At 56.0% G+C, this 54,699-nt stretch carries 58 protein-coding genes and 1 pseudogene (1 of these 59 only partly in view); 24 read left to right on the top strand and 35 right to left on the bottom strand.

All coding sequences use genetic code 11. From position 1 onward, the window contains the following. On the bottom strand, positions 1-439 hold the 5' portion of the coding sequence (locus ACK13D_RS02970; protein WP_010245576.1) for a TetR/AcrR family transcriptional regulator. Its footprint begins 158 nt before the window's first position; the window shows 439 of its 597 coding nt (coding positions 1-439); its start codon is at positions 437-439; its stop codon lies off the left edge, out of view. A 174-nt stretch (positions 440-613) separates the two neighbouring features. Here ACK13D_RS02970 and ACK13D_RS02965 point away from each other — a divergent pair, with 174 nt between their 5' ends. The 4 genes from ACK13D_RS02965 (at position 614) to ACK13D_RS02950 (ending at position 3,019) form a co-directional block, all read left to right on the top strand. Beyond that, positions 614-853: a DUF1289 domain-containing protein gene (locus tag ACK13D_RS02965; protein WP_010245573.1), complete on the top strand. Its 240-nt coding sequence runs from the start codon at positions 614-616 to the stop codon at positions 851-853. Between the two features lie 68 nt (positions 854-921). Further along, positions 922-1,818: an aldo/keto reductase gene (locus ACK13D_RS02960; protein WP_033757493.1), complete on the top strand. Its 897-nt coding sequence runs from the start codon at positions 922-924 to the stop codon at positions 1,816-1,818. Positions 1,819-1,902: 84 nt separating this feature from the next. Next, positions 1,903-2,421 (top strand): superoxide dismutase family protein, encoded by a 519-nt coding sequence (gene sodC, locus ACK13D_RS02955; protein ID WP_033757495.1) that lies wholly within the window; start codon positions 1,903-1,905, stop codon positions 2,419-2,421. A gap of 130 nt (positions 2,422-2,551) precedes the next feature. After that, complete coding sequence (locus ACK13D_RS02950; protein ID WP_010245563.1) at positions 2,552-3,019, top strand: hypothetical protein; 468 nt, start codon at positions 2,552-2,554, stop codon at positions 3,017-3,019. On the opposite strand, the gene ACK13D_RS02945 is transcribed toward ACK13D_RS02950, so the two are convergent. Genes ACK13D_RS02945 through ACK13D_RS02935 form a run of 3 tightly spaced genes read right to left on the bottom strand, consistent with a single transcriptional unit; the run spans position 3,020 to position 6,116 of the window. Further along, complete coding sequence (locus ACK13D_RS02945) at positions 3,020-5,020, bottom strand: FUSC family protein (RefSeq protein WP_418795657.1); 2,001 nt, start codon at positions 5,018-5,020, stop codon at positions 3,020-3,022. Then, entirely contained in the window at positions 5,017-5,874 is an 858-nt protein-coding gene (locus ACK13D_RS02940) for an HlyD family secretion protein (protein WP_346460942.1), read from the bottom strand. The genes ACK13D_RS02945 and ACK13D_RS02940 overlap by 4 nt, the downstream gene beginning before the upstream one ends. A 5-nt stretch (positions 5,875-5,879) precedes the next feature. Then, the gene (locus tag ACK13D_RS02935; protein WP_010245554.1) at positions 5,880-6,116 is read right to left on the bottom strand and encodes a DUF1656 domain-containing protein; all 237 of its coding nucleotides are present in this window, start codon (positions 6,114-6,116) and stop codon (positions 5,880-5,882) included. Between the two features lie 150 nt (positions 6,117-6,266). Here ACK13D_RS02935 and slyA point away from each other — a divergent pair, with 150 nt between their 5' ends. Next, positions 6,267-6,704: a transcriptional regulator SlyA gene (slyA, locus tag ACK13D_RS02930; protein WP_010245551.1), complete on the top strand. Its 438-nt coding sequence runs from the start codon at positions 6,267-6,269 to the stop codon at positions 6,702-6,704. 40 nt (positions 6,705-6,744) lie between these two features. On the opposite strand, the gene slyB is transcribed toward slyA, so the two are convergent. Then, positions 6,745-7,212, bottom strand: coding sequence for an outer membrane lipoprotein SlyB (slyB, locus tag ACK13D_RS02925; protein ID WP_010245548.1), 468 nt, complete (start codon positions 7,210-7,212; stop codon positions 6,745-6,747). A gap of 282 nt (positions 7,213-7,494) precedes the next feature. On the opposite strand from slyB, the gene anmK reads away from it, so the two are divergent. Then, positions 7,495-8,616 carry an anhydro-N-acetylmuramic acid kinase gene (anmK, locus tag ACK13D_RS02920; RefSeq protein ID WP_122458590.1) on the top strand — a complete coding sequence of 374 codons (1,122 nt, stop codon included), beginning with the start codon at positions 7,495-7,497 and terminating at the stop codon, positions 8,614-8,616. Positions 8,617-8,662: 46 nt separating this feature from the next. Here the strand turns inward: anmK and ACK13D_RS02915 are convergent, their stop codons facing one another. The 3 genes from ACK13D_RS02915 to ACK13D_RS02905 form a co-directional block, all read right to left on the bottom strand. After that, the gene (locus ACK13D_RS02915; RefSeq protein WP_010245542.1) at positions 8,663-8,896 is read right to left on the bottom strand and encodes a DUF4060 family protein; all 234 of its coding nucleotides are present in this window, start codon (positions 8,894-8,896) and stop codon (positions 8,663-8,665) included. Positions 8,897-9,125: 229 nt separating this feature from the next. Then, on the bottom strand, positions 9,126-10,337 hold the full coding sequence (locus ACK13D_RS02910) for a diguanylate phosphodiesterase (protein ID WP_062757546.1): 1,212 nt from the start codon (positions 10,335-10,337) through the stop codon (positions 9,126-9,128). A 100-nt stretch (positions 10,338-10,437) separates the two neighbouring features. Continuing rightward, complete coding sequence (locus ACK13D_RS02905; RefSeq protein WP_418795654.1) at positions 10,438-10,959, bottom strand: GNAT family N-acetyltransferase; 522 nt, start codon at positions 10,957-10,959, stop codon at positions 10,438-10,440. Between the two features lie 289 nt (positions 10,960-11,248). Between ACK13D_RS02905 and ACK13D_RS02900 the strand changes: the two genes are divergently transcribed. After that, on the top strand, positions 11,249-11,482 hold the full coding sequence (locus ACK13D_RS02900; RefSeq protein WP_010670048.1) for a hypothetical protein: 234 nt from the start codon (positions 11,249-11,251) through the stop codon (positions 11,480-11,482). 151 nt (positions 11,483-11,633) lie between these two features. Here ACK13D_RS02900 and ACK13D_RS02895 read toward each other — a convergent pair whose 3' ends face one another. Both ACK13D_RS02895 and ACK13D_RS02890 read right to left on the bottom strand, forming a co-directional pair. Further along, positions 11,634-12,782, bottom strand: a complete 1,149-nt coding sequence (locus ACK13D_RS02895; RefSeq protein ID WP_418795651.1) for an MFS transporter — start codon at positions 12,780-12,782, stop codon at positions 11,634-11,636. Next, positions 12,779-13,318: a TetR/AcrR family transcriptional regulator gene (locus ACK13D_RS02890; RefSeq protein WP_010670050.1), complete on the bottom strand. Its 540-nt coding sequence runs from the start codon at positions 13,316-13,318 to the stop codon at positions 12,779-12,781. Before ACK13D_RS02890 ends, ACK13D_RS02895 begins: the two co-directional genes overlap by 4 nt. 542 nt (positions 13,319-13,860) lie before the next feature. Here ACK13D_RS02890 and ACK13D_RS02885 point away from each other — a divergent pair. Then, positions 13,861-14,133 (top strand): hypothetical protein, encoded by a 273-nt coding sequence (locus tag ACK13D_RS02885; protein WP_010245525.1) that lies wholly within the window; start codon positions 13,861-13,863, stop codon positions 14,131-14,133. Between the two features lie 114 nt (positions 14,134-14,247). Here the strand turns inward: ACK13D_RS02885 and ACK13D_RS02880 are convergent, their stop codons facing one another. The 4 genes from ACK13D_RS02880 to treZ form a co-directional block, all read right to left on the bottom strand. Then, entirely contained in the window at positions 14,248-15,012 is a 765-nt protein-coding gene (locus ACK13D_RS02880; RefSeq protein WP_418795649.1) for an SDR family NAD(P)-dependent oxidoreductase, read from the bottom strand. 126 nt (positions 15,013-15,138) lie between these two features. Then, a complete protein-coding gene (gene glgX / locus ACK13D_RS02875; RefSeq protein ID WP_010245519.1) occupies positions 15,139-17,214 on the bottom strand; it encodes a glycogen debranching protein GlgX in 2,076 nt (691 codons plus the stop codon). Between the two features lie 59 nt (positions 17,215-17,273). Continuing rightward, positions 17,274-19,802 carry a malto-oligosyltrehalose synthase gene (treY, locus tag ACK13D_RS02870; RefSeq protein WP_418795646.1) on the bottom strand — a complete coding sequence of 843 codons (2,529 nt, stop codon included), beginning with the start codon at positions 19,800-19,802 and terminating at the stop codon, positions 17,274-17,276. Beyond that, complete coding sequence (gene treZ / locus ACK13D_RS02865) at positions 19,799-21,583, bottom strand: malto-oligosyltrehalose trehalohydrolase (protein WP_064691270.1); 1,785 nt, start codon at positions 21,581-21,583, stop codon at positions 19,799-19,801. The genes treY and treZ overlap by 4 nt, the downstream gene beginning before the upstream one ends. Positions 21,584-22,009: 426 nt before the next feature. Here treZ and ACK13D_RS02860 point away from each other — a divergent pair, with 426 nt between their 5' ends. Beyond that, positions 22,010-22,306 carry a hypothetical protein gene (locus tag ACK13D_RS02860; RefSeq protein ID WP_033767119.1) on the top strand — a complete coding sequence of 99 codons (297 nt, stop codon included), beginning with the start codon at positions 22,010-22,012 and terminating at the stop codon, positions 22,304-22,306. Between the two features lie 54 nt (positions 22,307-22,360). Here the strand turns inward: ACK13D_RS02860 and ACK13D_RS02855 are convergent, their stop codons facing one another. After that, positions 22,361-23,617: a mechanosensitive ion channel family protein gene (locus ACK13D_RS02855; RefSeq protein WP_010245507.1), complete on the bottom strand. Its 1,257-nt coding sequence runs from the start codon at positions 23,615-23,617 to the stop codon at positions 22,361-22,363. 222 nt (positions 23,618-23,839) lie between these two features. Between ACK13D_RS02855 and ACK13D_RS02850 the strand changes: the two genes are divergently transcribed. Further along, positions 23,840-25,498: a methyl-accepting chemotaxis protein gene (locus ACK13D_RS02850; RefSeq protein ID WP_192072646.1), complete on the top strand. Its 1,659-nt coding sequence runs from the start codon at positions 23,840-23,842 to the stop codon at positions 25,496-25,498. 67 nt (positions 25,499-25,565) lie between these two features. Here ACK13D_RS02850 and katE read toward each other — a convergent pair whose 3' ends face one another. Then, positions 25,566-27,830, bottom strand: a complete 2,265-nt coding sequence (katE, locus tag ACK13D_RS02845; RefSeq protein WP_010245500.1) for a catalase HPII — start codon at positions 27,828-27,830, stop codon at positions 25,566-25,568. A gap of 389 nt (positions 27,831-28,219) precedes the next feature. Here katE and zinT point away from each other — a divergent pair, with 389 nt between their 5' ends. From zinT to ACK13D_RS02830, 3 genes are all read left to right on the top strand, one after another. Then, on the top strand, positions 28,220-28,867 hold the full coding sequence (zinT, locus tag ACK13D_RS02840) for a metal-binding protein ZinT (RefSeq protein WP_341576043.1): 648 nt from the start codon (positions 28,220-28,222) through the stop codon (positions 28,865-28,867). Between the two features lie 140 nt (positions 28,868-29,007). After that, the gene (locus ACK13D_RS02835) at positions 29,008-29,328 is read left to right on the top strand and encodes a type II toxin-antitoxin system RelE/ParE family toxin (RefSeq protein ID WP_418795643.1); all 321 of its coding nucleotides are present in this window, start codon (positions 29,008-29,010) and stop codon (positions 29,326-29,328) included. After that, positions 29,321-29,605, top strand: coding sequence for a helix-turn-helix domain-containing protein (locus ACK13D_RS02830; protein WP_010245485.1), 285 nt, complete (start codon positions 29,321-29,323; stop codon positions 29,603-29,605). Before ACK13D_RS02835 ends, ACK13D_RS02830 begins: the two co-directional genes overlap by 8 nt. 105 nt (positions 29,606-29,710) lie before the next feature. Here the strand turns inward: ACK13D_RS02830 and ACK13D_RS02825 are convergent, their stop codons facing one another. Then, positions 29,711-30,076, bottom strand: coding sequence for an MmcQ/YjbR family DNA-binding protein (locus ACK13D_RS02825; protein ID WP_182499994.1), 366 nt, complete (start codon positions 30,074-30,076; stop codon positions 29,711-29,713). Between the two features lie 101 nt (positions 30,077-30,177). On the opposite strand from ACK13D_RS02825, the gene ACK13D_RS02820 reads away from it, so the two are divergent. Then, entirely contained in the window at positions 30,178-31,188 is a 1,011-nt protein-coding gene (locus ACK13D_RS02820) for a UV damage endonuclease UvsE (protein WP_418795640.1), read from the top strand. On the opposite strand, the gene ACK13D_RS02815 is transcribed toward ACK13D_RS02820, so the two are convergent. From ACK13D_RS02815 to ACK13D_RS02805, 3 genes are all read right to left on the bottom strand, one after another. Beyond that, entirely contained in the window at positions 31,181-32,044 is an 864-nt protein-coding gene (locus tag ACK13D_RS02815) for a glucose 1-dehydrogenase (RefSeq protein WP_182504765.1), read from the bottom strand. The two genes, ACK13D_RS02820 and ACK13D_RS02815, sit on opposite strands and share 8 nt — an antisense overlap. A gap of 64 nt (positions 32,045-32,108) precedes the next feature. After that, a complete protein-coding gene (locus ACK13D_RS02810) occupies positions 32,109-32,957 on the bottom strand; it encodes a manganese catalase family protein (protein WP_010245474.1) in 849 nt (282 codons plus the stop codon). A gap of 289 nt (positions 32,958-33,246) precedes the next feature. Continuing rightward, complete coding sequence (locus ACK13D_RS02805) at positions 33,247-33,504, bottom strand: biofilm development regulator YmgB/AriR family protein (RefSeq protein ID WP_022625723.1); 258 nt, start codon at positions 33,502-33,504, stop codon at positions 33,247-33,249. A 540-nt stretch (positions 33,505-34,044) separates the two neighbouring features. Here ACK13D_RS02805 and ACK13D_RS02800 point away from each other — a divergent pair. Next, entirely contained in the window at positions 34,045-34,269 is a 225-nt protein-coding gene (locus ACK13D_RS02800; protein WP_010245468.1) for a hypothetical protein, read from the top strand. 109 nt (positions 34,270-34,378) lie between these two features. Here the strand turns inward: ACK13D_RS02800 and ACK13D_RS02795 are convergent, their stop codons facing one another. Further along, positions 34,379-34,630, bottom strand: a complete 252-nt coding sequence (locus tag ACK13D_RS02795) for a hypothetical protein (protein ID WP_010670062.1) — start codon at positions 34,628-34,630, stop codon at positions 34,379-34,381. Between the two features lie 335 nt (positions 34,631-34,965). On the opposite strand from ACK13D_RS02795, the gene umuD reads away from it, so the two are divergent. From umuD to ACK13D_RS02775, 4 genes are all read left to right on the top strand, one after another. Further along, positions 34,966-35,385: a translesion error-prone DNA polymerase V autoproteolytic subunit gene (gene umuD, locus ACK13D_RS02790; RefSeq protein WP_010245460.1), complete on the top strand. Its 420-nt coding sequence runs from the start codon at positions 34,966-34,968 to the stop codon at positions 35,383-35,385. A 2-nt stretch (positions 35,386-35,387) separates the two neighbouring features. Next, on the top strand, positions 35,388-36,656 hold the full coding sequence (gene umuC, locus ACK13D_RS02785; protein ID WP_010245457.1) for a translesion error-prone DNA polymerase V subunit UmuC: 1,269 nt from the start codon (positions 35,388-35,390) through the stop codon (positions 36,654-36,656). Positions 36,657-36,807: 151 nt separating this feature from the next. Then, a complete protein-coding gene (locus tag ACK13D_RS02780; RefSeq protein ID WP_010245454.1) occupies positions 36,808-37,083 on the top strand; it encodes a hypothetical protein in 276 nt (91 codons plus the stop codon). A 186-nt stretch (positions 37,084-37,269) separates the two neighbouring features. Next, positions 37,270-37,884, top strand: a complete 615-nt coding sequence (locus ACK13D_RS02775) for a TetR/AcrR family transcriptional regulator (RefSeq protein WP_022625720.1) — start codon at positions 37,270-37,272, stop codon at positions 37,882-37,884. Between the two features lie 551 nt (positions 37,885-38,435). On the opposite strand, the gene ACK13D_RS02770 is transcribed toward ACK13D_RS02775, so the two are convergent. The 4 genes from ACK13D_RS02770 to ACK13D_RS02755 all read right to left on the bottom strand — a co-directional run bounded on the left by ACK13D_RS02770 (position 38,436) and on the right by ACK13D_RS02755 (position 40,202). Beyond that, positions 38,436-38,708 carry a hypothetical protein gene (locus ACK13D_RS02770; RefSeq protein WP_022625718.1) on the bottom strand — a complete coding sequence of 91 codons (273 nt, stop codon included), beginning with the start codon at positions 38,706-38,708 and terminating at the stop codon, positions 38,436-38,438. 443 nt (positions 38,709-39,151) lie between these two features. Next, positions 39,152-39,382 carry a YgdI/YgdR family lipoprotein gene (locus ACK13D_RS02765; protein WP_010245445.1) on the bottom strand — a complete coding sequence of 77 codons (231 nt, stop codon included), beginning with the start codon at positions 39,380-39,382 and terminating at the stop codon, positions 39,152-39,154. 15 nt (positions 39,383-39,397) lie between these two features. After that, positions 39,398-39,631, bottom strand: coding sequence for a YgdI/YgdR family lipoprotein (locus ACK13D_RS02760; protein ID WP_010245442.1), 234 nt, complete (start codon positions 39,629-39,631; stop codon positions 39,398-39,400). 367 nt (positions 39,632-39,998) lie between these two features. After that, a complete protein-coding gene (locus ACK13D_RS02755; protein WP_003848989.1) occupies positions 39,999-40,202 on the bottom strand; it encodes a hypothetical protein in 204 nt (67 codons plus the stop codon). A gap of 189 nt (positions 40,203-40,391) precedes the next feature. Here ACK13D_RS02755 and ACK13D_RS02750 point away from each other — a divergent pair, with 189 nt between their 5' ends. The 4 genes from ACK13D_RS02750 to pdxY all read left to right on the top strand — a co-directional run bounded on the left by ACK13D_RS02750 (position 40,392) and on the right by pdxY (position 43,720). After that, complete coding sequence (locus tag ACK13D_RS02750; RefSeq protein ID WP_250488574.1) at positions 40,392-40,706, top strand: MliC family protein; 315 nt, start codon at positions 40,392-40,394, stop codon at positions 40,704-40,706. A gap of 25 nt (positions 40,707-40,731) precedes the next feature. Further along, positions 40,732-41,388, top strand: coding sequence for a pyridoxamine 5'-phosphate oxidase (pdxH, locus tag ACK13D_RS02745; protein WP_010245431.1), 657 nt, complete (start codon positions 40,732-40,734; stop codon positions 41,386-41,388). A gap of 140 nt (positions 41,389-41,528) precedes the next feature. Continuing rightward, positions 41,529-42,803 (top strand): tyrosine--tRNA ligase, encoded by a 1,275-nt coding sequence (gene tyrS, locus ACK13D_RS02740; RefSeq protein ID WP_010245429.1) that lies wholly within the window; start codon positions 41,529-41,531, stop codon positions 42,801-42,803. A gap of 56 nt (positions 42,804-42,859) precedes the next feature. Continuing rightward, positions 42,860-43,720: a pyridoxal kinase PdxY gene (gene pdxY, locus ACK13D_RS02735; RefSeq protein ID WP_010245428.1), complete on the top strand. Its 861-nt coding sequence runs from the start codon at positions 42,860-42,862 to the stop codon at positions 43,718-43,720. Positions 43,721-43,752: 32 nt separating this feature from the next. Here the strand turns inward: pdxY and gstA are convergent, their stop codons facing one another. Together gstA and dtpA are read right to left on the bottom strand one after the other, a co-directional pair. Further along, complete coding sequence (gene gstA / locus ACK13D_RS02730; RefSeq protein ID WP_033757533.1) at positions 43,753-44,358, bottom strand: glutathione transferase GstA; 606 nt, start codon at positions 44,356-44,358, stop codon at positions 43,753-43,755. 151 nt (positions 44,359-44,509) lie between these two features. Next, positions 44,510-46,006: a dipeptide/tripeptide permease DtpA gene (gene dtpA, locus ACK13D_RS02725; RefSeq protein WP_010245419.1), complete on the bottom strand. Its 1,497-nt coding sequence runs from the start codon at positions 46,004-46,006 to the stop codon at positions 44,510-44,512. A 669-nt stretch (positions 46,007-46,675) separates the two neighbouring features. Here dtpA and ACK13D_RS02720 point away from each other — a divergent pair. Further along, a complete protein-coding gene (locus ACK13D_RS02720) occupies positions 46,676-47,371 on the top strand; it encodes a CTP synthase C-terminal region-related (seleno)protein (RefSeq protein ID WP_418795632.1) in 696 nt (231 codons plus the stop codon). A gap of 39 nt (positions 47,372-47,410) precedes the next feature. Here ACK13D_RS02720 and ACK13D_RS02715 read toward each other — a convergent pair whose 3' ends face one another. From ACK13D_RS02715 to ACK13D_RS02680, 8 genes and pseudogenes are all read right to left on the bottom strand, one after another. Further along, a complete protein-coding gene (locus ACK13D_RS02715; RefSeq protein ID WP_010245413.1) occupies positions 47,411-48,754 on the bottom strand; it encodes an enolase C-terminal domain-like protein in 1,344 nt (447 codons plus the stop codon). Then, complete coding sequence (locus ACK13D_RS02710) at positions 48,732-50,075, bottom strand: MFS transporter (RefSeq protein WP_111533766.1); 1,344 nt, start codon at positions 50,073-50,075, stop codon at positions 48,732-48,734. Before ACK13D_RS02710 ends, ACK13D_RS02715 begins: the two co-directional genes overlap by 23 nt. A 257-nt stretch (positions 50,076-50,332) precedes the next feature. Then, positions 50,333-51,052, bottom strand: coding sequence for an HPP family protein (locus tag ACK13D_RS02705; protein WP_010670074.1), 720 nt, complete (start codon positions 51,050-51,052; stop codon positions 50,333-50,335). Positions 51,053-51,259: 207 nt separating this feature from the next. Continuing rightward, complete coding sequence (nth, locus tag ACK13D_RS02700; RefSeq protein ID WP_010245402.1) at positions 51,260-51,892, bottom strand: endonuclease III; 633 nt, start codon at positions 51,890-51,892, stop codon at positions 51,260-51,262. After that, the gene (locus ACK13D_RS02695) at positions 51,889-52,593 is read right to left on the bottom strand and encodes an electron transport complex subunit E (RefSeq protein WP_010245400.1); all 705 of its coding nucleotides are present in this window, start codon (positions 52,591-52,593) and stop codon (positions 51,889-51,891) included. The genes nth and ACK13D_RS02695 overlap by 4 nt, the downstream gene beginning before the upstream one ends. Further along, positions 52,586-53,218: an electron transport complex subunit RsxG gene (gene rsxG / locus ACK13D_RS02690; protein WP_010670075.1), complete on the bottom strand. Its 633-nt coding sequence runs from the start codon at positions 53,216-53,218 to the stop codon at positions 52,586-52,588. The genes ACK13D_RS02695 and rsxG overlap by 8 nt, the downstream gene beginning before the upstream one ends. A 3-nt stretch (positions 53,219-53,221) precedes the next feature. Then, entirely contained in the window at positions 53,222-54,280 is a 1,059-nt protein-coding gene (rsxD, locus tag ACK13D_RS02685) for an electron transport complex subunit RsxD (RefSeq protein WP_187510824.1), read from the bottom strand. Continuing rightward, positions 54,281-54,699, bottom strand: a pseudogene (locus ACK13D_RS02680) (electron transport complex subunit RsxC); the annotation flags it as partial. It lies immediately after the preceding gene.

Raw genomic sequence — 54,699 nt, 5'->3', positions numbered from 1 at the left:
GCTCTGCGGCAATCAGGGTCCGGGCGTAGAGTGCCGTGATCTTTCCGGCACCCTGCTGCAGTGCATCACGCATCGGCTCTGAGAGATCGCACACCTCCGCGGAGACTTTGACGCCCAGACAGCCTACGATGTGGCCCTGCTGAACAAACAGATCAACGGCAGCACGAAAGTGGTTAAGCAGACGCTCACGCGGCGTGCCTTCGGTCTGGTTAAGCTGCAACGCCACATCCTGCAGGAAACGCGCAAAATAGCGCTCCAGTAACGCCACGCCAAACGCCTCTTTAGAACGGAAGTAGTAGTAGAAGGAGCCTTTCGGCACCGCCGCCTGCGTCAGCAGTTCGCTGAGGCCCATTCCGGTAAAGCCGCGTTGCAGACAGAGTTGCTCACCTGTCTGGAGCAGGTGTTCGCGGGTTTCGTTGCGTTGTAGCGTCTTATTCATGGCAGTGAGATTAGTAGACCAGTCGGTCTAATGCAACGCAACCCTCTCTATTTGGCACAGAGTGTTCACTCCTGAGTCAAAGAACAGGATAATTCTGACCGGGTGGGGCTTACTTCCTGCGCAACCAGGCTACGCTTTTTACTGGACTGTTTATTCTGTGAATCCGGAGGCGTGGTGGCCGAGCAGCTTGAGTTTTTCCCGGTTCCCAGCCCCTGTCGCGGCATCTGCCAGACGGATGCGCGCGGCTACTGCCTGGGATGTTTACGCAGCCGCGATGAGCGGTTCAACTGGCTGCGCTTCAGCGATGCGCAAAAGCGTGAGGTCATTCGTCTCTGTCAGCAGCGGCGTCAGCGTCTGCAACGGCAACAGAAAGGTGAGGAGCCACACGCGCCCCAACAGCCGGAGTTATTCTGACGACTTTGCGCTTTCCGTTATACTCTCTGACACGCTAATTTCAGCCAACGCGCAACAGGGAGATCGTCATGTTAGAACCGCAAGCCATCGCTTCACAGGGGCCCGATTTTTCACCGCTGGTCATGGGGTACTGGCGTCTGATGGAGTGGGGGATGTCGCCACAGGAACGGGTCGCCTTTATTGAGCACCATGTGAGGCTCGGCATCACTACCGTTGACCATGCGGACATCTACGGTGACTACCAGTGTGAGGCGGCGTTTGGCGAGGCACTGAAACTGGCACCCGGCTTGCGCGACCAGCTACAGATTGTCACCAAGTGCGGCATCGCCACCCGCGCCCAGCCTGAGCATCAGATAGGCCACTACATTACCGACAAACGTCATATCCTGCAGAGTGCTGAAAACTCACTGCGCCATATCCACACCGATCGTCTCGACCTGCTGCTGATCCATCGTCCCGATCCACTGATGGAGGCTGACGAGGTGGCCGAAGCCTTTATGGCGCTGCATCACAGCGGCAAGGTTCTGCATTTTGGCGTCTCTAACTTCACACCATCACAGTTTTCCCTGCTGCAATCCCGTCTGCCGTTCTCGCTGGTGACAAATCAGCTGGAGATCTCACCCGTGCAGCAAAGTGTGCTGCTGGATGGCTCGCTGGATCAGTGTCAGCAGCTGCGTATTCGTCCGATGGCCTGGTCCTGTCTGGGTGGCGGTCGCCTGTTTAACGATCCCCATTTCCAGCCGCTGCGTGACGAACTGGAAGCCGTGCGGCAGGAAACCGGTGCCACCAGCCTTGAGCAGGTGGTCTATGCCTGGATACTGATGCTGCCATCGCGCCCGCTGCCAATCATCGGCTCAGGTAAAACGGCGCGGGTCAGCGAAGCCGCCGGAGCACTGAACTTATCCCTGTCGCGTCAGCAGTGGTTCCGTATTCGCAAGGCGGCGCTGGGATTTGATGTGCCCTGAAGCGTAAAACTGCGTCAATCTCCGGCAAAATAGTGCAACAGCGACCAGACTTATCTCAAACCCTGGTATGCAAATGGAGTCACCATGAAAATGAAAGCAGTTGCCTTATTCGCACTGATCGCCTGCGGCTCAGCACTGGCTGCCAGCGAGCAGGTTACGATCCATCAGGTTACCGCTGAAGGGATTGGGAAATCGCTGGGCACCGTTAAGATTGACGAGACACAGTATGGTCTGCAGTTCACGCCGGATCTGCAGGGCCTTCAGCCGGGCATTCATGGTTTCCATGTTCATGCTAAAGGCAGCTGTGAACCGGGCGAGTCTGAAGGCAAAGTGGTCGCCGCCGGTGCGGCGGGTGGTCACCTTGATCCGGCCAACAGCGGCAAACATCTGGGGCCTTATGCAGAGGGGCACCTGGGCGACCTGCCCGCGGTCTATGTCGATGACAAAGGCAGCGCCACTTATCCGGTGCTGGCGCCGCGTCTGAAATCGTTAAAAGAGATCAAAGGCAAAGCGCTGATGGTGCACGTCGGCGGTGACAATCATGCTGACCATCCTAAACCGCTGGGCGGTGGCGGGGCACGCTACGCCTGCGGTGTAATCTGAGTTTCCGGGCGGCAGGCGATGGCCGCCCGCTTTTCTCCTGCCTGTTTATGAATTGTTGTACCATCCCTGACATTTCCCCCCTATGATATTGATTCAGGTAAGAAAGCGTGATGGGGAAAGGAGCAGGAAAATGAAATTCAAGGGCGCATTACTGCTGTGTCTGCTGCTGGTGGGATGCGATAAACCCAATGATACGCAACTGGTCACCGAAACCGGACGCGAACTGCAGCGCACCATCGATACCAACCCAATGCGTATCACCTGTGAAAAGATCGCGAAGGGTCGTGAATGGCTGAGCCGCAACATGGTGCGTAAGCTGGAAGCGCAGGGTTGCGATCAGGTCTTTCGCAGCGCCACCGAAACCAATTTCACGGATAGCACTATTTATCGCCGTACCATGACTATGGTGTGCGGTGGCATTCATGGTCAGAGTTTTACCGGTACCGAACTGACACGCCGGTTTATCTTCTCACCCGATGAGAAAGTGCTGGTGATTGAACCGATGACCGAAATGGATAAAACCCGCTTCGAAGGCCATAAAACGCTGCAACAGCTGCAGGATGATTTTAACCGGCAACAGCAGCAATATTGCCAGTGATCACTCCGGCACCGCCTGCTTCAGCTGTGCCAGTGAACAGCGTAACCGCCAGATAATCCCCGCCAGCTCGCTGGCCTCGTTGCTTTCCAGTGCCAGTAACGCGGTGATGGTCTCCTCCAGTTGCGTCAGCATTCGATCCAGCGAGCTGTGGCGCACGCCGCGGCTGCTGATAATCTGCTGTAAGTCTTGCAGGCAGTGATCGCGAAACCCCATCAGTGCGGCTGAACCGGCGCGCCATTCACGCAGCTGCCAGACGATATGCGAGCAGTTGAGCAGCACCACGCCCCAGCGCAGTAGCCAGACGCGTGCCTGCTCGTCCCTGCTGTGACTGAGCTGGCTGATACGGTGGTAAATCTGCGATTCGAAGCGGCTCTCGCTGAGCCGGGGCCGCTGCCGCAGCTGATCGAGAAACGCCAGCCGCAGCGCCCGGATATGCCGTCGGCTGCGCCGCGCATCGGAGCTGGGTCGCAGAATCTGGAACGCCAGCCAGGCGAGCAGCACCCCGCAGACTTTGGCGATGTTATCGTTAAAGAAGTCCTGATAATCCCATGTGGGCGGATTAGTCACCGCGATAAACGAACCCATAAAGACGATGAACTGTCCCCACATCCCGGCGCGCTGCTTCTGCTGCAGCTTAAAGAGTTGCAGCGTCACCAGCAGCGGGAACAGAAACAGTAAAAACTGCCACAGCTGACTGATCTGCACCATCAGCCCAAACTTCATCACAAAACTAAACGCAAACAGCCACAGCAGGGTCTTCAGCAGCAGCGTGACGCTGCCGCCAGGTGAGGGTGATGAAGCGTAGAGCACACAGGCAATGGCGGTTAAGGTGAGCGCGGCGGCACCGGAAGACCATTGCGTATTGATCCAGAAGGCGCAGCCCAGCACGATAACGCAGAAGGTACGCAGGGCGCTCCAGCCCGCCTCGGCGCTGTCACTGTCGTGCGCCAGCGCCGGAACCGGCGGTGGCTGAAAGCGGGTGTCGGCATCGGCGCGATCCAGCAGGCGGATCCAGCGCAGCACGTTGAGGTACATCCAGCAGAAGTAGCGCAGCCGCTGACAAAAAGCGCGCTGCCGGTAGTCGCCATCCGCTGCCGGGGTCACGCTGCGCAGGATTTGAGCCAGACGATATTTATCACACGCAGGTTTCGCCAGCTCCGCCAGCAGTTGTTGCAGCGCGTCAAACAGCGCCTCTGGCGCGTCGGGCCAGTTCAGCAGCATGCGTCGCAGGCTGGAGAGCACGCTGGTGAGTCGCAGCTGCTGGTGCAGCACATAGTTCAGCACGTTGTTCTGTCGGCGAAAGCGGTAGTGGCTCCAGAACGCCTGAATCCGTAGCAGATTCATGGTCAGGATCTGGCTGATGACATTTTCATGCGCGGTCCGGATGGTCTCGCTGGCTGAGGGCTGCAGCAGTAACACCGCATGTTCCAGCAGCCGGGCATGCATCTGTTTCAGTGAGGTAATCAGCGTCTCACCATCGGAGGTACTCGGCAGTACCATCATCATCAATCCGGCGCAGAGAATGCCGGAGATCACCTCGCAAACCCGTGCCTGAGCGATGGTCCATAGCGAGGTGATATCGGTGATATTAACGCTGCTAAAGGCGATGATGGCGGCGGTGTAGCCCGCCAGCGAAAAGGCGTAGGCAACGTTATTCTGGTAGTGATTCGCTATGCCGGTACAGAGCGCCAGCCAGCCGGCAATGGCAAAGGTAAACAGCCACGGCTCATTAAGCGTATGTCCGGCGATCAGCAGCGCGGCGCTGGCCCCCATCAGACTGCCAACAATGCGCCCCAGACTTTTACTGATCGCGCCGCCGACGGTGGGAAAGCTAATCACGGCGGCAGAGGTCATTGCCCAGTAGGGCTCATCCAGATCCAGTCCGTAGGCGATGCTCAGCGCCAGGCACATTGCAATAGCGTTACGCAACGCATAACGCCACTGGCCGGCGTTCGCCTTAATCCAGGGAAGTTGATCCCAGGCCAGCCACTGAAAATTCATGGCTGGATGGTGATGGTGCAGCTGGTTCCCGCCACCAGGTCTGCATCGGCAGGGAGCGGGTTGAGACGAATACGCACCGGCACCCGCTGCGCCAGCCGCACCCAGGGCACGTTGGGTTTGATATCGGGCACCAGGCCGCTGTCGGTCTCAATGCTCTGGTCATAGATGGCGCGGCCAATGCTATCCACCTGACCCTGCAGCCGCATACCATTGCTGTAGAGCACCACCTGGGCCGCTGCGCCTGGGTGAATATGGCGCAGTTTGGTCTCTTCGAAGTAGCCCATTACGTAGTAAGAGTGGCTGTCGACCAGAGCAAACAGAGGCGAACCCGCGGTGGCATAGTTGCCGGGACGCAGCGTCAGATTGGTGATCCAGCCATCCGCTGGTGCGGTCAGCGTCGTCTGCTGCAGATTCCAGCGCGCCCGTTCCCACTCCGCCTGTGCCGCTTTGGTGCTGGCGGCCGCCGCGCCGGCGCTTAATCGCGCGGCATCAAGGTCCTCTGCGGAGATGATGTTGCGCGGCAGGCTGCTGCGACGATTAAATTCATGCTGCGCTTTCGCGAGATCCGCCTGCGCTTTGCTGAGCTGGGCGGCGGCATTGTCGAGCGCGATCTGCCATGGCACCGGGTCCAGCGTTAACAGCTGCTGGCCCTGATGCACAAACTGATTGTCTTTGACCTTCAGTTGCGTAATTCGTCCCGACACCTGAGGCGTGATATCCACCAGCTCTGCCCGTACTTTCCCGTCACGGGTCCAGGGCGACTGCATGTAGTAGTTCCAGAGCCAGCCAGCGGCCAGCAGCGCCAGGGCAAACACGATCAGCGTGGAGAAGTATTTTACCGCGTTAAATTTCATATCGATTATCCGTGACCGATGAGCCAGAGTGCGGCGGTAACGCACAGCACAAACAGGGAGAGATCAAACAGGGTGGGATGCCAGACATCGCCGGAGTAGATCCAGCCACGCACCAGAGGGTGGATCAGCAGCCAGAAAAAGAAGCCGAGGATCACCGCTTTGAATATCGGCGGGAAAAACAGTGAGGCGCCCACCACCAGATCGGTCAGCGGATTCGCACCTGAAAAAGCAGGAGTGAGCACGTGATAACATCCTTCGTTAACCCAAACGTCAGACTGAAAGCGCTGCCACGTTATCGTGGCCTGGTCCGGGATTTGTAATTTGTCCTGTAAACTCGCAGAATAGTGTAAAATCTGGCTTGATAGCTAGCAAGCTAATTATAAGGAGATGAAATGGATACGCCCCTCGGAACGGATTTATCTCGCCTGGTGCGCATCTGGCGCGCGTTGATTGATCAGCGGCTGAAGCCGCTTGAGCTGACTCAGACTCACTGGGTGACGTTGCACAATATTCATCAACTGCCGCCCGAACAGTCGCAGATTCAGTTAGCCAAGGCGATTGGTATTGAACAGCCTTCGCTGGTGCGCACGCTGGATCAGCTGGAAGAGAAAGGATTAATCACCCGTTCGACCTGCGCCAACGATCGTCGTGCCAAGCGCATTAAGCTGACGCAGCAGGCCGAGCCGATAATCGAACAGGTTGAGAGTGTGATTGATGAGACGCGGGACGACATTTTGTCCGGCATCAGTCGGGAAGAGATCAGTCAGATGGTGACGCTGATCGCCCGGCTTGAGAAAAACATTCTCGAACTTCAGCATAAAGAGAAATAAAAAAACCGACGCCCAGGCGTCGGTTTTTTGTTTAGCTTCATTAGCGAGGTGAAACCGTCACCTGGCTGCCGTTGGATGCCATCACAACACGCTGGCCAACAGAGTAACGCGTGGCGGCCTGTTTCTGAACCACCATGATGGTGTTGCCATCATCCTTACGGATTTCCAGCTCAACGCCATCGGTTTTATTGACTGCGCCCTGTACGCCCTGGCCTGCTACGCCACCCAGAACCGCACCACCGGCTGTCGCCAGGCTACGTCCGCTGCCGCCACCAATGGTGTTACCCAGGAAGCCACCCAGCACCGCACCACCGATAGCACCGATGACATTGCTCTCATCGCCGCCCTGGATTTTCACCGGACGTACTGAGACTAAGGTACCGTACGAAACGCTCTGCACCTGCTTAGCTTCACTGGCACTGTAGGTATCACCCGACAGCGTACTGGTATTGCTACAACCTGCCAGCATCACACCGGCCAGAGCGACCACAATTACACGCTTAATCATTTGAAACTCCTTTAGTCGAGAAGGTGCCACGTTTACCGCTGTATCCTGCTCACAGTATAAGACACAAACCTGGCAAATTAATCCCTGTCCGAATAAAACACGGCTGGACGAAGCATAGACTATGCAGGATCAACAATAATTCAATCGTGGACTAAAAATAGTCCCATTACGTTATCAGTCAGCACGATTGGATAAAAAGAATTTAATCATAGAATTAGCGATCATTATTTGTCAGGCTAACCGCAGATGAATTGCACTTCCGGCCGGAAGTAAGGAATGGCTATGAAATCAGGACGCTATATTGGGGTAATGTCAGGCACCAGCCTGGATGGAGTGGATGTGGTGCTGGCTGCCATTGATGAAAATATGGTGGCGCAGCAGGCCAGCTACTGCCATCCGATGCCACCAGAACTGCGTCAGGCGATTCTGGCGATATGTCAGGGACAGTCCCTGACGCTGTCGCAGCTCGGCCAGCTTGATACCCGCCTCGGCCAGCTGTTTGCTGAAGCGGTAGTGACATTAATGAAGCGCGAATCGCTTGAAGCCAGCGATATCACGGCGATTGGCTGTCATGGTCAGACCGTCTGGCATGAGCCGCAGAGTGACGCACCCAATACGCTGCAGATTGGCGATCATAATCAGATCGTGGCGGCCACCGGCGTCACCGTGGTAGGAGATTTCCGCCGCCGTGATATGGCGCTGGGCGGGCAGGGCGCGCCGCTGGTGCCTGCCTTTCATCAGGCGCTGCTGATGGATGCTTCTGAACGCCGCATGGTGCTGAATATTGGCGGCATCGCCAATCTCTCGCTGCTGATCCCAGGTCAGCCGGTGCGCGGCTTCGATACCGGTCCCGGCAATATGCTGCTGGACGCCTGGATCTGGCGTAATCAGGCTCAGCCGTATGACAAAGATGCGCAGTGGGCGCGCAGCGGGTCGGTGATTCCGGCACTGCTGGAGGCGCTGCTACGTGAGCCCTGGTTTGCGTTGCCGCCGCCGAAAAGCACCGGGCGCGAACATTTCAACCTCAGCTGGCTGGAGCAGCATCTGCGCTATTTCCCGGGTCTGGCTGCGCAGGATGTGCAGGCTACGCTGGTCGAGCTGACCGCTATCACCATCACGCAGCAGGTGTTACTCAATGATGGCTGCGACCGTCTGCTGGTGTGTGGCGGCGGCAGCCGCAATCCGCTGCTGATGGCGCGACTGGCAGCGCATCTTCCGGGAACGGAAGTAACGACTACCGATGCGGCGGGTGTCAGTGGTGACGATATGGAAGCGCTGGCGTTTGCCTGGCTGGCTTTCCGCACGCTCTCCGGCCTGCCAGGTAATCTGCCTGCGGTAACGGGCGCACGGGAAAAAAGCGTGATTGGCGCAATCTTTCCGGCGAATTCACTCTATCGACGCTAAGCGCGGAGTCGGGGGCAATCTGCCCCCGCAGGATGACAGGTGGCCGTCAGGCGGCGCCGGAGAGATGCGTCAGGTTGCGAACGCCAGTAATCACCGAGGCAACCATGGTTTCACGTCGGGTAATCACCTCAACCTGATAAAACCGGCTGCGGTAGGCGATGGAATAGATAACGGGATGGTACTTATTACCTTCTCCGTAGCGGGAGTAGTGCGCTTCAAGCGCACGGGTCGCTGCGAGAATATGGGAGGGTTCTTTATCACCGCGGATGATTTGCTTCATTCAGTTCCTCAAATGCTGTCCCTGGAGTCACGTCGCACGCATGGCGCGTAGCGCTGGCCTAAACACTGAACATCTGACTGCTAAACATTTAATCACTGACTGGGTAATGACTGACTCTGCCGCGGGAAGATGACAGAAAGATGATCCCCCGGGGCTGTTAACTATTTAGCAGCCACCGGGTGATCCAGCAAGGCAGGAAATCGCAAATTCATCCAAATCGCAGAGGCGGTCAGATCAGCTCCGGCCAGGCTACGGCCGCAACGCCATTGAGTACAGGTTTTGAGAACAGAAAGCCCTGAAACTGGGTCACGCCTGCCGCTTCAAGCCACATCCACTCTTCCGGCTGTTCAATACCCTCGGCGATAACACCGATCTCCAGCGAGGAGCAGCATTTCAGAATGGCATGAATGATCGCCTGCTTCGGCCCACTTTTATGCACATCAGCGATGATGGTTCGGTCGATTTTAATCTTGTCGGGCTGAATGCGCGTCAGCAGCGACAGGCCGGCAAAACCGGCACCGAAATCATCCAGCGCCAGGCTGATGCCGGCCGCCTTCAGCTGCCTGATGGCGGCTTCAAAGGCCTCAGGCTGCGAGATAATTTCATTCTCGGTGAATTCAACCATGATCTGCTCTGGCACCAGTCCCTGCGCAGCAATCTCATCCAGCAAAAACGGGACGGCGTCGGGCACTTCCACCAGCGTCATCGGCAGCAGATTGATCGACAGAGTCATGCCCTCAATCCCCAGCTGCTTCGCCTGGGCGAAGGCGATCTTTTTCGACCTCAGATCGAGCTGATAGAGCTGCTCACGTGACAGTCGGGCAAAATAGTCGAGCGGCGATTCTCCCTGCGGGCCGCGCAGCAGCGCTTCCAGCGAGACGATTTCGCAGGCGAAGGGGTCAACGATCGGCTGAAAAGCAAAGCTGACCTCATCCGCAGCCACCAGCGATGCGTTGCCTTCACGCTGTTCTGACTCGTCACGGATAAACGTCCAGCCGCTGGCGGCCGGGATCTCAAAATAGTTCTCTTTTTCCCGCGCTTCGACAAAGGTGCGCAGGAACTGCAGTGCGCGATCGGCATAGGTCAGCTGATACTTTGTGGTGCACTTTGCCAGTACCGCCTCCAGTACCGTCTCTTTATCATGCAGCCGCAGATCGAACAGCTCCATACCGACGTGGCCAAAACGGCGTGCCGGGGCGTAATCGCGCAGCAGTTCGACCAGATTATGGTGGCGTGGATCCTGGCAAATCCGGCTGTAAACTGCATTGACCGCCGCCTCCGGCCCTTCCAGCAGCTGGAAAAAATGCGTGCCATTGAATAATAAAATTCCGGTGACGCTTGAGGATTTATTGATTTTATTCGCTTTCCGCGCCAAACCATTCAGGATCTCAAGCGGCACATGTTCAGTAATGTGGCTGCGATAGATGATTGTCGACAACATAAAGGTTTCCGGAATTTTTTATTTTTTGTTATGGCACCTTACCAGAAGCTTCTTCCGGGGAAAACGAGGGCCAGTACGTCTTTCTCACTCTGACTCTGTTTTAATCAACCGGCAGCGTGGTATTGCCCGTTCCCAGAGAGCGCTGCATAAAAACGGTATCCAGCCAGCGACCCTGTTTAAAACCTACCGAGCGCAGGATACCTGTCATCTCAAAGCCTGCGGCGCGATGTACGGCAATCGAGCCCTGGTTCTCGCTGTCGCCGACGTTGGCGATCAACTGGCGGAACCCTGCCTGCTCAGCCCAGCGGATTACATGGTTTAACAGGCGCGAACCGACTCCGCGCTTCTGAAATCCGGGATCGATATAAATTGAGTCTTCCAGCGTATGCCGGTAGGCATGGCGCGGACGATAAGGCGTCAGATAACAGAACCCACGCACTTCTCCCTCGCTGACGGCGATAAACCACGGCAGGCCCGCCTGCTGAATCTTCCGCATCCGCTCGTCAATCTCTGCCGCGTCGGGCGGCACTGTCTCAAATGAGCCGGTGCCGTTAAGGACATGCCAGGCGTAGATCTGTTGAATCGCCATGATGTGGCGTTCATCTGCCTCAAAAATTTCCATTATGCGGTTTTGCCCCGAAAGTCTGCACCTGGTGGAAAAACAACGGTATAGCGGGCGATGTGAGGGCGCAATATAAATATTACGCGCTCATGAAATTTTATGAGTGCGTCATTCTCCAGGATTATTCCTGGCAGGAAGCAGATAAAAAATCACGTCGGTTTAGTGCCACTACTGAATGGTAATTAAGCCTATTCTGAAAACAGCGTCAGCCGGATGATCCGGGCCTGCGTTAAGGCTATTATCTTCGCGATTCTGATGGAGTTGATTTATTAACTGGAGGCGCAGCGTGATGCGATTTGTTGATTTTCTGAATAGTAAGCAGGGGCTGCGTGCAGCAAGAAATCACTGCTTTGAATTAAATGGTGTGGTACTGGGCCATTTTACTGCGTTATTCCTGCATGATAACCAGATTATTTTTACCAAAGATGGTAAGCAGTGTGCTGTGCCTTATTATCTGGGTCCCGAAGAAGATTTGCTTCAGCAGAAAATAAATCCACGCATTAAAAATATTCGCGCGATCTGAATGGACGCCGCGATGAGTTTATCGCTTCAGCCATAACACCTGCGTAATATTTCCTCATTCCCCGGGCGATAATATTGGCACTGTCTGGTAAATAGCATCGACGCTATTTCTAACTTCCCTGTTTTCTGCCAACCCATTCGTTTACGCCTGCTTATTTACCCGACTCGCTGCTGTTCTGCGCGGGTGCAATAAACAGCAGCAGCAGGGCGCTGAACGCAAACAGCGTCAATGCCGTACTGGCTCCCAAAGAGGCGTAGAGCTGACCAAACAGCAGCGATCCCGCTACCTGGCCCACCGCCAGCATAAAAAACAGGATGCCGACGCCGGTCGCCGGATCTTCAGCAGTGGCGCGTGCGCCCCACACCAGCAGCACGCCCGATAGCGTGACGTAACCTGCGCCACAGCAGGCAACCGCGATCGCTAAGCCGGTGGATTCGCCCCGACTCCAGGCCAGCACCAGCAGTGGCACTGCCATCCCGCACAGTGAGAGCCGGTATACACCCTTCAGCCCGATACGGGCAGCGACCGGGCCGGTTGCCGCACCCACGATGCCTGCGCCTCCGGCAATCAGCCAGAGTAAGCGGGCGGTCTCTTCATCCACACCGACATGCTGTCGCAGCAGCGCTGACCCAAAGCTCCACCAGGCTGCACTGACCAGACCCGAAATCAAGGCAATACTCATCAGCCGATGCATGGAGCGGCGATACAGCCGCTGGTGCCAGTGACGCACTCTGGTGGGGCGGCTGGCGGCGTGACCCGATAACACGCGCATCACCGGCAGCACACAGGCCAGCGACAGCAAAGCGAACAGCAGACAGGCGGCACGCCAGCCGCCGGGCAGAACGCTCAGGATGACCACCGTCAGGATAATGCCCGCGCTGGTGCCGGCATTGATCAGGGTATTGATGCGCGGCTGACCCGCAGCAGGGATTTGATCGCTGACTGCCGCCGCCAGGGCAGGTGAAGCCAGACCGGCACTCAATCCGGCAATAAAGAGTCCGGCCGCCAGCAGCAGCGTTGATGAGGCACAGGCGAGCAGCAGCAGACCCGCCGTCGCACTGAGTGAGGCCAGCAGCGCCGTCAGCCGGGTGCCATAGCGATCCGCCAGCGCGGCTGCGGTAAGAATAGTGAGGCAATATGCCACAAAGCTGCAGGCTGACAGCATACCCGCCTGCTGCGGGTTGAAGGGGATCTCCGCTGAGATAGCGGGCAGCATCAATCCCCATGAGAAGCGCGCCATGCCATAGGTCACGGCGATCAGGCTGAAGCCGGTCAGCGCCAGCGCGATGGGCGATCTCATCCTGTCGCCCTGTTCTGAAGTAACTGACTGACGACCTGCGCCGCCTGTTGAGCAGCGGCGGGACCGGTAATCAGCGCCGTGGTAATGGCACCCTCAAAGAGTATCCAGATAGCATCACTCAGCGACTTATTTTCAGCACCGCGCAGATGCGTCACACAAAGGGTGATATAAGCCCGCATCGTGGCCCGGAAGGCCAGCGCCTGAGCGGCCAGTTCGCTGTCCCGCTCGGCATACTCTCCCCAGGCTTTAAGAAAGAAGCAGCCACGGGCACCGTTCGCTGCCGTCCACTCGCCCAGCACCCTGAACAGATGCGCTATCGCATCAGGCTGTTGCGGTGGCAGCAGATCGGCCATAAAGCGCTGCTCGCGCGCGTCGAGTACCGCTGCGGTCAGCGCTTCGCGTGAGGCGAAGTGATGATAGAGCGTGCGGGTAGAGACGCCCGCTTCGCGACAGATATTGTCGGTGCTGGTGGCGTGGAAACCGTGGGTGTAGAAGAGCCGCTCGGCGGCCTGGATGATATCGTTTCTCTTTTTCATGCTTTAAAAGTAAACCGATCGTTTTACTTTTTCAAGCCGGTCGCTGTTAATTACGCCCGCCGGTATTGATAAATCCCTGATGCCAGGGGAGCTGGCGTTCCGCTTAAAGGCACACTGTGCACCACTTTCACTCTTATTCAGGTTCAGTTTATCAATACTCATAAATACCCCTGCGGGGATGATATTTTTCAGCTTCTGCTCTAATCATATCTGAGTAGCGCGTCACCCATGGCGCGCGGATTGATTTTATAAACTATTGTTTTTTAAATTTTATTTTGTTTTTTGCTTTTTTAATGATGCATTAGCAGTATAAATGTAAGCGGGGCGACAGTGAGGGTGAGGGCGTTACAGCGCGTGGAATGCCTGAAGCGACATAAGCAATGAAAAAGGGCATATTCTCAAAGTCAGCCAGACTTACGCAATAAAGTGGTTTTAGGGATAATTCTCAGTTAGTTTAATAAAGCTTCAGATTACAAAAAAAACCTCTTACGAATTTTGGTTCGTTTTTTAAGATACATACAGCAACTATCAGGATGACTACCATGCTCAAAGCCAGCTACTATTATCTGTGCCCGCGTCCCATGGGTGGATGGATTTTACACAAAGAAGGTTGCGTTAATCTGTCAAAGAACGATAAACGCGTTTTTATTGGTTCGCTTTATACCCGCCAGCAGGCGCTGGCCGTGGCGAAAGTTCATCACGCTAATGCCATACTCTGTAATGCCTGTCTGAGCACTTTTATTTGCCCGACCAGCAGCACGGCAATTAAACCTGCACGCGCGGCAACGCCAACCCGCCATACGCCAAAACATTAATTTGTATGCAGGCAGTTATTGTTCTGCTGTGGCAGAAGGATAATAAAGGGAATTAATGCTGCGGGCCGGTTAGAATAAAAAAAGGCAGCGTAAAGACGCTGCCCTGTTCTTTATTTAAGCCTGTTTAGGCTGGCCATTTGAAGCGGTAATTCCGCCATCAACCGGCAGATTAACGCCGGTAATATAACTGGCTTCATCGCTGGCAATAAAGAGAATGGCACGGGCGATATCATCCGCTTCACCGGCCCGGCGCAGTGGAATACGGTCGTAAAAGCGCTCCAGCAGCGCCTGATCCTGTTTGGCATCTTCGGTCAGATCGGTAAAGGTAAAGCCGGGACAGATTGCATTGACCCGTACGCCATCTGCGCCGTAGTCCATCGCCAGCGCACGGGTGAAGTTGGTAATCGCCCCTTTAGCCGCGTTGTAGATGCTCATGCCCCAGTCGCCGCCTAAACCGGAAACGGAAGAGATGTTAACCACGTTGCCTTTGCTCTTTAACAGGGCAGGCATGAAATAGTGTACGCCGTGGAAAACCCCATTAAGGTCAGTTTTCATCAGGGTTTTCCATGCGTCGAGGTCGACTTCATGGATGCGGCCCTGCACGATGACGCCGGCGTTATTTACCAGCACGTCAACACGGCCATACTTCTTCAGGACGGTTTCTGACAGCTGTTTAACCTGTGCGGCTTCTGAGACGTCGCAGGCAGCCACCAGGTGATCGCCGGGCGTCATGTCGGCCAGCGTCTCTTCTAGTTTCTGCGCGGTACGGCCCACCAGCACCACTGATGCACCCTCTTCAGCGAAGCGTTTTGCGCTGGCTTCGCCAATGCCGGATCCGGCACCTGTCACAACCACAACTTTCTGCGTAAATCTGGACATTATGCCTCCTTTTCAGCATCAATTCTCACTGTTAACAACCGGTTAAGCCTGGCAGCGATCGCCAGAAACACAAGCGCAGCGCGAAATGCGCTGCGCCAGATGACTGCTTTTTAATCGGGTCAGCGGCTATGGACGTCTGAACAGGGCGAAGCTGCGTCCTTCCAGTTCGAAATCCTTCTCCTTGGTGATCACCAGACCGCGCTTCGCGGTGTCGCTGGTGGTCAGTTCCAGCACCCAGCCGCCTTCACCAAACTGCGGGATCTGGAACGGTACATTGCCTTCAAACGGATTGAACAGCATCAGGACGTCGTGCCAGATGCCTTCCTCGGTCTGGAGGTCCGGTCGGCCGATATAAACCCCCAGCGTTGATCCCTCATCCCACTGCTCAGCCTGCTGGAAGCCGCCACCGGCGTTAAACCATTTGATATCCATGCCATCACGCCAGTTTTCACGGCGCAGTAACGGCTGCTGAGCACGTAACGTCAGGATCTGGCGGGTGAACTCGCGCAGCGCCTCGGCAGATTCCGGCAGGTTATCCCAGTGTACCCAGGAGATTTCGCTGTCCTGGCAGTAGCCATTGTTGTTGCCCATCTGGCTGCGGCCAAACTCGTCGCCCGCCAGCAGCATTGGCGTACCGTGTGAGAAGATCAGCGTGGCGAGGAAGTTGCGCTTCTGACGCTCGCGCACCGCGTTGATGCCTTCATCATCGGTCGGGCCTTCAACTCCGTAGTTGTAGGAGCGGTTGTCGTTGTGGCCGTCGTTGTTGTCTTCGCCATTCTCCGCGTTATGTTTGTCGTTGTACGACACCAGATCATTGAGGGTGAAGCCATCGTGTGCGGTGATAAAGTTGACGCTGGCCCATGGACGACGACCGTGCTGATCGTAGAGATCGCCGGAACCCAGCAGGCGTGCGGCAAAGTCTGTGGAGACGTTGTTGCCTTTCCAGTAGTCACGCACCGTATCGCGATACTGATCGTTCCATTCTGCCCAGCCTGGCGGGAAGCTGCCCACCTGATAGCCGCCCGGACCGATATCCCAGGGTTCACCAATCAGCTTTTTCTGCGACAGGACCGGGTCCTGCATGATGGCATCGAAGAAGCCGCCGCGCGGGTCAAAACCATCAGGCTCGCGACCGAGAATGGTACCCAGATCGAAACGGAAGCCGTCGATGTGCATTGATTCCGACCAGTAACGCAGCGAATCGAGCACCATCTGCAGCACACGCGGATGCGAGGTGTTGACGGTGTTACCGGTACCGGTGTCGTTGATGTAATAGCGATGCTGGTCTGGCAACGTACGGTAATAGGAGAAGTTATCGATGCCTTTAAACGACAGCGTTGGCCCCAGCTCATTCCCCTCGGCGGTGTGGTTGTAGACCACGTCGAGGATCACCTCAATACCGGCATCATGGAAGGCTCGCACCATGTCACGGAAGCCCTGAATGCCGCGCGGCCCAAAGTAGCGGGTGGCGGGGGCAAAGAAGTTCAGCGTGTTATATCCCCAGAAGTTTTTCAACCCTTTATCCAGCAGGTGCTGGTCATCCGGGAACCAGTGTACCGGCAGCAGTTCGACCGAGGTAATGCCCAGGCTTTTGATGTAGTCGACGGTCGATTTGTGGCTCATGCCGTCAAAGGTGCCGCGCATTTCAGGTGGCAGGGCGGTGTTGAGCTGCGTGAAGCCCTTAACGTGGGTTTCATAGATGACGGTTTTCGGCCACGGCACATTCGGGCGGTTTTTATCCTGCCAGTCGAATTCGTTGGGATCGATCACCCGGCACTTTGGCGTAAACGGCGCGCTGTCGCGGCTGTCGAAGGTCAGATCTTTATCGTCATGATAGAGATCGTAAGCGAAGTGCGCCTCGTTCCACGCGATGTCTCCCGCCAGTTCACGGGCGTAGGGATCGAGCAGCAGCTTGTTCGGGTTAAAGCGATGACCATTTTCCGGGTCATAAGGGCCATAAACGCGATAGCCATAGAGCGCGCCGGGCTGCAGGCCCGGAATATAGCCGTGCCATACTTCATGGGTATATTCCGGCAGCTCCAGACGGGCAATTTCCGTTTTACCGCTGGGATCGTACAGACAGAGTTCAACCCGCTCGGCGTGGGCGCTGAACAGGGCGAAGTTCACGCCCTGACCATCAAAGTTGGCCCCCAGTAAATGGCTGTATCCCGCCGTAATTTCAAAACGCTGACTGTTTGACATTTATGCCTCGTTATTCAATGAACAGATTGACGCGTAATAAAAAAAGTTCTTTCCGGAATTCACTGTGCCACCAGCACGGCACACCACTGCGATGCCAGCCCGGTAAGCGGCAACTGGTCGTCCGCAGCCACCGTTTTACCGGTCAGCACATCCTGGTAGCGGCGCTGGCTCAGTGCGGTGGGCAGCGCAATGACCGTGTCAGCCCAGCGCGCAGCGGGCGGCTGGTCGAGATTCTCCGGCAGCTGGTTAAAGACCCGGCGTGACACAACCACTATTACCGCCTGATCCTGTCCGGTACGGGCAAAGGCCAGCACATTATTCTGCTGCTCGCCCTCTGCCGACAGTGCCAGATAGTCACCGTGGCGGAACAGGGCAGGCTGCTGCTGACGCAGCGTCAGCAGCTTCACAATCGCCTGCTGATTGACCTGACCACGCAGCCAGTGCGCCTCGCTGCCGTCGTGCTGTGGCGCGTTAAGCATCGCCGCCAGCGCGTCGAAATCGGGTTCGCGGCGGTTATCCGGATCGACCAGGCTGAAGTCCAGTGCCTCGCTGCCCTGATAAATATCGGGTACGCCAGGCGCCGTAAGCTTCACCACAGTCTGGGTCAGACTGTTGACCAGACCGGCACGCATAAAGGGTTGCAGCGACTGGCAGAAGTCACTGAGGAAGGTGCTGTTGGCGGGCGCAAGCAGGTGACGGGCATAGCCCAGCACTGCCTCCTCATAGGCGTCGTTATTGTCGGCCCAGTCGGTACGCAGCTTGGCTTCACGCAGCGCTTTTTCCACATAGACCACAAAGCGGGCTTCCAGCGCCGCCAGACCTTCCGCATCCTGCGGCTGCAGGGTGGTTGGCCAGACGCCCGCCAGCGCTTCATACAGCATCCACTCCACGGCCGGTTCGGGTGCCGGACCATCTTTCAGGCGTACGATCTTATCGTGGTTCATCTCCCGCCAGCGGTTGACGCATTCCGCCCAGCGTTGCGGCGCTTCGGTAAGGGTATAGAGTCGCGCACGCGCATCTTCACCGCGCTTGGTGTCGTGTGTGGAGGTGCCCGACAGCGCATCGGGCTGATGTTCGCGCCGCGCCTGCATTTCAGCGTGAAACTGATCCAGCGAGAAGTGGCGCGCCAGCGGTTCAGCGCCGACTTCATTCAGCGCCAGCGCCATGTGCTGACGGAAGAAGAGGGTATCTTCCACCGATTTCGCCATCAGCGGTCCGGTCAGCTGCTGGAAGCGGGTGCGGAATTGCGTGGCATCGTCGCGAGCGGAGTCGGCAACCTCTGCGCGCAGAATATGGGTCAGGAAATCAAGCGCCTGACTGTCGGGCGCATGGGCACTGGCTTTGACCTCGCTGACCACCTGTTGCAACAGCGCGGTGTCGGCTGGCGTCAGGCCCTGCGGCGTACCGTAGGTGCGATAGACCGGGAACGCCACCAGCAGTTCACGCAGCGCATTCTTCAGTTCCGCCTCCGGCTGTGGCGTGCCTTCTGCGTCGGCAATCTTCAGTGCCAGCTGCAGTAACCGGTTAAATTCACCGGCAAAATTGCGGTTTGCCATCAGCAGTTTGGCGGCGCGTAGCTCCGCTTTCATATCAACGGTTTTACCGATGATGGCCTGATACGCTTTGCGCAGTCCGCTCAGCTGATCGCTGTCGACCAGCAGATTGGCGAGTGCGGCCATAAATTCATATCCGGTGGTGCCGGAAACCGGCCATGCATCAGGCAGCTGTTCATTGTCACCCAGGATTTTCTCCACGGTGAGATAGCAGTCGGGACCGGCAGCCTGGCGTAACTGTTCCAGATAGCCGTGCGGATCGGCCAGGCCATCCACGTGGTCGACGCGTAAGCCCTGCACCGCACCGCTGTGAACCAGTTCCAGGATCAGCTGATGCGCGGCATCGAAGACCGTTTTGTCTTCCACGCGCACGCCTACCAGACCGGTGACTTCAAAGAAGCGACGGTAGGAGAGATCGTTGGGCGCATCGCGCCACGACATCAGCCGCCACGGCTGCTGGTCATGCAGTTCAGCAATCTCCGCCGCGTCGCGGAGGGCGAGTACCGCTTCTTCCCGATCCTGCCAGGTATCAGGTGCCAGCGGATAGAAATTGTCGAAGTAGGCCAGCGCCGGTTTGCCGGTCTGCGGATCGCGCTTCACGCTGATCTCGCCGTTGGCCAGCACCGCCTCAAAGGTGTCACCGAGGAACGGCAGCGTCAGGCGGCGTGACCAGTCGATATCGAAGTAATGCGCATAGCGGCTCTGTTCGCCATGCTCAATGACGTCGCGCCACCACGGGTTCTCCAGCGAGGCGGCCATATGGTTAGGCACGATGTCGAGGATCAGCCCCAGCCCGGCGGCTTTCAGCGCGGCAGCCATACGATCAAATCCTTCACGGCCGCCAATCGACGGCTCGATCTGGTTAACGTCGGTCACGTCATAGCCGTGGGTCGATTCAGCAGTAGCGCTGAAGATCGGTGACGCGTAAAGATGGCTGATACCCAGCTGTTTCAGGTAGGGCACCAGCGCCGCCGCACGGTCAAACGTCATGCCGTTGCGGAACTGGATGCGGTACGTTGCGGTTGGAATATTCATTCTGCTTCTCTCTTAGCCAGGCGAACCACGATAGCGTTGGGAATCAGTTCGCTGGCGGCCTGCGGCCAGGCAAACAGCGTTTCGCCGGGCAGATCGGGGATCGGCTGTGTGCTGTTGCCGACGTTCAGCGCCAGTGACAGCGTGCCCTGCGGGAAGTCCCAGCGCACCGCGAGGAAACCTTCCGCCGTTTTCACCACCTGACCGGCATCGCCACCGGCGGTCTGCAGCAGCGGCACGATATGTTGCTGACGCAGGGCCAGCAGCTGACGCGTCAGCGCCAGCCACTGCTGACCTTCCGGCGTTTCTGTTCGCTGCCAGTTAAGCTTCGACTGTTCAAAGGTGGTGACATCGTTGGGATCCGGCACAGTTTCGCCGTGACCGGCATGGCCTTCAAACTCTCTTGCGCGACCTTCACGCACCGCTTTGGCCAGATCGCCGTGGAAATCGGTGAAGAACAGGAACGGCCGGGTTTCGCCATACTCTTCACCCATAAACAGCAGCGGAATATGAGGCGAGACCAGTAACATCGCCAGCAGCACCTGGGTGCGCTCTGCGCCGGCCAGGCTGATGAGCCTTTCGCCCTGCGCACGGTTGCCCGTCTGGTCATGGTTCTGGATGAAGTCGACAAAGGCGACCGGCGGCTGGCTGCTGCTTTTCACGCCGCGTGGCTCGCCCGACTGCGGCGAGACTTCGCCCTGATAGACAAAGCCTTCTGCCAGCGCCCGCGCTACCCGCTGTTCCGGCTGGTCGGCGAAATCCTGGTAATAGGCGTGGCTTTCACCGGTTGCCAGCACATGCACGGCGTTGTGGAAGTCATCGTTCCATTCGCCGGTAAACAGCGGAGCGTCCCCGTTTTCGTCACGCGGATGCAGGAAGGTGACGTTACGGCAATCTTCGGTGGTCAGATGAATAGGGCGATCGGTAATCGTGGCGCGGATGCGCTCAGCAATGTCAATCAGCACATGCTTGTCGCTGGGATCGTCAATCTGATCGATGGCGTCAAAGCGCAGGCCATCCAGATTAAACTCCTGCAGCCAGTAGAGCGGCGCTTCCACAATATAGCGGCGCACCGCATCAACGTCATAGGCGATACCGGCGCCCCATGGCGTCTGGCGCTCTTTGTGGAAGAAGTCTGGTGAGAGCAGCGGCAGATAGTTGCCCTCCGGGCCGAAGTGGTTCAGCACGATATCCAGCACTACCGACAGACCGTGGCCGTGTGCTGCGTCAATAAAGGCTTTAAAATCATCGGGTGTGCCGTAGGCAGCATGCGGTGCATAGAGCAGCACGCCATCGTAGCCCCAGCCGCGATTACCGCCGAACTGCGACACCGGCAGCACTTCAATCATGGTAATGCCGGTTTCAGCCAGCGTTGGCAGCTTCTCAATCGCCGCCCGGAAGGTGCCCTCAGGCGTAAAGGTGCCGATGTGCAGTTCATAGACCACCGACTCCTGCCATGGACGACCCTTCCAGCTCGTGTTCTGCCACTGATAAGCGTCAGGATCGATCACCAGCGACGGGCCATTGACCTCTGCTTTCTGAGCGCGGGCGGCGGGATCGGGCACCGCTGTACCATCGGCCAGCACATAATCATATTCGGCATTGGCTGCCACACCAGCGACCTGAGTTTCAAACCAGCCGTCAGCCTGCGGCGTCATCTCAATGTCTTTACCGGAGAGCCGCAGCGTCACGCGTTGCTGACCGGTTGCCCAGAGGCGGAAACGCACCTCGTCGCTGGCAACCCGTTCAGCGCCCCAACTTTTAAAAAAAGATTTGGATTCCATTCAGTTGCCTCATTTAGCCTGGAAATGCGCGATGGTGGCCACCGCACGAAAAGGATGTCGATGACGCAAGCGTCAAAAAATCTTAAAGCTATCAGCGAGACCAGGAGGCCAGGTGGGCTGGCGCGTCTCTTCAGTCAGAAAGCCGGACTGGTATTCAGCGTGGTGTGGCGGAAAACGGGCCGTGAGACCGCTTCCACGCGGCATACAGAGAGTAATCATAGACTAAGATGTTGCAATCGCAGGGCGGCGGGGGGTAGAGAGGCATTAATTTGCGTTAATTGCTGTGAATCTGTATCCGGCGGGGCGAAAGCAGGAGCCAGGCGCAGAAAAGCCTGCCAGATGGCGCCGATTCGCTATAAGCTTATGCGCGATGGCGCAGGTCGCTCCGGATGACCTGCGGCGCTGAACACTTCAGAAGGATGTTACGTGAGGAAAAGAGTTCTGTTAGCCGCGTTGTTGTTGCTGGTCTCCGCCTGTTCTAACCGGGTCGGACACAGGCTGGACAGCAGTAATCTGCAGCAAATTCATGCCGGTCAGACCACCAAAGCCCAGCTGATCGCGCTGTTTGGTCAGCCTGACAGTGAAACACCTTACCCGGACGGGCAGCGGTTGCTGAAGTGGACCTACAGCGAGGCGCGCACCCTGAATACCACCGAAGGGCAGACGCTGACCGTGCAGATGAAAAATGACAAAGTGCTGAATTATGCGCTGAGTAAAAGTTAATGCGCTGAACAAACGTGAATTACGGCGGCGGCAGATCGCCACCGCGCATTCTGGTTACTGCCCGCCGCTCTGCTGTGCGTCCCGGCTGTCGGGGCGCGGCTGAGCCAGACGGGCAAAATCGGATCCTGCCGGATGCTGATAAATCTGCAGCTCAAAGTGGCGGGCCATCGCGTAGATATACTCAAAAATCGCTGCCTGAGTATTTTCGTAATCGGCCCAGAAAATAGAGGAGGTGAAGCAGTAGATCTCCACCGGCAATCCATCCGGCGACGGTTTCAGCGGTCGCACCACGATATACATCTCTTTCTGAATGTCGTCACGCTGCGCCAGCCAGGCGGTCAGGTATTTACGGAACACCATCAGATTGGTGATACCGTTCTCCATAAACCAGCGGTCGCCCACGGCATTGATATCACGTCCATCCAGCAGCTCAGTGATCGATTCGCCAGCAAGGCGGATCTGGCTCATCGCCTGCAGCATCTCCTGATTCACAAAGGTGATCGACTTCTGATCAAGATAAAAGCTGCGCATGATGCGGCGTGCGCCCGAAGAGAACATCGCCTGCCAGTTGGTGTAGGTCTCGGTCAGGAAGTTCTTGGTCGGGATGCGCGAAATGGTGTTGTCCCAGTTGCGGATGGTGATGGTATGCAGGGCAATATCGATCACTTCACCACTGATATTTCTGTCCGGCATCTCAATCCAGTCGCCCAGTTGCAGCACATCGTTAGAGGAGAGCTGAATATTCGCCACCAGCGACAGCAGCGTATGCTGGAAAATCAGCATCAGCACCGCGGCGACCGCACCCAGCGAGGAGATGATAATCGCCGGCGACTTGTTGGACATAATCGCCAGAATCATGATCGCGGCGATAATATGCACCAGAATTTTGCCGATCTGGATATAGCCTTTGATCGAGTGATTCTTGCGTTTTGATTTGCGCGAATAGGAGTTGTTAACAATCTCCAGCACTTCGTTGAAGAAGATCGACAGATAGACAAAAAACAGGATGCCGCAGATGGTCTGAATCGCCACTTTCAGATTTTCAGGCAGGCCCGGCATAAACTGCAGGAAATTGTAGACCACAATCACCGGCACAAAATTTGACAGCTTCTGAGAGAGGCGGACATCTTTATCCAGCGGCACGCCCTTTTTGTGGCTGCTGAAAAAGACCTTCCTGATCACTTTGACGATGAAAAATTTGCAGATCAGGTGAGTGACCATCCCGGCCATAATCAGCAGCAACAGGCTGAAGCTGATCGACAGTACCCTGTTTCCCTCAATAAAACTCATCAGACTCTGAATGTAATGCATGATAACCACGTGCAAAAAAGATAAGGGGCGAATTCAACCACAGCACGGGGACGGTTGTTAAGCGCCGAATGCGTTCAGGCTGAGCCGCACCGCTTTTTTTGCGTAACGGCGCGCTGACAGCACCCTCCATCCTGCGGATTGTTACCTTCTCTGGTGCAACACTCAGATAAACGCCGCGCTGGCCGATAACAGCTTTATCTCCTCTGATATGAGCCTGCGGACATGCTTAAAAATATTAAAATCACTCACGGTATCGCTGCTGTTCTGGTGATCTTTGTGGCGTTACTGACCCTGACCGGATTCCTGTTCTATAACGGCGTCTCAAAAGCCGACAAAAACTTCGTGGCGGCAGAGCAGCTTACGCTGCAGCAGCAGCACCTGAGTGACGCGGTAAAAACCCTGATCAAAACCCGCGTCACCATCAACCGCGTGGCAATCCGTTTCCTGAAAAATCAGCAGGATCCAAAATCACTGGCGGCCATGGCTGCGCTGCTGGAGCAGGCTGAAACGTCAGCCGCTGCTGCCGATGCGGACTTCAAAGCCTGGCAGGCGCTGCCGCGCAAAGAGGGCCAGGGTGAAGCCCAGGCGACGCAGGTGCAGACCGCCTACCAGCAGATGCGTGACACCATGCTGGCCTCGATTACCTTTCTGAAGCAGGGCAACTATGCGGGCTACGGCAACCTTGAAGCACAGGCGGCGCAGGACCAGCTCGACAGTGCCTATGAGGGCTGGCGTGCAGTGAACATCCAGCTGATGAAAGCGTCCTCGGAGCATAACCAGCGTAGCCTGACGGATGCGCTCTGGGCGCTGCTGACTATTGGCCTGATCACCGGCGTGATTGGGGTCGCGGTCTGGATTGGGCTGCAGAAATTGCTGATTGGCCCACTGGGCAGGCTGACCGGCCATATGCGTGCCATTTCGGGCGGCGATCTGACCTCTGATATTCAGCATGAAGGCCGCAATGAGATGGGCCTGCTGATTCAGGAGCTGCAACAGATGCGCGATGCGCTGGTGGTGACCATTACCTCGGTCGATGACGCCACCCGCTCTATCTTCACCGGTGCAGCGGAAATCTCTGCGGGCAGCACCGATCTCTCTTCCCGTACCGAACAGCAGGCTGCCGCGCTGGAACAGACCGCAGCCAGTATGGAGCAGCTCACCTCAACGGTGAAACTCAATGCAGACAATGCGCAGCAGGCGACCACGGTAGCGAAAGAGGCTTCAGCCACGGCCATGCAGGGCGGTGAGACTGTCGCCCGGGTCATCGCCAACATGGATCAGATCAGCGAAAGCTCGAATCAGATCGCCGGTATCATCGCCATTATCGACAGTATCGCCTTCCAGACCAATATTCTGGCGCTGAACGCCGCCGTTGAAGCCGCGCGTGCCGGTGAGCAGGGTCGTGGATTTGCGGTGGTTGCCGGAGAAGTGCGCTCGCTGGCCGGACGCAGCGCCAGCGCCGCGCAGGAGATCCGGGGACTGATCGACCGCTCAGCCGAGCGGATTAAAACCGGTGCCGGTCATGCTTCTCAGGCGGGCGTCGCGATGGAGAGCATCGTGACGTCGGTGAGTCGTGTCACGCAGCTAATCGAAGAGATCGCGGCGTCCTCGACTGAACAGACCCGTGGCATTGAGCAGGTCTGCAAAGCGGTCTCGGAAATGGATGGTGTGACGCAGCAGAACGCCGCGCTGGTGGAGGAGTCCGCGACTGCCGCCGCCTCACTGGAAGAGCAGGCGAGCTACCTGCGTAAAACGGTATCGGTATTCAAAACCGGCACTCTGCAGGTGGCATTCTCTGCTGCGCCGGTGGCGAAAGCCCTTGCCGTGCCAAAACTTCAGCCTGCCCGCCTGGCGGACAACGATAACTGGCAGACCTTCTGATAAAAAAACCGCCCCGAAGGGCGGTTTTTTATTTTGTGACGCGGCATGCAGCATCATGCCGCTGACATCAGGCCGGGACGGACTGTGCCTTCTGGCTGCGCGACCAGACGCGGTGCGCTTTCATCGCCTGAGTGAACTCAGACATCAGCGCGCTCTCCGCCGAGTCGCCCTGCACAATACCTTCTTCCTGATCCGCATCTTCCAGACCGAACTGCGCTTTAAAGCGGCGCGCTTCCCCCACCAGACCAATCACCTTGAGGTGCTTGTAGGCTTCCAGCAGGAAGTAACGGGCATCGCCGCTCAGCAGCAGGGCATCGATATTGCCATCCGGCACCATCACCGCATCAAAGGTCAGAGAGGGCAGACCGGCGAACGTCGCATCGACCGGCAGCACTGAACCGTCATCGGCGCGCACCTGGCCCATATGCGGAGCCAGCAGTTTGGCGTGAACACCCACCGCTTTCAGCGCCTGCAAAATCGCCAGCACATCAGCCGCCTTCACACCATCGCTGAGCAGCAGTGCGACCTGGCGACCTTTGATCTCGCCATCCGGAATGGCGTAGAGGCTCAGGCTGTCATCTTTAGTCAGGCCATTCACCGGCGCAGGCGGCTGAATGTTGAGCTGCTCATCCGTCAGAGCGAGTCCCAGGTTATCCGCCACGCCCTGCGCCAGTTTAGTATCGATGCGTGCCAGATGATCTACCACACGCTCACGGATATAAGCACGCGCCACTTTACTCAGTTCAAACGAGTAGGCACCAATGATGTGCTGCTGCTCGACTTCAGTCTGGCTCAGCCAGAACAGGCGCGGCTGCGCATAGTACTCACCAAATGAGGGGCTGCGCTCGCGCACTTTATGGCCCTCAATCCGCTCCTGATAGCTCTCGAAGCCACCGCCTTCTGCAGCAGGTGGGGTTTCACGCGGCCAGTTATCGTTGATCGAGTTCGGCTCGTAGTTCGCCGGATTGGTGTCGATATCCTGACGATGCATGCCCTGGCGCTGGAAGTTATGGTACGGGCAGGTAGGACGGTTGATCGGGATCTCATGGAAGTTCGGTCCGCCCAGACGACTGATCTGCGTATCGGTATAGGAGAACAGACGACCCTGTAACAGCGGATCGTTGGAGAAATCGAGGCCCGGCACGATATGACCCGGGTGGAACGCCACCTGCTCGGTTTCAGCAAAGAAGTTATCCGGATTACGGTTAAGTACCATCTTGCCGACAATCTCAACCGGCACCAGCGCTTCCGGGATCAGCTTGGTGGCATCCAGAATATCGAAGTCAAACTTGAACTCATCCTCTTCCGGGATCAGCTGCAGGCCCAGTTCATATTCCGGGAAATCACCCGCTTCAATGGCTTCCCACAGATCGCGGCGATGGAAATCGGGATCGCGACCGGTCAGTTTCTGTGACTCGTCCCACAGCAGCGACGCTTTACCGGCCACCGGCTTCCAGTGGAAACGGACAAAGGTCGCTTTACCTTCTGCGTTAATCAGGCGGAAGGTGTGAATACCAAAGCCTTCCATGGTGCGATAGCTGCGCGGAATACCCCGGTCAGACATCGCCCAGATAACGTTGTGCATGGTTTCCGGCTGCAGAGAGACGTAATCCCAGAAGGTGTCATGGGCACTCTGGCCCTGCGGGATTTCGTTATGCGGTTCCGGCTTAACGGCGTGCACAAAGTCAGGGAATTTATGCGCATCCTGAATAAAGAATACCGGTGTGTTGTTGCCCACCAGGTCAAAGACACCCTCTTCGGTGTAGAACTTGGCGGCGAAACCGCGAATGTCACGCACGGTATCAGCCGATCCTGCACCGCCCTGAACTGTAGAGAAACGCACGAAAACCGGCGTGGTCTGCTCGGGATCGCTGAGGAACTGCGCTTTGGTCAGATCTTTCAGGGAGCGGTAAGGCTGAAAATAGCCGTGTGCGGCAGAGCCACGGGCGTGAACGATACGTTCCGGGATACGCTCATGGTCAAAGTGCGTGATTTTCTCACGCATAATAAAGTCTTCCAGCAGCGTCGGACCGCGCGAACCGGCGCGCAGTGAGTTTTGATCGTTGGCGATGCGTGTGCCCTGGTTGGTGGTGAGGGCGCGGTCGGTGCCGTTTTTGCGGCTGGCTTCGAGCTGGTCAAGTTTGGCGTTGTGCGTCTGAGGCGCTTTCAGGCTGCCTGGGGCGGTGGGCTGCTTGCCTGGCGGAGTCGGTTCGGCTGGGGGCTGATGCGAACCATCTTTTGGTGCCAGTGAACCCAGACCCGGCTCTGAGGATTCCGGACCGGTGGTGGGGGCGCGCTCGCTCAGGGGTTTCTTCTCTGTTTCTTTCGACATTAATTCATGCTCCAGCTGTTATTTTACTTTCGACGACACTAAATATAGAACAACCTGAACAATACTGAGGTTAAATCGGGCATTTAACTGTGACGACTGTGCCTTTTTTGTCCGCCAGAAAAGCGCACTTATCTCTCAATCCGGATTATCGCTTCGCTTATTCATGCCTTGTGCCGTCTGGCTTAACGGCGTTCCAGCCCGCGCCTGCTATACGGAAAGTGTGCTTTCAGAGGATGCAGAATCTGCCGCCGCAGGAGGCGCTCATTGCCTGATGCAGGGCATTAACCGATTAATAAAATTAATGCTGGCGTTTGCTGCTTTTGGTTGAAGTTGGAAATGTTATATCATAACATTTCATTTTGTAACGTTGACCGGGGTATCAGACTTTGATGAATCATGCAGGTAAATGGATTGGGCTACTGGGCGCACTGTTAGTCAGCCAGCCGTCGCTGGCACACGGCACGCATGCACATGGAAAACCGCTGTCAGCCCTGGAGCAGAAAGCGGCAGAAGGGGTTTTTGCTGACAGCGATGTGAAAGATCGTCCGCTCGCTGACTGGGATGGCCTGTGGCAGTCGGTTTATCCGCTGCTGCAAAGCGGGGAGCTGGACCCGGTCTGGCAGAAGAAAGCGCAGCAGGATCACAGCAAAACGGCAGAGGAGTATAAAGCGTATTACCGCAAGGGCTACGCCACCGACGTCGATACCATCGGTATTGAAAATGGCGTGATGGAGTTCCACATCGGCGACCAGATCAGCGCCTGCCACTACCGGTATGCGGGCCACAAAATCCTGACCTATGCCTCAGGTAAAAAAGGGGTGCGCTACCTGTTTGAATGCCAGGACGCGGGCAGCAAAGCGCCGAAATATGTGCAGTTCAGCGACCACACCATCGGGCCGCGTAAATCTGCCCATTTCCATATCTTTATGGGCAACGATTCTCAGCAAGCCCTGCTGGCGGAAATGGATAACTGGCCGACCTATTACCCTTACCAGATGATGAACTCACAGGTCGTGGAGGAGATGCTGCACCACTGAGTGCCGGGCCGGTGTCAGATGCTCCGCGGATCAGAGCTGTTTCGCAAGGATAGCGACTGGATTCATTTCCCCCGTTTGAGGAAATATAGATCCTTGAGTTAAGTTAACTCATGAGTTAACTTAACTCCAACGGAGGATCTATGTTTGAGATAACGATACACAAGGACGCGCTCACTGAAATTAAGGCAATGCCAGAGATGCTCCGGGCTAAGCTGGCCCGGCAAATAGATAAACTGGCTGCCCGTGGAACTGATTTGAGAGAGCCGGATACCAAACCGTTAGGGTCGGGTTTTTTTGAGCTCAGGGCGAAGGCCAATGAGATTGGGCGAGCGGTGCATGTTTACCAGAAAGGCAGACGTATTTTTATCCTGAAAGCTTTTGTGAAAGAGACAAAGAAAACGCCAGCAGCAGTCATGACGGCAGCGGCGCACCGTTTAGAGGAGATGTTAAACGATGAGTAAGAAATCAGTTGCGTGGACGACGGCCCGCAAAGAAATTTTATCTGATCCGGCTGTTCGCGAACATTACGAGGCAGAAGTTCGGGCAGAGCACCTGCGCGAGCAGTTAGCCAAATGGCGGGAAAGCGCCGGAATGACCAGCGCTCAGGTCGCGGAGGCGCTCGGTGTCAGCCCGTCGGCAGTGTCACGCACCGAGCGTCGCGCAGATAAAGCCACAGTTGAAACACTCGCCCGCTATGCCCGTGCCTGTGGCGTTGAAAATCCCCAGATCTCTCTTTGATTGAGAGATGATGGCAGGTGCCAGAACAATGCTGGCCCTGCTATTTATCTTGCCTGCTATCAAGCAAACTTTCTTTCCGGTGCACACGTATCCCCTCCACGGGTTTTATCCCACCCAGGCCGGGCGGCGCGAGGCGGGTATACCCTTAACCACACGCTGATACGAATCCTCAACCAGCTGCTGAATCAAGCCAGGCGAGAGGTCGTCACCGGGATAGGCCGTGATCCAGTGACGTTTATTCATATGATAACCGGCGGTGATCGAGGGATAGATCACCCGGTGCAGCTCCGCCAGCTGCGGTTCGCATTTCAGGGTGATAATCGGCACACCCCGCAGTTCGGTCAGCAGTAAAAACACTTTTCCACATACTTTATAGACCTGATGTTCCGGCCCGAATGGATAGCTGCATTCAGCGGCGGGCAGCCGCTCAGCCGCTTCAATGGCGATGCGCTGGATCTCATGGCCCTGCATAGTGAGTCTCCCTGTAATTATTCAGCCTGAGTCTGCGGCCCGCGACTGGCTGGTCGCCAGGGGCCTGTTACACTTCTGATAAGCATAAATCAGGAGCAGACATGAAATTAGGCTTTGCATGTAAGTATCTCAACAGCGATGGCAAACAGTTTTTCCCGCTTCGCGCCACCACCCGTAAACGGTTTCTGAGTTTATCGCACGATGAACGTCATCAGCTGATCTATGAGATTACCGTCACTAACCTCAACAATCTCTACCTGACGCTTGAGCATCTGGCCACCTTACCTGAGCCACTCAGGATGATGCGTATTGGCAGCGATCTGTTACCGCTCTATACGGTCCCCGAGGCCACGCCACTGTTTACCGCATTTCTGCCCGAACTCTATCCGCTCTTTGCCCGCTGTGGCGAGCTGGCGCGGGCGCATCACATCCGGCTCTCATTCCATCCAGGACAATATACCGTGCTCGCCTCCGATAATCCCGATGTGGTGGTGCGCGCGCTGGAGGATGTGGAGTATCACACGCTCTGCGCCTGTCTGATGGGATATGGCAAGACCTTCCAGGATTTTAAAATCAACATTCATATGAACGGCAAGGCGGGATTCGACGGTTTCAAACGGTCGTTTAATCAGCTCAGCCCGGAAGCGCGGCGGATGCTGACGGTGGAGAATGATGAGATCTCCTGCTCGCTGGATGACGTGCTGCAGGCAGCGCCACTCTGTCCGGTGGTGCTGGATATTCACCATCACTGGGTAAAAGAGAGTGAGTTTATTCAGCCGGATGACGCGCGTGTTGCCAGAGTGATCGAATCCTGGCGCGGCGTGCGGCCGGTGCTGCACTATTCGATTTCGCAGGAGGGGATGATTCCGCTGGAGGGCTGGCCCGATCAGCAGCAGCTGGGCGTGAGCAAAAGCAAACTGCGGGCGCACTCTGATTACTTCTTTAATTCGACGCTGAATGCGTGGGCACTGTCGTTTCAGGATTTCGATATCATGTGCGAAGTGAAAATGAAGAATCTGGCGCGGGAACAACTCTACCAGTGGGGGATAACGCAGAAGCTGATAGCTAATCCCCTGGCCGAAGCGACCAGGGAATCGGCGAACGTTAAATAATGGCCACACCGCCCGTCACGGCGATGGTCGCTCCTGAAATGTAGCTGGCTTCATCACTGGCCAGCATCACATAGGTTGGTGCCAGTTCAGCAGGCTGACCGGCACGCTGCAGCGGCACTTCGCTGCCAAAGTTCTTCACCTGTTCAACCGGCATGGTCGACGGGATCAGTGGCGTCCAGATAGGGCCGGGCGCGACTGCATTGGCACGGATACCTTTTTCAGCCAGTAAGGCTGCCAGGCCGCCAGAGAAATTAATAATGGCGGCTTTGGTGGCGGAGTAGGCGAGCAGCTTCGGTTTCGGCTGGTCAGCATTGATCGAGGCCGTATTAATGATCGATCCACCAGCAGGCATATGCCGTGTTGCCGCTTTAGTGATGTAAAACATCGCGTAAAGGTTGGTCTTCATGGTCCGGTCAAACTCTTCGTCGCTGATCTCATCCAGCGATTCGCGCGTCATCTGATACGCCGCGTTGTTCACCAGAATATTAATCTCACCAAAGGCTTCGACGGCTTTATCGACCAGGGCGTTGCAGTGTGACGCCTCAGTAATATCGCCAGGCACCAGAACCGCTTTCTGTCCCGCTTCTTCAACCAGTCGGGCGGTATCCTGCGCATCTTCGTGCTCATCGAGATAGGAGATCAGGACATCGGCCCCTTCCCGGGCAAAGGCAATAGCAACAGCCCGGCCAATGCCGGAATCGCCACCGGTAATAATGGCTTTCTTACCCGCCAGACGGCCTGAACCCTGATAACTCTCTTCGCCGTGATCGGGCTGAGGCTGCATAGCCGCGGTAGTGCCAGGCCAGGTCTGCTGCTGTTCGGCAAAAGGGGGTTGTGGACGCTGAGTGGATGACATGACTATTCCTCCGTCAAAAGGTGGGACAAGCCTGTCAGGGCATCAAACCCTGACAGGCGAGTCATTACAGTTTCGGTGGTGTAACGCCGTCAATCTGCTCTGACTGCGCACCAGAACCGGGACGGGCATTGCCGAGCAGCGGCTCATCACCCAGAATATCTGGCTGCTGTTTCGCGCTGAACTGACCATGGCCATCATAAGCCGGGCCACTGCTCCAGCGACCTTCCGGCAGCGGTTTATCCAGCGAGGTATTCAGACAGTAGTAAGAGTGCTCCTGCGCCTCATGCTCCTGCGGGAAGCTGTTCGGGATCGGCAGCGACGCGTTCAGTCCGCCCATCTCTTCGATCACCGCCAGCCACTGCTGCTGGTGCATAGTGTCACGGGCGATCAGGAAGGAGAGGAAGTCCTTCATGCCCTTGTCTTCCGTCATGTTGTAGAGGCGGGTAGCCAGTACGCGGCCCGTGGCTTCTGCGGTGACGTTAGCCAGCATATCGGCCGCCACGTTGCCGGACGCATAGATATGACTCATATCAAAAGGCATGCCGTTGGCGTTAACCGGCATCGCTGCCAGACCGGAAGAGAGGATATGGCGCGGGTTCATTCCACCCAGAATCGCATTAACTACCGGATCTTTCGCTGACGCTTCCTGGTAAGAGAGCGGGGCGCCTTCAAGGTTAAGCGCCACGGCGTAGCCCAGCATTTCGATATGGCTCAGCTCTTCGGTAGCGGTCGAGATCAGCAGATCACGAATCCGCACATCACCGCGCGCGCCCATCGCCTGGAAAAAGTATTGCATCGCTACACGAATCTCACCTTCGACGCCGCCGATGGCCTGCTGGAGCAGCATGGCAAATTCTGGATCGGGTTTCTCTACACGAACCGGGAATTGAAGTTTTGATGAATGATGAAACATGATTATTTTCCTCGTCTGTGTTTGCAGTGGATGCAGAAAAAGCCTGGACACAGATATCGGATAAATAAAGCGAAACGACAGCAATTAACCGGAATTTCAGGTTGAATAAATGGCGAAAACGGTGTTTTCCGGAGCTATATCTGGTCCGGTGGGGCAGGCAATCTTAGCGGTGTGAAGGGGACAAGTGATTCAGAGCAGGAGAAATAAAAAAAGCCCCATAACAGGGGCTGATTCCGGACGGGAAAAGCATCCATGCTAATTCGCGTTCCCTCATAACAGACACAGATTTTTAGCTGTCGCTGGTCGCCGAAGCGCGCTGCAGAACATGTTCAAGCGCCTGACGGTAAATATCCTGCTTAACCACGTCACGCTCACTCTCCAGGCGGTGAATCAGGCCCAGCACAATGTCTTTATCGGAGACATGGGTTTTCGCATGGGCAAGTTCGGCATGGACTGCGGCGATAACCTGTTTTTCAGTGGTCAGCGCTGTGCCAGAGTTCATGAAGTAATCAGAAATCTGAGACTCTGTATTCATCGTTGTTTGCATGTCAGGCCTCATAAGAAATGGGGGGAAGAACGCGTCGATTCAGATCCGGTCACCGGCTGACGCAAAAAAAAATGCATCTGAAGGTGGAAATCCACAACACCTTCAGATGCGGTGCAAAGCACCTTTCGTTACAAGTGATTTAACATCACGAGACAAAGTTATACAAGAATCGCAAAGTTGTACAATGAAATTTGACAAAATTTAACTGGTCGGTGGTGTATATAAAAAGCATGTTTAAAGTGAAAAAAGAGGTTTTCGATGGTTAATTGAATAAATACAGTGGGTTGGTGAGGTTTTCAGAGGGGTGGCGATTTTCAGACCAGCAGGCTGGGGATTGTGCTGACGACACATCAATGCGTTAAAATCGCTTTTTTCCGCAGATTTCAGCCAAAGTTGTACAGGTTTCAGCGCTGGAAAAGTGGCGGGTGCGATTGTGCTGCTGCAATCCTGGCCGTCTGACAGGCCATGCCGCATAATTCACTTCCCACGCCTGATGCAGAAGGCTAAGGTTGACCCCTTATTTATCACAAGGAAATGATCATGGTTCACGACTATTTCGCAATTCCGCCTGCGGGCATGACTCAGGAACAACATAAACGTTCGGTCGCCGTGGCTGCTGCTCTGTCAGTGGCAAAAGAGTCCGTCAGCGCCTCCACCTCTGCAACCGGCTCAAAAACCGCCTGGGATCTGCAGGCCGTGGCGAATGAAGTTGCTAATCTGGCCGACGCGATTCAGGATGCGCTGGAGAGTGACAGCGAGGTGTAAATACTAACCGGTATCGTCTGAGGCTGCTGCGGAGGCGGTGCAGGACAGGGCGGTGGCAGCGTTCAGGAGCCGATAAAGTCCGGCAATCGGACGCTGCCGGAAAATCCGCTTATTCCATTGCGGGTGGCTCATATTTAATATACTGACGCAGGGCATCATGGATAGCCTGGTTATTGCCCTCTTCCAGACCGCGTTCGGCATACTCTTTCGCCAGCGCCGCCAGTACATCGTCAAACTTCCCTTTGTAATTGAGATTATTCAGCGCAATTTGCTGACCGAGTATCGCTTTTAATACCGTAGTCTCAACCCTTAACTGCGCAACTGCCTCTTCAAGATGTTTGATTCGATCGTCGTCTGCCATAATCCCTCCATGCTTAAAAAAGCAGAATAACCAGCCCGCCCGTAATATTCAAACCTCTCCGAATGCCAGAGAAGCGTTGTCAGATTTTCCTTAAGTAAAAATAATCAGCCGGTGAATTTATAAGATTCTTTACTGTAAGAAGAAATCGACGATATTCCGGCGGTGCGGCGAAAGTAACCCGTTTCTGCTTACTCTGACGGCAATGCGAAAAAACGTTTAAAAAAAAGTGCATTACCATCAACCCTTTCGCTTAAAGATGTTCCATGTCACTTGATTAAAAGGGGGATTAGCTATTACTGTGTTTATATACAGTAATCTGAAAAAGGAGCGAAATTATGGAATTCATTAAACCTGCGGACATTCGTGCCGTTATGCCTTTACCGCTATATATCGAACGTGTGCCGTGCGGGTTTCCATCCCCGGCGCAGGATTATGTCGAACAACGTATTGATCTCAATGCGCTGATGGTCCAGCACCCCAGCGCCACCTATTTTGTCCGGGTCAGCGGCGAGTCAATGATTGAGGCGGGCATCAATGATGGTGACATGCTGGTGGTCGACAGTTCACTCACCGCCTCACACGGCGATATTGTGGTCGCCGCGGTCGAAGGTGAATTCACCGTTAAACGTCTCCAGCTTCATCCCTGCCTGCAACTGATGCCGATGAATACCAAATTTAAACCGATCGCTATCCAGACCGAAGATGCGCTGGAGGTGTTTGGCGTTGTGACCTTTGTTATTAAAGCGACCCACTGACCATGTTCGCGCTGGTCGACGTAAACAGCTTTTACGCGTCGTGTGAGACCGTTTTCCGGCCTGATCTTAAAGGTAAACCGGTAGTAGTGCTGTCGAACAACGACGGCTGCGTGATTGCGCGCAGCGCCGAGGCAAAGAAAGTCGGCATCAAAATGGGCGCGCCCTATTTTAAGATGCGTGAAGAACTAACGCGTCACGCGGTGCAGGTCTTCAGCTCAAATTATGCGCTCTACGCTGACATGAGCCATCGGGTGATGACCATACTGGAAGAGATGGCGCCGTCGGTGGAGATCTACTCGATCGACGAGGCCTTTATGGATCTCACCGGCGTGCAGAACTGTATGGCGCTGGAGACCTTTGGTCGCCAGGTCAGAGAACGAATAGGCAAAGAGACCCATCTGACCGTGGGCGTCGGCATTGCACAGACTAAAACGCTGGCCAAGCTGGCGAATTTTGCGGCCAAAAAGTGGAGCAAAACCGGCGGCATTGTCGACCTGTCGGACCCTGAACGACAAAAAAAGCTGCTGGCGCTGATTGATGTGGCGGAAGTCTGGGGCGTGGGTCATCGGATCGGCAAACGGCTCAACGCCATGGGCGTTATGACGGCAAAAGATCTGGCCGATCAAAGCACCGAGGCCATCCGCAAACAGTTCAGCGTCGTGCTGGAGCGCACCGTCAGAGAGCTGCGTGGCGAATCCTGTCTGGAGCTGGAGTCAGTGACGCCGGTAAAACAGCAAATCATGTGTTCGCGCTCGTTTGGCAGCCGTATCTCCGACTACGATCAGATGCGCGAGGCTGTCTGCGCGTATGCCGAGCGCGCGGCGGAGAAGCTGCGCCGTGAGAATCAATATTGCCGTCAGGTAGGGGTATTTGTACGCACCAGTCCGCATGCGACTGACGAACCCTTTTATGGCAATCAGTCGATGGAGCAACTGCTGATTCCGACGCAGGACACACGCGACATCATCAGAGTTGCAATGGCGTGCCTGGATAACATCTGGATTGAGGGACATCGCTATATGAAGGCCGGCATCGTGCTGGGGGATTTTTTCAGCCAGGGCGTGGCTCAGTTTGATCTGTTTGACGAACATCAGCCACGCCGCAATAGCGAAGAGCTGATGAAGCTGATCGACACAGTCAACAAGCTCGGCAGCGGGAAGCTGTGGTTTGCCGGGCAGGGGATCAACAAAGCCTGGTCGATGAAACGCGAGATGCTGTCGCCTGCCTATACCACCCGGATAACCGATCTGCCTGTGGTTGCGCTTAAGTGAAGGCTGACCCGATGTTCCTCTGCTGCTGAAGCCGCGGCCTCTGCTAAAAGCTTTTTTTATCACGCGATTAAAGTGGCAGGAAGTTATGCTTTGCCTGACCCGATGAGTAGTTTTTCATCGGGTAATTTAAGCAAATTACCAGGTAAATATAATGGATTTCAGGCAGTTTGAAGCCAGAGTGATGCTCTGGCCCGCAATACATTTCACAGCAATCATAAAATCCCGCCATCATGACGAATATGAGATTTATGCGATCGACGATAACAGCAATATAAAAACCCGACTCTTTCTCTGTTTTGCTGACAATGAAAACCACGCCAGCCTGCTTATTAAGCAATTTACGTTATGGCTGTTAAAAATAAACGCGCTGAAGCGCAGCCAGCAGCGGGAAAAAGGCCGCACAGAGACAACATCCTTATCTGAATGAATCGCGTCCGGCTTGCACCGCAGACCAGACGGCGGCTGGTCAGACAGCGGCGAATCATACTAACGCGTCCGGGAAATAACGGGCCGTCTGCGCGTGACGGGTGGCGGACGGCCTGGCTTGTTACCCGCGCCTGGGATAGAATCGCCATTGATTTTGACAGCAACACACCTCCCCAGGCCGGTAACAATGACCACGACAGCCACAACGTATAAAAACAAAGAGCGGGGACGCCCCAGAGAGTTCGGGATCGAACAGGCTCTGGATCACGCCATGATCGTTTTCCGGCAAAAAGGGTATCATGCGGCCTCAATGAACGATCTGGGTGAGGCGATGCATCTCTCCGCAGGCAGCATCTATAAGGCGTTTAAAGATAAGCGCTCGCTCTTCCTGCTGGTATTCGAACGCTATCTGTTGCTGAGAAATAGTGAGTTGCACCGTCGTCTGGCACCCTGTGCCAGCGGGCGGGGGAAAATAACCGAGCTATTGCAATTCTACCTGGATTCGGCACGTGCCACAGAAGGGCGTTGCGGCTGTCTGGTCGTCGCCAGCGCGATTGCGCTGCAGACGATGGATCAGCCACTCGCGCAGCGCATTGATGAGGTCGTTCAGCGTAATCAACGCTTCCTGGTCTCGCTGCTGGAGCTGGGACAACAGGATGGATCTATCGATAACACGCTGGACAGCGAGGCGGCAGCCGGTTTAATTCTCTGTATTGCTTTTGGATTGCGGGTGGCAGGTAAGGTCAGCGATGTGACTAACGAAGAAAAGACGCTGGCGCTGGCATTGAAAGTACTGGGGTAACCAGGCAAGGCTGCTCAATCAGTAAACAGACTTCCCGGACCGGGGCTTCCAGACAGAGAAATTCTGCACTCTCCTTTCCCCTCATCTGATTATGTGCCAGGCTTTCACGCTTTATCCTGTAGCGAAGAAAATTAAGGCGCGTTTCGTGAAAACCTCAATCTTACTGACACTCGTGGCAGCCATTGGCTGTTCTGTTTTTGCTGCCCGTGGTGGGTTTGAAACCCCTACAGCGAAACATCCAAAAACGCTGCAGGTGACTGAAAACGGGGAGCCGCTGACGCGCTGACCGTGACGGCAGGTGGAGAGAAGCCGACGAAGGCCGGTTAATGGCCAGATGGCAGGCCGATGAGTGCAGAGCAATAGCACTCATCAATCTGCGTGGAAGCCGTTTCAGGCGGACGCAGGAGCCGGGTGCAGAGCGTTGCAATTCACGTTCTGGTCACGTTCTGGCCGACATGCACTATTCCACTGTCACGCAGGCCCAGCGTCTCTGGCTGTGAGGCCAGGCGCGTGCCCGGCACCCTAAATAAACAGCAATGACCCGCACATGACTAACGATAATCTTTAAGATTAACCGGTGCCTGTCCGGTCTCGACCAGCCAGTTTAATTCGGCACGGTCGCGCGTTGAGGATTCGATAAAACCTTTGAGCCAGTTGCGCGCATCGGCAATCTGCGTGACCCGCTCATCGTTGCGCTCCTGTTCAGCCATTTCGCTCAGCTGGCGAATCAGTGCTACCAGCGTAATCTCCTGTTCGTCAAACGCCAGATTAATTGCAGCTTCACCAAGAATCATATGACCCGTTGTTTTGTCGTGATAAACCATCTGCACCCTCCTGATTAAGTAGCGATATAAAGAGTCTAGTTAAAGGCGCTCTGGACTAAAAGGTGGGAAACAGCAGGGCGCTATGATTAAAAATTACCGAAAATAAAGTGAACCTTTAATCGAGGCGGTAAACCACTCATATCAAAGCATAAAAACAGGCTGAGGTTTTTTGTGAGAAATAAGCTGAGCTATTATGCTGGTTAAAAAAGCTCGGAACTGCCGGAAATTCAGATAAGGCCGGAACGGCGTATTTCGTTATCAGATTATTATCTGCACCACTATCCGTACGGTTGCCTGCCATATTATGGCCACGCCGCAGCGGATATTTCTGATTTATAAACCACCGGGGAATAAAACCGGGCCTGTGCGCCACTTCGTGCCAGGCGCAGACAAAAATAAAGCCGCCCGTGGGCGGCTTTATTCATCGGGCAACAGCGATCGGATTATTTCTTCGGTACTTCAGAGACCGCTTTAACGTCCGCTTTATTAATCTGCTGCTTCACGCCATTTGCATCGGTATAAGCCAGCAGGCCGGCATCCGATTCAGAAGGCTTGCCATCACTAATAATGGTGCGTCCATCGTTAGTCTGAATCGCATAACTGGTACGGGTGCAGCCGGTTAATACGGTCATACCAATCAATGCGGCGAGAGGTAAAATCAGCGCTTTTTTCATCTTATTCACCTTATATTAGTTGTCGAGTTCACTCATATTACTGATCTCATTACGATTGATCTGCTCAGTTTTTCCTGTCTGAGCATCGCGGTAAGAAACCAGACCAGTATCTGAATCAATCTGCGGTTTGCCATCGGTGACAATCGTGCGGCCATCGGTGGTCTTAATCGACTGGTTTGAGGCACAACCTGCCAGCGTACCTAAAGAGAGAGCCAGCAACGCAATGGCTGACAGGGATTTCATTTTCATTTTTTCTGCTCCATGAAGTATATCCGAACGTTTACAGCATAGTCGGCTTTATCAGGTTTGCTGGCCCTGTCGCGTCTCGCTGCCTGTTTTTTAAACAAAACCGGAGTGTGTGGTGCTGATTAGGGGGTATGACGACGTGAAATAGCATTTATTGCAAATGTACCCAGCCGTTCTGTGCCATTTCAGCAGAAGACGCGCTGTATCAAAATAAGATCGATGCTGATGCGGGAAATAAGCACGGCAGCCAGAGCGGATATTTCCGTAAAAGCCAGAATAGCTGTGCGGAAATAGTGAGCATGTGGGGGAATGTCTGGCGGGATTCACGGGTCCGATACCCTGAAGGCTATCGGACCCGTGGAGAAGCGGATCAGAGGATGGAGTCTTCGCCCGCTTTGGCGGCCGCTTTTTCTGCTTTCATGGCGCTGACCGGGTCTGATGCACTCAGCCAGCGGTCAAATTTCTGGTAGGTGTCGATAAAGGTTTTAAAGTAGCTGCTGGCGATGGTGGCATTCTCTTTGTGGTTCATAAACGCCACTGCCAGCTTAAATGCATCTTCGTTATCAAATTTCATGTTTGTCTTCCTCGCTTAAGATCTATAGAGCGTAGCCTGAGAACGCGGCCTGTGCATTCAGACAACCGTCTGAAAAGGCGCAATAATTCAGCCTGACTGACAGCATCTGCCAGATTGGCGTGGATTCCCACTTACTTCGCGCCCAATCCTTCTTATAATGCCAGCTTCACTCGTGAAGGAGACCCGCTTATGTTGAAAGGATTAACCGTTGCCGCGGTGCTACTGCTGTCAGGCTGTAGCCTGATGCATAAAGAGCCGCCGTCGCCGCAGACCCTGCACTATCGCTGCGGAACCATGCCCCTGACCGTGACGCTGGACGAGGCGCAGCAGCAGGTCAGTTTCATCATGGATGGGCAGCCTCTGACGCTGAAGCAGACGGTATCCGCGTCCGGCGCACGCTACAGCGATAACACCTATGTGTTCTGGTCCAAAGGAAACGGCGCATTTATCGAACGTAACGATAAAATTGTCGTGAATGATTGTGAGCTGCAACCTGCCAGCTGACTTGTTATCTGAATAGGCGAGCATTATGAGCGACAGCGAAACGCTACACACCATTGCCCATCTGCGGCGTGAATATACCCGCGGTGGATTGCGTCGTAAGGATCTGCCGGACGATCCGATCGCGCTATTTGAACAGTGGCTAAGCCAGGCCTGCGAGGCAAAACTGCCCGATCCTACCGCCATGACCGTGGCAACCGTGGATGAGCAGGGCCAGCCATGGCAGCGTATCGTGCTGCTGAAGCACTACGATGCGCAGGGCATGGTGTTTTACACCAACCTCGGCAGCCGTAAGGCGCTGCAGCTGGCGCACAATCCGCGCATCTCTCTGCACTTCCCGTGGCACTATCTGGAGCGTCAGGTGATGGTGCTGGGTGAAGTGGAAAAACTGTCGCCCCTCGAGGTGCTGAAATATTTCCACAGTCGTCCGCGCGACAGTCAGATTGGTGCCTGGGTGTCGAAGCAGTCAAGCCGTATTTCGGCACGCGGTATTCTGGAAGGAAAGTTCCTGGAGCTTAAACAGAAGTTCCAGCAGGGCGAAGTGCCGCTGCCCAGCTTCTGGGGTGGCTACCGGGTGAAATTTCACACGATGGAGTTCTGGCAGGGTGGCGAACATCGTCTGCACGATCGTTTCATCTATCAGCGCGATCACGACGGCTGGAAAATCGACCGTCTGGCACCCTGAATCTGCACGATTCGCCCCTATCAGCGCTGGCACAGAAAGCGTCAGCGCTTTATGCTATAGCCCTGATTTTTTTCGATTCCGCAACTCAGCGGAAAGCTGTGTACCAGCATAGGTGCAGTCTGATCAATTTGGAGTCAGTAATGACCAGCAGTAACCTGATACAACAATTGCAGGAGAGGGGCCTAATCGCCCAGGTGACGGATGAAGACGCGTTAACAGAGAAACTGGCGCAGGGGCCAATTTCGCTCTATTGCGGCTTTGACCCCACTGCTGACAGCTTGCATTTGGGCCATCTGGTACCGCTGCTCTGCCTGAAGCGTTTTCAGGATGCCGGCCACAAGCCGGTGGCGCTGGTCGGTGGTGCAACCGGCCTGATTGGTGACCCGAGCTTCAAAGCCGCAGAGCGTAAACTTAATACCAGTGAAACCGTCAACGAATGGGTTGAAAAGATCCGCCAGCAGGTGGCGCCATTCCTCGACTTCGATTGCGGCAGCAACAGCGCCATCGCTGCCAACAACTACGACTGGTTTGGCGGCATGAACGTGCTGACCTTCCTGCGTGATATCGGCAAGCACTTCTCTGTTAACCAGATGATCAACAAAGAAGCGGTGAAGCAGCGTCTGAACCGTGACGATCAGGGCATCTCCTTTACCGAGTTCTCCTATAATCTGCTGCAGGGCTATGACTTCGCCTGTCTGAACGAGCTGCACGGTGTGTCGCTACAGATTGGCGGTTCTGATCAGTGGGGCAACATCACCTCCGGTATCGATCTGACCCGTCGTCTGCATCAGAACCAGGTCTTTGGCCTGACCGTTCCGCTGATCACCAAGTCTGACGGCACCAAATTCGGTAAAACCGAAGGCGGCGCAGTCTGGCTGGATGCGAAGAAAACCAGCCCGTACAAGTTCTATCAGTTCTGGATCAACACCGCGGATGCTGACGTCTATCGCTTCCTGAAGTTCTTCACCTTCCTGAGCATGGAAGAGATCAACGCGCTGGAAGAAGAAGATAAAAACAGCGGCACCGCGCCACGTGCGCAGTACGTGCTGGCTGAGCAGGTGACGCGTCTGGTGCATGGCGAAGCCGGTCTGTCTGCGGCGAAACGCATTACTGCCAGCCTCTTCTCCGGATCCGTGAGCGAAATGACCGAAGCCGATTTTGAACAGCTGGCGCAGGATGGTATGCCAACTATCGTGCTGGGCGCTGACGATGATCTGCAGCAGGCGCTGGTGAAAGCAGAGCTGGTGCCGTCCCGTGGCCAGGCGCGCACCATGATCGGCTCCAATGCCGTTTCACTGAACGGTGAAAAGCAGTCCGATGCGGAGTACCGCTTCAGCGACAGTGACAAACTGTTTAACCGCTATACGCTGCTGCGTCGCGGCAAGAAACATTACTGCCTGATTAATTGGCAGTAAGATTTCAGGGCCGGTTTCCGGCCCTTTTTTATGGCAAGGCAGGACAGGGCAAACAAGTGAAAAATATTTTAGCGATTCAGTCGCACGTTGTTTTTGGTCACGCTGGTAACGCGGCGGCTGAGTTTCCGATGCGCCGTATGGGCGCAAACGTCTGGCCGCTGAATACCGTGCAGTTTTCCAACCATACGCAATATGGCCACTGGACCGGCACGGTGATGCCTGCAACGCATTTAACCGACATTGTTAAAGGCATTGCTGACATCGACCGCCTGAAGACCTGTGACGCGGTCCTGAGCGGATATCTGGGCTCGGCAGAGCAGGGCGAGCAGATTCTGCAGATTGTCCGTCAGGTCAAAGCGGCCAACCCGAATGCCTGGTACTTCTGCGATCCGGTCATGGGCCATCCGGAAAAAGGCTGCATCGTGGCGCCGGGTGTGGCGGAGTTTCACTGTAAAATGGCGATGCCTGCCAGCGACATTATCGCTCCGAACCTGCTTGAACTGGAGATGCTGAGCGAGCGCACCGTCACAGACGTCGACGCGGCGGTAGACGCTGCGCGGGCACTGATTGCCCAGGGACCACGCGTAGTGCTGGTGAAGCATCTGGCGCGTGCGGGGCGTCGCAGCGATCGCTTTGAAATGCTGCTGGTGACGGCTGAAGATGCCTGGCACATCAGCCGTCCGCTGGTCGATTTCGGTGTCCGTCAGCCGGTCGGCGTGGGCGATCTCACCAGCGGTCTGCTGCTGGTTAATCTGCTACACGGCAAATCATTGCAGGATGCGCTGGAGCATGTCACCGCAGCGGTATACGAGGTGATGCTGAAAACCCATCAGATGGGCGAATATGAACTGCAGCTGGTGGCGGCACAGGATGCCATCGCCACGCCGACGCAGCACTTCGCGGCAGAAAAACTGTAACGCATCAGGGCCGGATAACCGGCCCTGTTGACTCAGGCTAAGCCTTCCGCTTTAAGCGCCGCCTGCACCGCAGGACGTTCCGCGACACGATCAAACCACGCGCCCAGCGCCGTAAAGCCGGATAAATCCAGTCCCAGCGCTTTTGCCCAGCGCGTCACCACAAACAGATAGGCATCCGCCACGCTGAAATGCAGCCCCATCAGCCACTGTTTGTCGCGCAGTGACTCATCGACATAGCGGAATTTTGCTTCCAGCTGGCTGCGGGTCTGCGCTTTCACCTCATCGGAGTAACCGGGGCGAAACAGTGGCCCAAAGCTTTTATGCAGCTCACTGCCGATGTAGCTGAGCCACTCCACGGTGTGATAACGCGTCAGGCTGCCAACCGGTGCCAGCAGATGGCGATCGGGCTTAAGATCCGCCAGGTACTGAACAATGGCAACGCCTTCTGTCAGCACAGAACCGTCGCTGAGCTGCAGCGCGGGCACCTGGCCTTTAGGATTGATTTGGCGGAAGTCATCGCCCCGTTCAGTGATTTTTGTGGCCAGATCAACACTCACCTGAGTGAAGTCGAGTCCGCATTCACGCATAACAATATGGGGTGAGAGAGAGCAGGCACCCGCTTTGCAAAACAGTTTCATGACCAGGTACTCCTTGTTGCAATGGGATCCTTGCATAGTAAAGAGTCAAAGCGGGATTACCAGTGACAAAGATCAGGGATCTGCGAAGGGCGTTGCGGCAAGCCATAAAAAAAGCCGGGCAGAGCCCGGCTTAGCTGAAGTGCAGCGTGAATTACGCCTGCACGTTATTTTTTTTCGCGTCAGGATCCTGCGCCATGCGGTTCAGCATCGGCGCCGTAATCAGCATCAGCAGGGCGATCACCGCCGTCACGATACCAATCTGCTGGAATACGCGGCTGTAGGTCGCCAGCGAAATCAGTGGATCGGTGACGTTTTCAGGCACGGCCATCAGGTTTGCCACTTTACCGGCAATCACCGCCGCGCCAGCGGTAGTCAGGAACCAGGAACCCATGATAAAGCCCATCAGACGCTGAGGCACCAGCTGTGCCACCATCGCCAGGCCGAGGCCAGAGATCATCAGCTCACCGATACTCTGCAGCGCATAGCTCAGGATCAGCCAGTTAACGGAAACGATACCGGCATCGCTGGCGAACTTCGCACCCACCGGCAGCACCAGGAACGCAGCGGAGCAGAGCACCATACCAAAGGCAAACTTGTGCGGCATCGGCAGTTTATCGCCCAGCTTGTTGTAGAGCGCCGCCAGCAGCGGACTGGCCAGCATAATCCAGAACGGGTTCAGCGCCTGGAACTGCTCGGGGGCAAAAGTAATGCCGAGAATGGTGTGCTCAACGTTGCGGATAGCAAAGAAGTTGAGTGACGTTGGCATCTGCATATAAAGCACGAAGAACAGAATCGCTTCGACCATCAGCAGGAAAGCAACAATCATCTTACGACGTGCCGCACCCTGCAGTGCAAAGGCCTCTTTGGCAAACACCAGCACGATACCCAGGGCAATCACGGCCAGCACCAGTCGTGCGATAGACTGGTGATGCAGCATCCAGTTGGCCAGTGCGATCAGTACGACGATGCCGACCAGCGTCATCAGCAGTTTTCCGATCTGCAACGGAGCGAAATCGGGTTTAGAACCGTAATCCTTAACCATGCGTTTGCAGAACAGGAAGTTAAACAGGGTGATGATCAGACCGATAACGCACAGTGAGAAGGCTACGCTATAACCATATTTCGCCGCTAACCACGGTGTCAGCATCATTGAGAAGAGTGAACCGATGTTGATCGACATATAGAACATGGTGAAAGCACCGTCGAGACGCGGATCATCTTTGTCATAGCAGGTAGAGAGCAGCGAAGAGGGGTTTGCCTTAAACAGGCCGCTACCCACCGCGATGGTCGCCATACCGATGTAGACAATGCTGACGTTATGACCGGAGAACGCCACCAGCGCATAGCCCAGCGCCAGCACCAGGACACCCAGCACGATGACGCGTTTGGTACCCAGCACCTTATCACCGAGCCAGCCGCCAATCGCGACCAGACCATACACCAGCGCACTGAATGAAGAGAACAGGGTAATGGAGTCTGATTCAGACAATCCCAGTTGCTTCACCAGGTAAACCGCCATAATGGCCTGCAGGCCATAGAAGCCAAAACGTTCCCATAACTCAATCGAGAAGATTAAGTAGAACGCCTTCGGCTGTTTAAACGCATTGAGACTGACAGCCTCATCAGTGTGTTTGTTTGCAGTTGACACATGTACCTCAGTTTTTTCATACCCTGTTTCGGGACAGGAATTAAGTCCGCGTCATGTGAGTTTTCCATGCGCAAGATTGTTATTAGAAGGGAAAAGCGGCGACTAATTTGGCTGATTACGGGCGGCAGGGCAAGAATTTTCTGACAACCCGCCCGACCCTGGAATGTTGGGTTAAAAAACTTATAGCAAACTGTTAATTGGTTTTTAATTTTGAGTGTAGTGAAAATAGCAGCGCATAAACGCTGGATAAGCGCCTCGCACTGGAGAGTATTAACATTAACTGCTAATGCGCGGTTAACCAGATAAATAGTTTGCTGAATGATAATCAGGCAGCACTAACGGCAGGTTGCTGGTTAATCCACAGTCAATCTGCCGAATTATCGGACATTACACGCCTGGCATTGCCGCAAAAAACGTCAAATGATGATCCTGTGCACAAACAGATGATTTATTTCAGAAAGGAAAAAAAGAAACCGGTTGCGTCGTCTCGTCTGACGCGGGAGCTGAGGGGGCTCGCAGGCGCAGGCAAGATAAAAATCAGCTCAGCCTGCCGGTGAAAAGCCGCCCGTGCGTGTTAAAAAACGTATCGCGATAATCCGCTTTCAGCTCGCCCTCGACAGAAAATTAACATTACTGTAACCTCTCCATTTCCCCGAGAAGGATCTGTTTATGTCGTCCCCCCTGCGTTTATCTCTGGTTGGTGACTACCGCGCCGATGCGGTTGCCCATCAGGCTATCCCCCTTGCTATTGAACGTGCTGCCCGCTGGCTGAATATCACCGCTGAAGCGGAGTGGATCGCCACTGACCGACTGGATGAGTCAGAACTGCAACTCAGCGACGCCGTCTGGGTGGTGCCCGGTAGCCCCTATCGAAATGATGCCGGCGTGTTTGACACACTCCGCTGGGTGCGTGAAACCGGAAAGCCTTTTCTTGGCTCCTGCGGTGGATTCCAGTATGCGCTGATCGAATATGCGCGCAACGTACTGGGCTGGCAGGATGCCAGTCATGCCGAGACAGACACCGAGGGGAGGATGGTGATTGCCCCGCTGAGCTGCTCGCTGGTGGAACAGCGCGGCACGGTGAGGTTCGAACCCGGGTCACGCATTGCCAGAGCCTACGGCGTGCTGGAGAGCGATGAAGGTTATCACTGTAACTTTGGTGTTAACCCGGAATTCAGTGCAGCGCTGGGCGATAATACGCTGCGCATTACTGCCTGGGACAACGCGGGCGATGTGCGTGGCGTTGAGCTACCAGATCACCCATTCTATGTCGCGACGCTGTTTCAGTCGGAACGCGCCGCACTGCAGGACAAAGATTCTCCGCTGGTGATTGCCTGGATGCAGGCGGCGCTGGCGCAACGCTAAACGCGATCACTCTGTGACACTGTCACAGAGTGATGCTCATCAGCGCAGCATGGCCGGACGTTTTGCGTTAAAGGACCAGTTATCGATCAGAAACTGCATGCCCAGCGCATCGTTTCGGTTTTTGTCCGGTAGGGAGTTGTAGAGCGCATGTGCCGCTTCAACCCGTTCCATATTCAGGGTAATCCCCAGCCCTGGCCCCTCTGGCAGTTCCAGATAGCCATCCCGAATCTGCGGCGCATGCTGCGTCAGCTGCTGACCATCCTGCCAGATCCAGTGGGTATCAAAGGCGGTCAGGCGATCACCGGGTGCGGCGGCCCCCAGATGCGCCACCATCGCCAGCGACACGTCAAAGTGGTTGTTTGAGTGGCAGCCGGTGGTCAGGCCCCACTCATGGCAGAGCTGCGCCACGGTGTGTGCGTTACGCATCGTCCAGAAGTGTGGGTCGGCCAGGGGGATGTCGATGGCATTCAGCTGCAGCGCATGCTGCAACTGTCGCCAGTCATTGGCGATCATATTCGTGGCAACCGGAACGCCGGTGGCCCGCCTGAATTCTGCCAGCGTTTCCCGGCCGGAATAGCCATGCTCCGCGCCGCAGGGATCTTCCAGATAGGGAATGCGGCCCGCCAGCTGTTTGCCATAATAAATGGCCTCATCCAGCGACCAGCTGGCGTTGGGATCAACCGTTACCCGCGCCTGCGGGAAGCGCGCCAGCAGGGCATTGACCGTCTCCACTTCCACTTCGCCGTGATGTACACCGCCCTTGAGTTTGAAATCGCGGAAGCCATAGCGCTCCGCTGCCGCCTCCGCCAGCCGCACCACGCCTTCCGCGTCCATCGCTTTCTCATGACGCAGTTGCAGCCAGGCATCACCACCCGCGTGGCCCGCCTGATAGTTCATGCTGGTCAGGTTACGGTCGGCGATATAGAACAGATAGCCGAGGACCGGCACCCGATCGCGCTGCTTGCCGCTGGCAAGTAACTCGGCCACCGGCAGATTCAGGTGCTGACCCAGCAGATCAAGCAGCGCCGCTTCAATCGCCGCGGTGGCGTTGTAAAACTTCTCCGGGTTCATCTGCGGAATATGAATGTCGTCGGTATGCGCGGTCTGCTGGTGTCGCGCGTCGCTGGCAAACAGCGTGGCGATGGTGGCATTCAGCCGCAGGAGTTCGCTGCCCTCAATCTGCGGACGAAAGCGCTCAAGCAACGCCAGCGTTGAAGCGTGACAGGGACTTTCGCCGACGCCGGTACGGCCAGCCGAGTCAGTCAGGATCACCAGGATACGGGTAAAGTAGCAGTTGTGTGCGCCGCCAATGTTCAGCAGCATGCTGTCATATCCGGCGACCGGCACTACCCGCATTGTTTTAATGACTGGACTGTCTGACATGTTGATTCTCCATAGGATCAAGGGAAGGCGGGGATGGCTTGCGGCGCAGCAGCAGCCACAGCCCGGTCAGCAGCGAGACGCTGGTCAGCGCATAGAGACCGCCGGTAGTAGAGCCGGTCTTCATCTCCAGATAGCCAAACACCGTCGGTGCGAAGAAGCCGCCAAGGTTGCCAACGGAATTCACCAGCGCAATGCCGGGCGCGACAATCGAGGCGGGCAGCTCTCCCTGTGGCATCGGCCAGAAAAAGGTCGCGCTGACTTTCGAGCCGATACAGGCCACGATCATCGCCAGGAAGCCAAACCACGGGGAACCCAGCGTGGCCATAAAGGTACCGCAGGCCGCGACCAGCATGGCGACACCCAGCGCTTTATCGAGCTTGTCGCGGTGGCGGTCTGAAAAGCGGCTCAGCAGATTAATAGCAATAATGGCGCACAGCCAGGGCACGGCGGTGAGAATGCCGATGCCAAAACTGCTGAAGCCCTGAATGCGCTGAATAATCTGCGGCAGCCAGAACACCAGCGTATAGCCGGTCATGGTCATAGTGAAAAAGATCGCGCAGAAGAACAGCAGGCTGCGATTACGTAGCAGCGACATTTTGCCTGGCTCGCGGTTAAGCTCGTCACGCTGCGTCTCTTCATTCTGCAGCTGCTGCACCAGCGCCTGTTTCTCCGCAGCACTCAGCCAGCGCGCCTCGCCAGGTCGTGACACCAGCACCCAGGCGGCGAGAATGCCGACCAGCACCGACGCACCGCCTTCGAGAAACATCACCCACTTCCAGCCTGCAATCCCCATGAAATTGTGCATCATCAGGATCGCGCCGGTGATGGGGCCGGAGAAGAGAAAGGCGCCAGCGGTGGCACTCAGCACCATCGCGGTGGCGCGGCCGCGCCAGGCATTGGGCACCCACTGACGAAAATAGAACAGCACGCCAGGAAAGAAGCCTGCTTCCGCTACGCCAAGTAAAAAACGCAGCAGGTAAAACTGGATCGGTGAGGTGACGAAACCGGTCAGGACCACCACCAGTCCCCAGGTAATCATAATGCGCGTCAGCCAGACGCGGGCGCCGAAGCGCTTCATCATCAGGTTGCTCGGCACCTCAAACAGCGCATAGCCGATAAAAAAGAGGCCCGCGCCCAGCCCAAAGGCCGCCGCGCTGATCCCGGCATCGGTGCGCAACTCCGCTTTGATAAAGCCAATATTGGCGCGGTCGATCTGGTTAATAATCAGCATCACCACCAGCATCGGGATGATATGGGTGAAGAACTTTTTGATGGCGGAGGCGATCAGCTCATCGTGCTGCGGGGACAAGGCGCTATCCATCGGTCTTCCTCGTGAGAAACGTAAAGAAGAGCAAAGTGTAGGGCGCTGAAAAGGCCAGCTCTATGGGCATCCGCCCAGGAGCCGATGGGCGTACGGCCTGGACGGTTGTGTTATCAGTATGTTACGGAGTGGCGTGGGCGAAGCGGCAGAGTAAAACTGTGGCAGCGATCAACTTCTCAGGACCAGGGTTGAGGGGAGACCTGAATGCCAGAAGTCGCGCCGACAGTGAAAGATGTAACAGTGCGGGCAGACAGGTTTCAGCCACTGAACTGACGGCGCTGGGCAATCTCTTCAGCACGCAGCAGCAGCGCCTGCAAATCATCCTCGTCAATATCCAGCAGTTCACCGTCCTGTAAAGCCTGATGCAGATCCGCACGCGTCAGCGGGACCGGCATGGCTACCGGATCGGGTTTAACTTCTTCCGGGGCCAGCGGATGCGGATAGCGACGACCGGCCAGATTATTAAACAGCAGAGCCAGCAGGGCCAGGGTCAGTGAGTTGAGCAGGATCGGCGTCAGGACAAAGTGATATCCAAGCTGCTGCACCGAAGGGCCGCCCAGAATAGCGGTCAGCGCAACGGCACCGCCGGGCGGATGCAGACAGCGCAGCTGGAACATTAACAGGATCGCCACACAGGCTGCGACGCCGCAGGCAAGGGCAGGATCCGGGATCAGCTGGCTGACGGTAACGCCCGCCAGCGCTGACAGGCTGTTGCCGCCGACGATTGCCCACGGCTGAGCCAGCGGACTGGCGGGCAAACCAAAGAGTAAAACCGCCGAGGCACCGACCGGCGCGACAAACCACAGGTTCAGTTCGCCCAGCACCCAGTGGCTCAGCAGGCTGGTCAGGATCAAGCCGATACCGGCACCCAGTCCGGCGATCACCACATGCTTTTTACTCACTGCCAGCGGATGTGGCCAGAGGCGCGCCAGAAACAGGCGCAGAGGATGGCTTCCGGCAGAAGCGCTTTTGTTCATTACTTTACTCACTGTGTCATAACATTTTCTTATCGTCAGGGGCGGCGATTTTCCATCATCAACATCAATGTAACAACCCGACAAACTGTACTGTTATTCGTACGAACAGGGAGAGCAGCGAAAAGGGGGATCGGGCAGGAGACGCGTTAGCAGAAGTGATCGCCGGATAATAAAAAACCCGCCGCAGCGGGTCTTTCATCAGTGCAATCACTCGACTTTGTCGGGATACTCGCAGAGATCTTCAATCAGGCAGGAGCCACAGCGGGGTTTACGCGCTACGCAGGTGTAGCGACCGTGCAGAATCAGCCAGTGATGGCAATCAACCTTATACGCCGCCGGAACCACCTTCAGCAGCTTCTGCTCCACCTCTTCCACATTCTTACCCGGCGCAAATTTCGTCCGGTTGCTGACGCGAAAGATATGAGTATCGACGGCAATCGTCGGCCAGCCAAAGGCGGTGTTGAGCACCACATTGGCGGTTTTACGGCCGACACCGGGCAGGGCTTCCAGTGCCGCACGATCTTCCGGCACTTCGCCGTTGTGCTGCTCAAGCAGAATGCGGCAGGTTTTAATCACATTTTCCGCTTTGCTGTTAAACAGGCCGATGGTTTTAATGTACTCCTTCACGCCATCCACACCCAGCGCCAGCATCGCGGCAGGCGTATTGGCCACCGGATAGAGCTTTGCGGTGGCTTTGTTCACGCTGACATCGGTCGCCTGCGCCGAGAGCAGCACCGCGATCAGCAACTCAAACGGCGTGCTGAAGTTGAGTTCGGTGGTCGGATGCGGATTATTCTGCTGCAGCCGGCGGAGAATTTCGGTGCGTTTGGTCTGATTCACACCGGTTTCCCGACAGCGTCCTGAGGGGGCGCGGTTTCAGCCGCCTGAGCACGCAGTGCTGCCCGCTGTTTCATCTTCTGATCGATCAGATATTTTCCGGCCAGCATCATGCCCAGGCCGATAAAGGCGCCTGGCGGCAGCATCGCCAGCAGCATTGGCGAGTCGAAATGGACCACTTCGATACGCAGCGACTTCGCCCAGGGACCGAGCAGCTGGTCGGCACCGTTAAACAGGGTGCCGCTGCCGATAATTTCGCGCAGCGATCCCAGCACCACCATGGCGCAGGTCGCGCCCATGCCGATGGCGAAGCCATCCAGCGCGGCAAGCGGGATGCTGCTTTTAGAGGCGACGGCTTCAGCACGACCAACCACGATACAGTTGGTCACGATCAGCGGGATAAAAATGCCCAGCGACTGATAAAGACCATAGGCATAGGCGTTGATCAGCATCTGTACACAGCTCACTACCGAGGCGATGATCATCACATATATCGGGATACGAATTTCCGATGGCACCCAGCGGCGCGAGGCGGAAATAAAACTGTTAGTCAGGGTCAGCACCAGCGTGGTCGCCAGACCTAAACCCAGCGCGTTGGTGGCGGTTGCCGTAACCGCCAGCAGCGGACAGAGGCCCAGCAGCTGCACCAGCGCTGAGTTGTTCTTCCATAATCCACCGACCAGCAGGCTTTTAGCTTCACTCATTTGCGTCTCCACATACCGGTAACGAAGAGAGTCTCTCCGGAAGCGTTTTCATTAACAGCGCGGTGCGTTTGGTTGCATTGACCACCGCGCGTGGGGTAATGGTGGCACCGGTGAACTGATCGAATTCACCGCCATCTTTTTTAACCGCAAAAGCTTTATCCGCCGGACCATGAACCACTTTGCCATTAAAGCTGTTGATCCAGTCAGAGATACGCAGTTCGATCTTATCCCCCAGACCGGGCGTTTCGTGGTGTTCAATCACCCGCACGCCCAATACTTTACCCTGGAAATCGGCACCGACCAGCATCTGTATCGCACCAGAATAGCCGTCAGGTGCAGTCGTCTCCAGCGCAGCCGCGACCGGCTGGCCACCTTTACGCGCCAGGAAGAGATGGTGCGGCGCACTGTTGCCCAGCGCTGCATCCGTGACAACGTAACAGTCCTGCTGGATGTTGTTGTCATAAAGCTCAACAGGCACCACCTGGTCCAGCAGGTTTTTCTGCTGCAACAGGGTCTGATGTTCCACCGTCGGCCTGGTTACGGTATTTACCACTGCCGTGGCGGCGGTGGTGATCGCGGCAAAAATCGCCAGCGTTACCCCATTTTTGCGAATCGTCTCCAGCATCGCTTAATCCTTCTGATGGCCGTAAACGCGCGGCTGGGTGTAGTAATCGATGAGCGGCACACAGATGTTCGCCAGCAGCACAGCAAACGCTACGCCATCGGGATAACCGCCAAAGCTGCGGATCAGCCAGACCAGCAGTCCAATCAGCGCGCCATACACCAGGCGGCCACGGTTGGTGGTTGAAGCGGTCACCGGATCGGTGGCAATGAAGAACGCACCCAGCATGGTGGCACCGGAGAAAAGATGAATCAGCGGGCTGTTCAGCGATTCTGGTGAGAAGAACCAGCCCAGCGTCGCGCAGAAGGCCAGTGACAGCAGCATGGCGGCAGGGACATGCCAGCGGATAGCATTTTTCCACAACAGGAACAGGCCGCCGGCCAGATAACCCACGTTAACCCACTGCCAGCCGAGGCCCGCCAGCACGCCGCTGTAAATCGGCTGCGCCAGCAGATGTTCAGCACTGTGACCCGCGCGTAAACCAGTTTTAAACGTATCAAGCGGCGTCGCCTGGCTGATGCCATCGACACCCATCTGTAGCTGCTGCATGGTTTCACCCGCCAGCGTGTGGCCCCGGAACACCATGCACAGGCTGTCCATCAGCCCGGGTTTGATCGCCTGAAGCGTATCGGGCGGCAACCAGCTGGTCATCTGCACCGGGAAGGAGATGAGCAGGACCACATAGCCGACCATCGCCGGGTTAAACGGGTTCTGGCCCAGTCCGCCATAGAGTTGTTTCGCAATGACGACAGCAAACAGGGTACCGATCACCACCAGCCACCACGGCGCCAGCGGCGGCAGGCTGATACCGATCAGGACGGCGGTCAGCAGCGCCGAGTTATCCGCGAGGGTGCTGGCAACGGGCGCTTTGCGCAGTCGCAGAATCGCTGCCTCTGTCAGCCAGGCGGTCAGCGTCGCCAGTAAGACCTGTAAAAAGGTGCCGTAGCCAAAGAAATAACACTGTGCAGCAAAACCTGGCACCGCGGCCAGCACCACCAGCAGCATGATATTGCCGGTGCTGCGGCGATTATGGGTGTAAGGAGAACTTGCGATACGAAAAGCCATTTAATCCTCAAGCGTCGTAGACGACTGCGCTTTACGCGCTTTGGCACGGGCGATGGCGGCAGCAATAGCGGCCTTGCGCGCATCATCGGGTTGATTCAGTTCAGGTGCCTGTTCAGGTTCTGCATTGGCGTTGTTTGCCTGCTCCTGGGCCTGCTCCGCTTTATCCACCGCAAAATGCGCGGCGGTGGCCAGTGCTGCGGCATCACGTGAAGCGGCATCCGCCTCACTTTCCGCCTGTGCGGCTTTCTTCGCTTTGGCGCGGGCGATAGCGGCCTGAACTGCGGCTTTACGCGGATCGATTTCAGCGGCGGCGTCCGGCGCAGCCTCTGCAGCGCTGTCGCCTGCGGCCTGTGCCTCACTTTCCGCCTGTGCGGCTTTCTTCGCTTTGGCGCGGGCGATAGCGGCCTGAACCGCGGCTT

Source organism: Pantoea sp. K16, assembly GCF_048452805.1.
Lineage (GTDB): Bacteria > Pseudomonadota > Gammaproteobacteria > Enterobacterales > Enterobacteriaceae > Pantoea > Pantoea agglomerans.
Note: the sequence above shows the minus strand (reverse complement) of the source record. Positions and strands in the feature narration are given on the sequence as shown.

What these genes read in the sequence shown, in the direction of transcription:
- ACK13D_RS02805 (WP_022625723.1), bottom strand. Translation starts at nt 33,504, where the DNA reads ATGCAAACAACGATGAATACAGAGTCTCAGATTTCTGATTACTTCATG.
- ACK13D_RS02815 (WP_182504765.1), bottom strand. Translation starts at nt 32,044, where the DNA reads ATGTCATCCACTCAGCGTCCACAACCCCCTTTTGCCGAACAGCAGCAG.
- ACK13D_RS02895 (WP_418795651.1), bottom strand. Translation starts at nt 12,782, where the DNA reads ATGAGATCGCCCATCGCGCTGGCGCTGACCGGCTTCAGCCTGATCGCC.
- ACK13D_RS02835 (WP_418795643.1), top strand. Translation starts at nt 29,008, where the DNA reads ATGTTTGAGATAACGATACACAAGGACGCGCTCACTGAAATTAAGGCA.
- gstA (WP_033757533.1), bottom strand. Translation starts at nt 44,358, where the DNA reads ATGAAACTGTTTTGCAAAGCGGGTGCCTGCTCTCTCTCACCCCATATT.
- ACK13D_RS02890 (WP_010670050.1), bottom strand. Translation starts at nt 13,318, where the DNA reads ATGAAAAAGAGAAACGATATCATCCAGGCCGCCGAGCGGCTCTTCTAC.
- ACK13D_RS02855 (WP_010245507.1), bottom strand. Translation starts at nt 23,617, where the DNA reads ATGCATTACATTCAGAGTCTGATGAGTTTTATTGAGGGAAACAGGGTA.
- ACK13D_RS02830 (WP_010245485.1), top strand. Translation starts at nt 29,321, where the DNA reads ATGAGTAAGAAATCAGTTGCGTGGACGACGGCCCGCAAAGAAATTTTA.
- tyrS (WP_010245429.1), top strand. Translation starts at nt 41,529, where the DNA reads ATGACCAGCAGTAACCTGATACAACAATTGCAGGAGAGGGGCCTAATC.
- ACK13D_RS02960 (WP_033757493.1), top strand. Translation starts at nt 922, where the DNA reads ATGTTAGAACCGCAAGCCATCGCTTCACAGGGGCCCGATTTTTCACCG.
- ACK13D_RS02880 (WP_418795649.1), bottom strand. Translation starts at nt 15,012, where the DNA reads ATGTCCAGATTTACGCAGAAAGTTGTGGTTGTGACAGGTGCCGGATCC.
- ACK13D_RS02950 (WP_010245563.1), top strand. Translation starts at nt 2,552, where the DNA reads ATGAAATTCAAGGGCGCATTACTGCTGTGTCTGCTGCTGGTGGGATGC.
- slyB (WP_010245548.1), bottom strand. Translation starts at nt 7,212, where the DNA reads ATGATTAAGCGTGTAATTGTGGTCGCTCTGGCCGGTGTGATGCTGGCA.
- ACK13D_RS02760 (WP_010245442.1), bottom strand. Translation starts at nt 39,631, where the DNA reads ATGAAAATGAAATCCCTGTCAGCCATTGCGTTGCTGGCTCTCTCTTTA.
- ACK13D_RS02715 (WP_010245413.1), bottom strand. Translation starts at nt 48,754, where the DNA reads ATGTCAGACAGTCCAGTCATTAAAACAATGCGGGTAGTGCCGGTCGCC.
- ACK13D_RS02905 (WP_418795654.1), bottom strand. Translation starts at nt 10,959, where the DNA reads ATGGAAATTTTTGAGGCAGATGAACGCCACATCATGGCGATTCAACAG.
- ACK13D_RS02945 (WP_418795657.1), bottom strand. Translation starts at nt 5,020, where the DNA reads ATGAATTTTCAGTGGCTGGCCTGGGATCAACTTCCCTGGATTAAGGCG.
- rsxD (WP_187510824.1), bottom strand. Translation starts at nt 54,280, where the DNA reads ATGGCTTTTCGTATCGCAAGTTCTCCTTACACCCATAATCGCCGCAGC.
- rsxG (WP_010670075.1), bottom strand. Translation starts at nt 53,218, where the DNA reads ATGCTGGAGACGATTCGCAAAAATGGGGTAACGCTGGCGATTTTTGCC.
- ACK13D_RS02770 (WP_022625718.1), bottom strand. Translation starts at nt 38,708, where the DNA reads ATGGTTTATCACGACAAAACAACGGGTCATATGATTCTTGGTGAAGCT.
- pdxH (WP_010245431.1), top strand. Translation starts at nt 40,732, where the DNA reads ATGAGCGACAGCGAAACGCTACACACCATTGCCCATCTGCGGCGTGAA.
- katE (WP_010245500.1), bottom strand. Translation starts at nt 27,830, where the DNA reads ATGTCGAAAGAAACAGAGAAGAAACCCCTGAGCGAGCGCGCCCCCACC.
- ACK13D_RS02775 (WP_022625720.1), top strand. Translation starts at nt 37,270, where the DNA reads ATGACCACGACAGCCACAACGTATAAAAACAAAGAGCGGGGACGCCCC.
- slyA (WP_010245551.1), top strand. Translation starts at nt 6,267, where the DNA reads ATGGATACGCCCCTCGGAACGGATTTATCTCGCCTGGTGCGCATCTGG.
- ACK13D_RS02810 (WP_010245474.1), bottom strand. Translation starts at nt 32,957, where the DNA reads ATGTTTCATCATTCATCAAAACTTCAATTCCCGGTTCGTGTAGAGAAA.
- ACK13D_RS02940 (WP_346460942.1), bottom strand. Translation starts at nt 5,874, where the DNA reads ATGAAATTTAACGCGGTAAAATACTTCTCCACGCTGATCGTGTTTGCC.
- ACK13D_RS02750 (WP_250488574.1), top strand. Translation starts at nt 40,392, where the DNA reads ATGTTGAAAGGATTAACCGTTGCCGCGGTGCTACTGCTGTCAGGCTGT.
- zinT (WP_341576043.1), top strand. Translation starts at nt 28,220, where the DNA reads ATGAATCATGCAGGTAAATGGATTGGGCTACTGGGCGCACTGTTAGTC.
- ACK13D_RS02800 (WP_010245468.1), top strand. Translation starts at nt 34,045, where the DNA reads ATGGTTCACGACTATTTCGCAATTCCGCCTGCGGGCATGACTCAGGAA.
- ACK13D_RS02820 (WP_418795640.1), top strand. Translation starts at nt 30,178, where the DNA reads ATGAAATTAGGCTTTGCATGTAAGTATCTCAACAGCGATGGCAAACAG.
- ACK13D_RS02915 (WP_010245542.1), bottom strand. Translation starts at nt 8,896, where the DNA reads ATGAAGCAAATCATCCGCGGTGATAAAGAACCCTCCCATATTCTCGCA.
- umuD (WP_010245460.1), top strand. Translation starts at nt 34,966, where the DNA reads ATGGAATTCATTAAACCTGCGGACATTCGTGCCGTTATGCCTTTACCG.
- ACK13D_RS02720 (WP_418795632.1), top strand. Translation starts at nt 46,676, where the DNA reads ATGTCGTCCCCCCTGCGTTTATCTCTGGTTGGTGACTACCGCGCCGAT.
- ACK13D_RS02755 (WP_003848989.1), bottom strand. Translation starts at nt 40,202, where the DNA reads ATGAAATTTGATAACGAAGATGCATTTAAGCTGGCAGTGGCGTTTATG.
- ACK13D_RS02765 (WP_010245445.1), bottom strand. Translation starts at nt 39,382, where the DNA reads ATGAAAAAAGCGCTGATTTTACCTCTCGCCGCATTGATTGGTATGACC.
- ACK13D_RS02695 (WP_010245400.1), bottom strand. Translation starts at nt 52,593, where the DNA reads ATGAGTGAAGCTAAAAGCCTGCTGGTCGGTGGATTATGGAAGAACAAC.
- ACK13D_RS02885 (WP_010245525.1), top strand. Translation starts at nt 13,861, where the DNA reads ATGCTCAAAGCCAGCTACTATTATCTGTGCCCGCGTCCCATGGGTGGA.
- ACK13D_RS02710 (WP_111533766.1), bottom strand. Translation starts at nt 50,075, where the DNA reads ATGGATAGCGCCTTGTCCCCGCAGCACGATGAGCTGATCGCCTCCGCC.
- treZ (WP_064691270.1), bottom strand. Translation starts at nt 21,583, where the DNA reads ATGGAATCCAAATCTTTTTTTAAAAGTTGGGGCGCTGAACGGGTTGCC.
- ACK13D_RS02900 (WP_010670048.1), top strand. Translation starts at nt 11,249, where the DNA reads ATGCGATTTGTTGATTTTCTGAATAGTAAGCAGGGGCTGCGTGCAGCA.
- ACK13D_RS02705 (WP_010670074.1), bottom strand. Translation starts at nt 51,052, where the DNA reads ATGAACAAAAGCGCTTCTGCCGGAAGCCATCCTCTGCGCCTGTTTCTG.
- treY (WP_418795646.1), bottom strand. Translation starts at nt 19,802, where the DNA reads ATGAATATTCCAACCGCAACGTACCGCATCCAGTTCCGCAACGGCATG.
- anmK (WP_122458590.1), top strand. Translation starts at nt 7,495, where the DNA reads ATGAAATCAGGACGCTATATTGGGGTAATGTCAGGCACCAGCCTGGAT.
- ACK13D_RS02850 (WP_192072646.1), top strand. Translation starts at nt 23,840, where the DNA reads ATGCTTAAAAATATTAAAATCACTCACGGTATCGCTGCTGTTCTGGTG.
- ACK13D_RS02910 (WP_062757546.1), bottom strand. Translation starts at nt 10,337, where the DNA reads ATGTTGTCGACAATCATCTATCGCAGCCACATTACTGAACATGTGCCG.
- ACK13D_RS02795 (WP_010670062.1), bottom strand. Translation starts at nt 34,630, where the DNA reads ATGGCAGACGACGATCGAATCAAACATCTTGAAGAGGCAGTTGCGCAG.
- glgX (WP_010245519.1), bottom strand. Translation starts at nt 17,214, where the DNA reads ATGTCAAACAGTCAGCGTTTTGAAATTACGGCGGGATACAGCCATTTA.
- ACK13D_RS02825 (WP_182499994.1), bottom strand. Translation starts at nt 30,076, where the DNA reads ATGCAGGGCCATGAGATCCAGCGCATCGCCATTGAAGCGGCTGAGCGG.
- ACK13D_RS02780 (WP_010245454.1), top strand. Translation starts at nt 36,808, where the DNA reads ATGGATTTCAGGCAGTTTGAAGCCAGAGTGATGCTCTGGCCCGCAATA.
- umuC (WP_010245457.1), top strand. Translation starts at nt 35,388, where the DNA reads ATGTTCGCGCTGGTCGACGTAAACAGCTTTTACGCGTCGTGTGAGACC.
- sodC (WP_033757495.1), top strand. Translation starts at nt 1,903, where the DNA reads ATGAAAATGAAAGCAGTTGCCTTATTCGCACTGATCGCCTGCGGCTCA.